Annotated in this window: 30 protein-coding genes and 2 tRNA genes (2 of these 32 cut by a window edge); 13 read left to right on the forward strand and 19 right to left on the reverse strand. The window is 59.9% G+C overall.

All coding sequences use genetic code 11. The annotated features are described in order from the left end of the window. Positions 1-252, reverse strand: the 5' portion of a protein-coding gene (hpaR, locus tag H663_RS21745; protein WP_053172719.1) for a homoprotocatechuate degradation operon regulator HpaR. It extends 234 nt beyond the left edge of the window; only the first 252 of its 486 coding nucleotides appear in the window; its start codon is at positions 250-252; its stop codon lies beyond the left edge, outside the window. A 359-nt stretch (positions 253-611) separates the two neighbouring features. On the opposite strand from hpaR, the gene H663_RS21750 reads away from it, so the two are divergent. Beyond that, the gene (locus H663_RS21750) at positions 612-3,290 is read left to right on the forward strand and encodes a HAMP domain-containing sensor histidine kinase (protein WP_053172721.1); all 2,679 of its coding nucleotides are present in this window, start codon (positions 612-614) and stop codon (positions 3,288-3,290) included. 131 nt (positions 3,291-3,421) lie between these two features. Here the strand turns inward: H663_RS21750 and H663_RS21755 are convergent, their stop codons facing one another. Beyond that, positions 3,422-3,829: a GlcG/HbpS family heme-binding protein gene (locus H663_RS21755; protein WP_053175289.1), complete on the reverse strand. Its 408-nt coding sequence runs from the start codon at positions 3,827-3,829 to the stop codon at positions 3,422-3,424. 183 nt (positions 3,830-4,012) lie between these two features. Between H663_RS21755 and H663_RS21760 the strand changes: the two genes are divergently transcribed. Further along, complete coding sequence (locus tag H663_RS21760; protein ID WP_053175287.1) at positions 4,013-4,708, forward strand: Bax inhibitor-1/YccA family protein; 696 nt, start codon at positions 4,013-4,015, stop codon at positions 4,706-4,708. Between the two features lie 73 nt (positions 4,709-4,781). Here H663_RS21760 and rlmD read toward each other — a convergent pair whose 3' ends face one another. From rlmD to surE, 5 genes are read right to left on the reverse strand one after another with little or no spacing between them, the layout of a single operon-like run. Continuing rightward, on the reverse strand, positions 4,782-6,209 hold the full coding sequence (gene rlmD / locus H663_RS21765) for a 23S rRNA (uracil(1939)-C(5))-methyltransferase RlmD (protein ID WP_053175284.1): 1,428 nt from the start codon (positions 6,207-6,209) through the stop codon (positions 4,782-4,784). A 41-nt stretch (positions 6,210-6,250) separates the two neighbouring features. After that, on the reverse strand, positions 6,251-7,039 hold the full coding sequence (locus H663_RS21770; RefSeq protein WP_053175281.1) for a 3'-5' exonuclease: 789 nt from the start codon (positions 7,037-7,039) through the stop codon (positions 6,251-6,253). Positions 7,040-7,053: 14 nt separating this feature from the next. Further along, positions 7,054-7,890, reverse strand: a complete 837-nt coding sequence (locus H663_RS21775; protein WP_053176870.1) for a peptidoglycan DD-metalloendopeptidase family protein — start codon at positions 7,888-7,890, stop codon at positions 7,054-7,056. A 17-nt stretch (positions 7,891-7,907) separates the two neighbouring features. Then, complete coding sequence (locus H663_RS21780; RefSeq protein ID WP_053175277.1) at positions 7,908-8,705, reverse strand: protein-L-isoaspartate(D-aspartate) O-methyltransferase; 798 nt, start codon at positions 8,703-8,705, stop codon at positions 7,908-7,910. Then, positions 8,702-9,472, reverse strand: coding sequence for a 5'/3'-nucleotidase SurE (gene surE / locus H663_RS21785; RefSeq protein WP_053175274.1), 771 nt, complete (start codon positions 9,470-9,472; stop codon positions 8,702-8,704). The genes H663_RS21780 and surE overlap by 4 nt, the downstream gene beginning before the upstream one ends. A 158-nt stretch (positions 9,473-9,630) precedes the next feature. On the opposite strand from surE, the gene H663_RS21790 reads away from it, so the two are divergent. Next, entirely contained in the window at positions 9,631-10,608 is a 978-nt protein-coding gene (locus H663_RS21790) for an NADPH:quinone oxidoreductase family protein (protein ID WP_053175271.1), read from the forward strand. Positions 10,609-10,705: 97 nt separating this feature from the next. On the opposite strand, the gene H663_RS21795 is transcribed toward H663_RS21790, so the two are convergent. The 8 genes from H663_RS21795 to uvrC all read right to left on the reverse strand — a co-directional run bounded on the left by H663_RS21795 (position 10,706) and on the right by uvrC (position 18,074). After that, positions 10,706-10,781: transfer RNA gene (locus H663_RS21795), tRNA-His, on the reverse strand. A gap of 27 nt (positions 10,782-10,808) precedes the next feature. Continuing rightward, positions 10,809-12,740 carry a SurA N-terminal domain-containing protein gene (locus tag H663_RS21800; RefSeq protein ID WP_053175268.1) on the reverse strand — a complete coding sequence of 644 codons (1,932 nt, stop codon included), beginning with the start codon at positions 12,738-12,740 and terminating at the stop codon, positions 10,809-10,811. A 61-nt stretch (positions 12,741-12,801) separates the two neighbouring features. Next, positions 12,802-12,877: transfer RNA gene (locus tag H663_RS21805), tRNA-Val, on the reverse strand. 17 nt (positions 12,878-12,894) lie between these two features. Further along, the gene (locus H663_RS21810; protein WP_053175264.1) at positions 12,895-13,167 is read right to left on the reverse strand and encodes an HU family DNA-binding protein; all 273 of its coding nucleotides are present in this window, start codon (positions 13,165-13,167) and stop codon (positions 12,895-12,897) included. 266 nt (positions 13,168-13,433) lie between these two features. Next, on the reverse strand, positions 13,434-14,522 hold the full coding sequence (locus H663_RS21815; RefSeq protein WP_053175262.1) for a tartrate dehydrogenase: 1,089 nt from the start codon (positions 14,520-14,522) through the stop codon (positions 13,434-13,436). A 91-nt stretch (positions 14,523-14,613) separates the two neighbouring features. After that, the gene (locus H663_RS21820) at positions 14,614-15,483 is read right to left on the reverse strand and encodes a DMT family transporter (RefSeq protein WP_420844027.1); all 870 of its coding nucleotides are present in this window, start codon (positions 15,481-15,483) and stop codon (positions 14,614-14,616) included. Between the two features lie 35 nt (positions 15,484-15,518). After that, positions 15,519-16,088, reverse strand: a complete 570-nt coding sequence (gene pgsA / locus H663_RS21825) for a CDP-diacylglycerol--glycerol-3-phosphate 3-phosphatidyltransferase (RefSeq protein ID WP_053176868.1) — start codon at positions 16,086-16,088, stop codon at positions 15,519-15,521. A gap of 54 nt (positions 16,089-16,142) precedes the next feature. Continuing rightward, on the reverse strand, positions 16,143-18,074 hold the full coding sequence (gene uvrC / locus H663_RS21830; protein WP_053175257.1) for an excinuclease ABC subunit UvrC: 1,932 nt from the start codon (positions 18,072-18,074) through the stop codon (positions 16,143-16,145). 161 nt (positions 18,075-18,235) lie between these two features. Between uvrC and earP the strand changes: the two genes are divergently transcribed. From earP to H663_RS21845, 3 genes are read left to right on the forward strand one after another with little or no spacing between them, the layout of a single operon-like run. Beyond that, the gene (gene earP / locus H663_RS21835; RefSeq protein ID WP_053175254.1) at positions 18,236-19,327 is read left to right on the forward strand and encodes an elongation factor P maturation arginine rhamnosyltransferase EarP; all 1,092 of its coding nucleotides are present in this window, start codon (positions 18,236-18,238) and stop codon (positions 19,325-19,327) included. 20 nt (positions 19,328-19,347) lie between these two features. Beyond that, a complete protein-coding gene (gene fic / locus H663_RS21840; RefSeq protein ID WP_053175249.1) occupies positions 19,348-19,953 on the forward strand; it encodes a protein adenylyltransferase Fic in 606 nt (201 codons plus the stop codon). Between the two features lie 28 nt (positions 19,954-19,981). Next, positions 19,982-20,359 (forward strand): hypothetical protein, encoded by a 378-nt coding sequence (locus H663_RS21845; RefSeq protein ID WP_133239942.1) that lies wholly within the window; start codon positions 19,982-19,984, stop codon positions 20,357-20,359. Between the two features lie 225 nt (positions 20,360-20,584). Here H663_RS21845 and H663_RS21850 read toward each other — a convergent pair whose 3' ends face one another. The 3 genes from H663_RS21850 to H663_RS21860 all read right to left on the reverse strand — a co-directional run bounded on the left by H663_RS21850 (position 20,585) and on the right by H663_RS21860 (position 23,007). Then, positions 20,585-21,616, reverse strand: coding sequence for a hypothetical protein (locus H663_RS21850; RefSeq protein WP_053175243.1), 1,032 nt, complete (start codon positions 21,614-21,616; stop codon positions 20,585-20,587). 60 nt (positions 21,617-21,676) lie between these two features. Next, positions 21,677-22,393, reverse strand: coding sequence for a DUF2971 domain-containing protein (locus H663_RS21855; protein WP_053175240.1), 717 nt, complete (start codon positions 22,391-22,393; stop codon positions 21,677-21,679). 71 nt (positions 22,394-22,464) lie between these two features. After that, entirely contained in the window at positions 22,465-23,007 is a 543-nt protein-coding gene (locus H663_RS21860; protein WP_053175237.1) for a hypothetical protein, read from the reverse strand. 299 nt (positions 23,008-23,306) lie between these two features. On the opposite strand from H663_RS21860, the gene H663_RS21865 reads away from it, so the two are divergent. From H663_RS21865 to H663_RS21885, 5 genes are all read left to right on the forward strand, one after another. Then, positions 23,307-23,780, forward strand: a complete 474-nt coding sequence (locus tag H663_RS21865; RefSeq protein WP_053175234.1) for a YeeE/YedE family protein — start codon at positions 23,307-23,309, stop codon at positions 23,778-23,780. Then, complete coding sequence (locus tag H663_RS21870) at positions 23,777-24,211, forward strand: DUF6691 family protein (RefSeq protein ID WP_053175231.1); 435 nt, start codon at positions 23,777-23,779, stop codon at positions 24,209-24,211. The genes H663_RS21865 and H663_RS21870 overlap by 4 nt, the downstream gene beginning before the upstream one ends. Before the next feature lie 96 nt (positions 24,212-24,307). Further along, the gene (gene efp, locus H663_RS21875) at positions 24,308-24,862 is read left to right on the forward strand and encodes an elongation factor P (RefSeq protein ID WP_019428318.1); all 555 of its coding nucleotides are present in this window, start codon (positions 24,308-24,310) and stop codon (positions 24,860-24,862) included. A gap of 138 nt (positions 24,863-25,000) precedes the next feature. Continuing rightward, positions 25,001-25,888 carry an LOG family protein gene (locus H663_RS21880; protein ID WP_053175228.1) on the forward strand — a complete coding sequence of 296 codons (888 nt, stop codon included), beginning with the start codon at positions 25,001-25,003 and terminating at the stop codon, positions 25,886-25,888. A 67-nt stretch (positions 25,889-25,955) separates the two neighbouring features. Further along, positions 25,956-26,891: an alpha/beta hydrolase gene (locus H663_RS21885; RefSeq protein ID WP_083451288.1), complete on the forward strand. Its 936-nt coding sequence runs from the start codon at positions 25,956-25,958 to the stop codon at positions 26,889-26,891. A gap of 862 nt (positions 26,892-27,753) precedes the next feature. Here H663_RS21885 and H663_RS21890 read toward each other — a convergent pair. Continuing rightward, complete coding sequence (locus H663_RS21890; RefSeq protein WP_053175223.1) at positions 27,754-28,863, reverse strand: J domain-containing protein; 1,110 nt, start codon at positions 28,861-28,863, stop codon at positions 27,754-27,756. Between the two features lie 478 nt (positions 28,864-29,341). On the opposite strand from H663_RS21890, the gene H663_RS21895 reads away from it, so the two are divergent. Together H663_RS21895 and H663_RS21900 are read left to right on the forward strand one after the other, a co-directional pair. Then, a complete protein-coding gene (locus tag H663_RS21895) occupies positions 29,342-43,525 on the forward strand; it encodes a YDG domain-containing protein (protein WP_116695778.1) in 14,184 nt (4,727 codons plus the stop codon). A 438-nt stretch (positions 43,526-43,963) separates the two neighbouring features. Continuing rightward, positions 43,964-57,671, forward strand: the 5' end (the start) of a protein-coding gene (locus tag H663_RS21900; protein WP_116695779.1) for a YDG domain-containing protein. 14,183 nt of this gene lie beyond the right edge of the window; only the first 13,708 of its 27,891 coding nucleotides appear in the window; the start codon lies at positions 43,964-43,966; its stop codon lies off the right edge, out of view.

The following is a 57,671-nucleotide window of genomic DNA, read 5'->3' on the forward strand; positions in this document are numbered from 1 at the left end:
GCCGTCACGCGCCATGCGGGTCAGCACACCCGTGAGGCTGGGACCCAGCAAATAAGCCTCACGGGCCACGCGCCCGGTTTCAATACCAGCAGGTTCATCGGCATGTTCGCCCAGCACACGCAAGACGCGCCACTGCTGGTCCGACAAACCGTGCTCACGCAGGCTGGGGCGGGTGTGTGCCATCACGGCCTCGCGCGCTTCCAGCAGCAGACGAGGCAAATTGCGGTGTACGAATGGGGCGGTAGAGTTCATTTACTTAATATATTAAATGAATACCAAACAAAAACCATACGGGTTTACCCTGCCGCTAGCGCTTAGCACTTACCTCGTGCCATTGATCTGGCCTCGTGAAGTATTCAACGCTCAAAGATGTTGCAGGACGGTGGCAACAGCGCCGTCATTGGGGGCTTCTGTGCAATCTGCATGTCGGCTCCATTGCCACCGACTTGGTGCGGGGTCTGGATCAAAACTGTGTCGAATTTGAACTTTCATTGTTCATATTGAATATTTAGGTACTATTTAAAGAATATTCCTGATTAAAATCAAAAAATCATCGCAGTCTGAAATCAGGCCCGCTACTGGCCACCCCAAAACAACTGGCTTGTGCACACATGAAAAATCTCAGCATCAAACTTCAACTCTCCTTGAGCGCCATCGCCATGGGCATTGTTTTGTTGCTGGCGCAATTGGGGCTGCAGTTTTACGTCCTGCGCGGCGACATCGTGCAGCGCATCGAAAAGCATGAATTCAGGCAATTGAGCGACTTCGCCAGGAATCTGGATGAAAAACTCCAAGACAGCCAAGACATGCTGGCCAGTGTGGGGCTCAATGTCCCTGCACAAGACATGCAGGACCTGAACAAACTGGAAAAACACCTCCAGCGCGAACACGCCTTGCTGAACGTCTATGACGACCTTTACATCTTCGATGCACAAGGCGTGTTGCTGGTGGATTGGCCCATCAAACCCGGCAGGCGCAAACTCGACATGGCGTCGCGTGACTACATCCAGGGCGTGATCAAAACCGGAAAGCCCGTGATCTCCAAACCCATACTGGGCAAGGCCACCCAACAACCCATTGTGGTGGTGGCTGTGCCCATCATGGATCAACACAATCGGCTTGTGGGCATCATGGGTGGGGTCTTGAATCTCTACAAACCCAATTTGCTGGGCAATATTGCGAACCGGAAAAATGGCGAAACCGGTTATTACTACCTGGTCACCAAAGACCGGGTGCGCATCGCCCATCCAGACACCCGCATGATCTTGACCACCGTCCCTGAAGGCAGTGGCAATCTCCCGTTCGAGGCGGCCATGAAAGGATTTGAAGGTACGCAAGAAGGCACGACCACACGGGGTTTGAAGGGCTTGTTCACCTTCAAACGTTTGCAGACCACGGGTTGGGTCGTGGCTTCGGTCATCCCATCTGCAGAAGCCTTTGCCCCGATCGGTGATCTTTACCAGAAGATGGTTCTGGTCACGCTGCTGCTGCTGCTGACCATCGTGCCTTTGATGTGGGGCTTCGTGTCAAAACTGATCAGCCCGCTGGGTGAGTTGGCTCAGGCCATGCATGACACGGCCGCTCGTATGCGAGATGGACAACCCACGGCTCAGATTGCGGCCATAGGCAGCCGGGAAATCACGACGGTGGTGCATGCCTTCAATGAGTTTGTGGAAGCTCGAATTCATGCTGAAACCGAGCTTTCTTTGGCACGCGATGATGCGCAAACAGCGAATGCCTCAAAAAGTAATTTCCTGGCCAATATGAGCCATGAAATTCGCACCCCCATGAATGGCATTCTGGGCATGACCGAGTTGTGCCTGCAAACGCGCATGACCAACGAACAACGCAGTTATCTGGAGATGGTCTCGACATCGGCACATTCCTTGGTCGCGGTGATCAACGACATCCTGGACTTTTCCAAAATCGAGGCCAAAAAACTCCATCTTGATCCTCATGAGTTTTCCTTGCACAGCTTGATTCGGCAATCCACCCGCACCTTGTCACTGAGAGCGACGGAAAAAGAGCTGGAATTGGTCTGCGACATGGCGCCCGATGTGCCCGATCTCGTCTTGGGTGACCCTTTGAGACTTCAGCAAGTGATCACGAATTTGCTGGGCAATGCGATCAAATTCACCGCCCGGGGGGAGGTCATCCTCACCGTCAACCGCATGTCTGTTGATGAAGTCGGTCCAGGCTTATGGCTCGTCTTCGAAGTCAAGGACACGGGCATTGGCATCTCATCTGACAAGCAGTCTCTGATATTTGATGTCTTCACCCAAGCCGACTCCAGCACGGCACGGCGCTTTGGCGGGTCAGGCCTGGGCCTTGCCATCAGCCGCAGCCTGATTCAGATGATGGGCGGCGACATTCGCGTGAGCAGTCAACTGGGCAAGGGCAGCACTTTCAGATTCACGATAGAGCTTCAAACCGCAAACACGTCACCGCTGTCCCTGCCTCCGCTCTTGCCTCAGCTCAAAGGACGCACTGCCATGGTGGTGGACGACAACGCCACCAGCCGCTCCATCTTGTGCCGCAGACTGACATGCGCGGGTTTGCATGCGGTGGCCAATGACAACGCAGCGCATGCATTGCACTCTCCTCAGCTGACCCAAGCCTGCTATGCGCTGATCGACGTCAACATGCCAGACATCGACGGTTACGCCCTGGCGGGACAACTGCGACAACAGCGATCTCCTGCACAACTGATGATCATCATGCTGGGTGCCTTGAGTGAACAAATCAGCCAAGAAGAACTCGATCGAATGGGCATTCAGAGTTTCTTGGTCAAGCCTGTCGACCCCCATGAATTGATGGCGGTGCTCAATGGCTCTGCCACTTTGAACAGCCCTTCTTTACTGACAGAAAATGAGACGCCTCAAGCGCCTGCGCAGTCACAGGCCCCGAAGGTCTTGCTCGTTGAAGACACGCCCATCAATCAGACGCTGGAAACCATCTTGCTCAACCGCATGGGCTTTGAAGTGACCATCGCCAACAACGGCGTCGAAGCTGTCGAAGCTTTTTCACGCGGTCGATTTGACCTCATCCTCATGGACATTCAGATGCCGGAAATGGGCGGCGTCGAAGCCACTCAGATCATTCGTGGACTTGAACAGTCAAACCAACTGATCCATACCCCCATCGTGGCTGTGACCGCCAACGCGCTGAAAGGGGACCGCGAAAAGTACATCGAATCCGGCATGGATGCCTACGTCTCCAAACCAATTTCCACAGAAGCACTCAAAACAGAAATCCAAAAGCTGCTGCCCACTTTTGGCAAAACTTCATAACGCCTCTCACGCTCATCGGCATACGTTTATGGGTCATCCACATGAAAAAAGCCGCTTTTCAGCGGCTTTTTTGTGGGTCAATGGCGCAGGTAAAACCGTCAGGACAGCACAATGCTACCCCCAACAGACCCTCACAGACCGATGGCTGCGATACCGGCTTTGGCGATCTGCGCGTCTTCGTTGGACTTGACACCACTCACGCCAACGGCCCCCAAGCAGGCACCGTCCTTCATGATCGGCACGCCACCTTCGAGCATGCCTTCAATGGCAGGCGCAGACAAGAAGGAATAGCGGCCACCGTTGATGACGTCTTCATACACCTTGCTCTCGCGCTGACCCAAAGCTGCCGTGTGGGCCTTGGCCGGGGCAATGTGCGAGGAAATGGGAGGCGCACCATTGAGGCGCTGGAAATGCAGCAGATGGCCACCAGCGTCGACAATGGCGATGCTCACGTTCCAATTATTTTTCTGGGCTTCAGCTTGGGCAGCGGCGGCAATGGCTTGGACGTCAGAGAGTTCGAGGACGGATTGTGTTTTCATGGTGTCAAACGGACGAAAAAATAAAACCGCAAGCATACACGCGCAGATGAGCACGGATTTCACACTTCAACGCAAAACTGATTCACCCGGATAACCCCATGCCTGTGCGGTCATTGTCCAACTGGATCTGGTCGCCCCTACAATTCACCAGCCCTGAACACAGGGTATGAACAGGAGAAACACATGAGCGACCTTCGCACTCTTAATTCCACGGACTGGGGCCACGGCACCGATCTGGCGACACGCAACCGCGTGCTGCGCAATACCTATTGGCTGCTGGCCCTGAGCCTGCTGCCTACCGTTTTGGGTGCCTGGCTGGGCGTGGCCACCGGCATCACCCAATCCTTGAGTGGTGGCGTTGGCTTGATCGTCTTTCTGGCGGGAGCTTTTGGCTTCATGTTTGCCATCGAGAAAACCAAAAACTCGGCAGCGGGCGTGCCCGTGCTGCTGGCCTTCACCTTCTTCATGGGCTTGATGCTCTCGCGCATGATCGCCATGGTGTTGGGCTTCAAGAACGGTTCAGACCTGATCATGACCGCCTTTGCAGGCACGGCCGGCGTGTTCTTCGTCATGGCCAGCCTGGCCAGCACCATCAAGCGTGACATTTCAGGCATGGGCAAATGGCTGTTTGTGGGGGCCTTGGCCATCATGATCGGCGGCATCATCAACGTGTTCATCGGCTCTACCGTGGGCATGATGGTGATCTCGGTCATGGCCATCGGAATTTTCAGCGCCTACATGCTGTATGACCTGAAACAGATCATCGACGGCGGCGAAACCAACTACATCAGCGCCACCCTGGCCCTGTATCTGGACATCTTCAACGTGTTCCAGAGCCTGCTGGCCTTGCTGGGCATCATGGGCGGCGAACGCGACTGACCTGTGCCAAGTGGCTCACGCCACCCACAAAAAAGGCTCCTGAGGGAGCCTTTTTTCATGGTGCAGGTCACACTCAGGCCAGCTCAAACACCGCCATGCTCTCCACATGCGCCGTGTGAGCGAACATGTTGATCACGCCAGCGGCCACGCATCGGTAACCAGCGCGGTGCACCAGCAAGCCTGCATCTCGGGCCAGGGTGGCGGGGTTGCAGCTCACGTAGACGATGCGCTGGGGCGGCGTCCAACCCTCGCGCAGTTCGTGGTTTTCGTGCAGCTCGGCCAGGGCTTTGGCCAGGGCAAAAGCCCCTTCACGCGGTGGATCGACCAGCCATTTGTCGGACACGCCATCGGCCACCAGCATGGCCGGGGTCATCTCGAACAGGTTGCGGGCCACAAAGGTGGTGGGGGCCAGCGGGCCTTGCCCTGCGCGCAGGGCCTGGTTATGCACCAGGTTCTGGCGCGAGCGGGCCACCAAGGCTTCTGCGCCTTCGATGCCCAGCACCTCGCCCGCCTGGGTGGCAATGGGCAGCGTGAAGTTGCCGAGGCCACAGAACCAATCGATCACGCGGTCGGTCTTTTGTGCGCCCAACAGGCGCAGGGCACGCGAGACCAGCACGCGGTTGATGTAAGGATTGACCTGCGTGAAGTCGGTCGGCTTGAACGGCATGTGCACGCCAAAGTCGGGCAGGCTGTAGGCCAGCTGCGCACCGCCCTCGTCGAGCAGATGCACCGTGTCCGGCCCTTTGGGCTGCAGCCACCACTGCACGGCATGCTCGGCGGCAAAGTCGCGCAACAGCTGTTTGTCGCCGTTTGACAGCGGCTCCAAGTGACGCAGCACCAGGGCAGTGACAGAGTCGCCGCAGGCCAGCTCGATCTGGGGCAAGGTTTCGCGGGCGTCCATCTGGGCAATCAAGGCGCGCAAAGGCATGAGCATGGCGCTGACATGCGGCGGCAGGATCGGGCAGACTTTCATGTCCGCGATGTAGCGGCTCTTGCGTTCGTGAAAGCCAATGAGCACTTCGCCTTTTTTAAGCACATAGCGCACCGACATGCGGGCACGGTAACGGTAACCCCAAGTCGGTCCTTCGATGGGCCGGAGCATGGTTTCGGGTTTGACCTTGCCCAAGTGCCAGAGGTTGTCTTCCAGCACGCGCTGTTTGACGGCTACCTGGGCTGACGCTTCCAGGTGCTGCATCTTGCAGCCGCCGCAGGCGCCTTTGTGCAAGCCAAAGTTGGGGCAGCCGGGGCGCACGCGCTGGGACGATTCTTGGTGGATGTCGGTGACGACGCCCTGCTCCCAGTTGTTTTTCTTGCGGTGCACATTGACCGAGACGGTCTCAAAGGGCAAGGCACCTTCGATGAACACCACTTTGCCGTCAGGGCGGCGGGCGATGCCTTGGGCATCCATGTCCAGGGCGCCCACGCGCAGCCAACCTTCGGGCAAATCGTCGCTGCTGGGGCTTTCGCCGGGGGGAATAGAAAGATCTTGTTGTTCGCTCATGCCCCGATTGTCTCAGGACACAAGGCCGATCTTTCGGGGCTTCAGACCCAGGCTTGCAGATATTCCTGCCAATGGGGCTCTTGCGCACTGGCCAAAGCGGCCACATTGTTTTTGACGAAATCGATTTCCTGCTCGTATTCGCCCTCGGTCAGGCCGCCGCGCATTTTCTGAAAACGGCAATACAACAGGTAGGTGTTCATGACATCGGTTTCGCAATAGCGGCGAATGTCTTCGGTCTGCCCGGCCAGGTACTGCGCATACACCTGCGAGCCGTCCATGCCCAGCTTACCCGGAAAGCCGCACAGCTTGGCCAAGGCATCCATGGGTGCATTGTTTTTAGGGGTGTATTTGGCCAGCAAGTCCATCAGGTCCAGGTGGCGCATGTGGTAGCGCGAGATGTAGTTGTTCCACTTGTACTCGCGGTCATCGTCGCCCATGTCCCAGTATTTGTCGGCCACCACGCCATGCTGCAAGCCCCGGTAGTGCAGCACGGGCAGGTCAAAACCGCTGCCATTCCAGCTCACCAGCTGGGGTGAATGCTTGTCAATGGCATTGAAAAACGTTTGGATGATGCGGCCTTCGCTGTGGCCGTCGCGGTCCACAAAGGAGTGCACACGCAAGCCGTCGGCATTGCGAAACACACAGCTGATCACGAGGGTGCGTTGCAGATAAAGCGGCATGAAGTCGCTTTGCCCCTTGGCGGCACGTTCCGCCTGCCATTGGGCATGAAGCTGGGCGTCGGTCAAGTCGGGCGAAACCTGATTCAAGCGCCGCCAACCGGCCATGTCGGGCACGGTCTCGATGTCAAAAACCAGGACTGGCCAGGGCATGCGCGCCTTGCGCCTCAGCGGGCGGGCAAGAGTTTGGCGGGATCGACCGGTTTGCCTTGACGGCGCACCTCAAAGTGCAGTTTCACGCGGTCGGCGTCGGACTTGCCCATTTCGGCAATTTTCTGGCCTTTGCGTACCTTCTGGTCTTCTTTGACCAGCAGTTCCTGGTTGTGGGCGTAGGCCGTCAAAAAGGTGTTGTTGTGTTTGAGGATGATGAGGTTGCCATAACCGCGCAAACCCGCCCCGGCATAAACCACCTGCCCATCGGCTGAGGCCAGCACCGGATCGCCTGCCTTGCCGGCAATGTCCAGACCTTTGTTTTTGGACTCATCAAAGCCCGCAAGCAGCGTGCCGTTGGCTGGCCAAATGAAGCCCAAGCCTTCGTCGTTGATGGCGCTGGTTGAGTTAGCGGGCGACGGGGCCACAGCGGCAGGCTTGGCGGCAGCTGTGGTTGCAGTGGGTTCTCCCGACGGCGCAACGGGTCGCACCACCACGCCGGGGGCTTCAACGGCTGCCCCAGGTGGCACCACACGCAGCACCTGGCCGACTTCGATCACATCGGGATTGCTCAGACTGTTCCATCGCGCCAGATCACGCCAGGATTGACCGCTGTCCAGGCCAATGCGCATCAGGGTGTCGCCGCGCTGCACTGTGTAATAACCGGGCTTGCCTGCATTCTCAGCCCCCGGCATCGGCTTGACCGCATTGGGTGCCACAGGGACTGTTGCCGTCCGGCCCGTGCCCAGGCGGTCTTCTACAGGCGCTGGCACCCTTGATGAAGACGAGCAAGCAGCGAGCACAGCGACAGCGCAAGCTGTTAAAACCACGGATCGGGCGGTATTCAAAGTCATCATGGGGAATCAATCGTTCAGGCAACGCCTGATTTTAGAGGTACAAAATTCACAGCTTCAAGCACTTGCCGCTCGAAACCTCGGGGGGTTTTATGGATCACCACCAGCGCCTGCTGGCCCGCGGATGTGACGGTGGGGGCCACCAGCCGCCCCCCCATGGCCAGTTGGTCCAGCCAGGCCTGGGGAATGTCATCACCTCCTGCTGCGGAAATGATGCCAGCATAAGGCGCGCCTTGGGGATAAGCCAACATGCCATCGCCAAAAATCAGATGCACATTGTGCACACGCAATGGGCGCAGGTTGTCACGGGCTTTTTCATGCAATCCGCGCAAGCGCTCAATGCTGTAAACCTCGGTCGCCACATGGCTGAGCACGGCCGCCTGGTAGCCGCAGCCGGTGCCAATCTCCAGCACCCGGCCCAATTTTCCGCTTGCTCCCTGGCACAGCAGCTCAATCATCCGGGCCACCACATTGGGTTTGGAGATGGTCTGACCCAAGCCTATGGGCAAGCTGGTGTCTTCATAGGCTTGACCCACCAGCGCACTTTCCACAAATCGGTGGCGCTCCACCAGGCCCATGGCCTCCAGCACACGCGCATCGCGCACGCCCTGCTGGGCCAGCAGTCGCACCATGCGTGCACGCACCGCTCCGGAATCTAGCCCCAAACCGGTCGGTGCCAGTGGCATGCGCGGCACCGCCACAGCCCCCGACAGACCAAGTGCTGCTGGAGCCACGGCAGACTTCCCCGGACTGCTTCGCGTTGGCGCGGTGCCAGGGGGCGAGAGTTTGACAGGAAAGCCGGGGCGCTGACTCATGCCAAAACCCTGGCGCTCAACCGCCCGAAAGCGTCAGACCACTGAACCAACTGTTCATGATGCGTCAAATCCACCTTGAGCGGCGTGACCACCACATGACCGTGGCTGGCCGCATGAAAATCCGTGCCCACGCTGTCATCCATGGCAGCACCGGCGTTGCCAATCCAGTACATGGTCTGCCCACGCGGATCGACTTGCGTGATGACAGGTTCAGCCGAATGGCGTCGCCCCAGGCGGCACAACTTGGCCGGTTGAATGTCCGCCAAGGGCAAGTTGGGAATGTTCACATTCAACAACCAAGGCTTAGGCTCCAGCATCGCGGCTGCCTGCATCTGCTGAACCATGGTTTTGACTGTTTCTGCGGCGGCATCCACATGCGCCCAACCCTTTTCAATCTGGGACACGGCCATGGAGGGGATGCCAAACAAATAGCCTTCCATGGCCGCGCCCACCGTGCCGGAATACACGGTGTCATCGCCCATGTTGGCACCGTTGTTGATGCCCGAGACCACCAGATCAGGGCGATAACCCAACAAGCCTGTCAGTGCGATGTGGACACAATCAGCTGGCGTGCCGTTCACATAACGAAAGCCATTGTCCGCACGGTGCACATACAAAGGGGTGTGCAAGGTCAGCGCATTGGACTTGGCGCTGTTGTTGTGCTCAGGGGCCACGACCTCCACGTCTGCGATGGTTTTGAGCGCGTTATACAGCGCCACAATGCCCTCGGCGCGGAATCCATCGTCGTTGGAGATGAGAATTTTCATGCGGTGTCCCTGTGAGAGTGCCCATTGTAGAGGGCTACTTGCACCTCACAAAAACCCTGGATGGGCAGTCACAGGACAGGTCGCTCGGGGGACATGAGCCGGGCCTTGGCATTGCCTAAGATGCCCACCACTCAACACATTCATCAAGGAGTATCTGCATGCACGCTTGGCTTTGCGAAAACCCTGTCGGGGTCGACGCGCTCACCTGGAAAGAACTGCCTACCCCCACCCCGGGCCCCGGTCAAGTTCTGCTCGAAATTCAGGCGGCCAGCCTGAACTTTCCGGACTTACTGATCGTTCAAAACAAATACCAGATGAAGCCCGAACTGCCCTTTGTGCCCGGCTCGGAATACGCAGGTGTGATCAAAGCCGTGGGCGAAGGCGTCACCCACCTGCAAGTAGGCCAAAGCGTGGCCTGCTTGTCAGGCACCGGTGGCTTTGGCACCCACACCCTGGCCCCGGCCAAATTGTGCATGCCACTGCCAGAAGGCTTTCCCGCGGTGGATGCAGCCGCGTTCATCATGACCTACGCCACATCGCACCACGCGCTCGTAGACCGCGCCGCATTAAAGGCAGGCGAAACGGTTCTGGTTCTGGGCGCAGCAGGTGGTGTGGGCACCGCCGCCATCCAGATCGCCAAAGCCATGGGCGCCAAAGTGATTGCAGCGGCCTCCACCGATGAAAAATGTGCGCTGTGCAAGTCACTCGGTGCCGATGCCACCATCAACTACAGCACCGAAAACCTGCGCGAAGCACTGAAAACCCTGACCGAAGGCAAAGGCCCTGATGTGATTTATGACCCGGTGGGCGGCGAATTTGCCGAACCGGCCTTCCGCTCCATCGCCTGGCGGGGCCGCTACCTGGTCGTGGGTTTTGCGGGTGGCCCCATCCCGTCCCTGCCCTTGAACCTGCCTTTGCTCAAAGGTGCCAGTCTGGTGGGCGTGTTCTGGGGCGAGTTTGCCAAACGCGAACCCCAGGCCAACGCCGCCATGATGGGCGAATTGGCCCAGTGGTACGGCCAAGGCAAAATCAAACCCGTGATCGATCGCACCATGCCCATGAGCGAGCTCAAAGCCGCCTACGCCCACATGGGCTCACGGAGCGTCAAAGGCAAGCTGGTGATGGTGAACCCTTGAGGCCAAACGCCCCGCTGATTGCGGGGCATCTTGGATGATTTCAATTTGAAATCAAAAGAAAAAAGCCCTTGCAACATTTGCAAGGGCTTTTTTTATTTGGGGTGGCTGATGGGGCTCGAACCCACGACAACAGGAATCACAATCCTGGACTCTACCAACTGAGCTACAGCCACCGTAGAGATGAAATTATAGCCTGATCTTCATGGCTTTTTGGCGCTCGTTTCGATTTTTGCCGAAGGTTTTTCAATCAGCATTTCTGCCTTGAACTGCGACTTCAGGTGGGTCAGATAAGCCTGTGCTTCGGCTTGCGCCCACAACTGCGTGAATTGCTGGCGGCTTTGCGCTTGTTGCTGGGCTGTAGGGGTATCGCGGGGCACGATTTTGTTGACGCGAACCAGGGCATAGCCTTGCTGGCCCAGATCAACGCCCACCAAGGTTGGCAGGCGCGCAGGGTCAGTACGCAACACAGCGTCCATCAAAGCCTGGGGTAGGCCTGCACTTTGCTCACGCGAAACAACCAAGGCAGCACCCACTTGAGCTTGGGCTGCTTGATCTTTCCACTCTGCCAAGCGAGCCATGCCTTCGGCTTTGGCCAATTGGGCCGACTTGTCCTGCACAAACTGGCTGCGCGCATCGTCTTTGACTTCTGCATAAGGCCGCAGTGCTGCAGGTCGATAGTTGACGATGCGTGCCGACACCAAGGTATTGGGTGCCACTTCCACGGCCGCTGTGTTGCGACGCTTGGTCACGGAGTCTTCTGCGAACAATGCTTGCAGCAGTTTGGTGTTCGTCAAGATGCCCTGCGCACCAGCAGCGGGGGTTCGGCTCAAGCCCTGAGCTTGCTGCACGGTCAATTTCAGGCGGTCTGCAATGGGTTTGAGGCTTTCAGCTTGCTCATAGACGCTGTTGCTGAAAGTTTCTGCCAGTTCAGCGAATTGGCGCTGGGCCTGCTGTTTGCGCAGATCCGCTTCGAGCTGAGGGCGCATTGCCTCAAAGCTTGGGGCCTTGGCGGCTTTGATGTCTGTCAATTGAATGATGTGGAAACCAAATTCGGACTCCACCACATCGCTGATGGCACCTTTTTCGAGTGCAAACACGGCATCTTCAAAAGACTTGACCATGGCACCTCGGGCAAAGAAATCCAGATCGCCGCCTTTGGTGGAAGAGCCTGGATCTTGAGAGTTTTTACGGGCCAGATCAGCAAAGCTTTTGGGGTTTTTGCGCACCTCTGCCAACAATTCATCGGCCTTGGCGCGTGCTTTTTGACGCTCAGCGGCAGGCGCATCTTTGGCTGCGTTGATCAAGATGTGGCTGGCTCGGCGCTGCTCTTGGCCTGCCAGACGCTGCAGGTTTTGTTCGTAATAGGTTTTCAGGTCCTGCTCAGCCAAGGTGATGCTTTTTTGCAAAGAAGCTGCATCGAGCACCAGGTATTCCACATCGGCCGTTTCAGTCGAACGAAAGCGCTCTGATTGGGCTTGGTAGAACTTTTCCAACTCCGCATCGGTCACTTGCACTTTGGAAGCGAAATCCGCAGGCATCCAACGCTGAATCTGCACTTCGCGACGTTGCAAATACGCCTGTAAAGCCGCATCGGTTTGGGTTTGCGAGGCAAGCACGGAACCCTGCAAAGCCCCGATCACTTGTTGATTGGACAGATCGCGGCGAACCTGAGATTCCAGCATTTCCGGCGTCATGCCCTGGCTGGCCGCCAGTTGGCGATAGCGCTCCATGTCCAGCTTGCCATCAGGGCCGCGCAAACCAGCAATGGAAGGGTCTTGCTGCAGATAACGCGCCAGACGCTGGTCGCTGGTGACCAGCAATTGTTTTTCCGCAGCGACAGAAATCAAGCGATCGTTGACCAATCGCTCCAATGTGGCGTAGCGGGCTTCGGCAGAGTCGAGCAGTTTGGCGTCCAGATTTGGCATCGATGCGCGAATGCGCTCTACCTCGCGCTGGTGGGCGGCATCCCAGTCGGCCTGGGAGATTTTTTGACCATCCACGCGGGCCACCACCGCGCCCTTATCCTCAAACCGGCTGTAGCTGTCGACGCCAAACAGCACGAAGGAGGGAATCACCAGCAAGAACAACAACCCCATCAGGATTTTGGAGTGGTTGCGGATGGAATCAAACATGATCGAAGTCTCGGGTTAACAAGAAAAAAGGCGAACAATTTGTTCGCCTTTACTTTTGTGGTGGTGGGCGCTGACGGTCTCGAACCGCCGACCTACTCCGTGTAAAGGAGCCGCTCTACCAACTGAGCTAAGCGCCCCACCTGAAAAAGTTTAATCAGTTCAAAGCATCCTTGAGGCCTTTGCCTGGACGGAACTTTGGAACCTTAGCTGACTTGATTTTAATCGCTGCGCCAGTGCGTGGATTGCGGCCTGTGCGAGCAGCACGCTTGCCAACCGCAAAAGTACCAAAACCCACCAAAGAAACGGTACCGCCTTTTTTCAGCGTGGTACGCACAGCGCCTATGGTGGCTTCCAAAGCGCGACCAGCGGCAGCTTTGGACAGGTCAGCGTGTTTCGCGATGTGTTCGATGAGTTCAGTTTTGTTCACAAGAAACCTTTGATTAAGTGAAACGCCGGTTTAACCGGCGTTGATTCTGGAATTTGATTCAGCAGCACAGGCTCTGAAATCGCTTGTCTCCGGCGGTGAGGCCTGATTGCATTAAAGCCAGCACAAGCGGGTCTGTCAATCAGGAATCACACGCAATTGTCGCGACGCGGAGACGGATTCTAGCCGCGAAAAAGCATGCTTCTGAGGCAGCGATCAGTTTTTTTCTGCCCTATTAACATGACGCGTGAGCGCACTGATTCAGTGCATCAACCCAGCGCTTGCTCAATGGCCCGACCCACGTCCGATGTTTGGGCATTTCCGCCCAAATCAGGTGTGCGAGGCGCACCACTGCCGGGTGCCAGCACCTTTTCGATCGCGGCCAGAACGGCATCGTGGGCGGCTTTGTAACCTAAAAACTCCAGCATCATGGCGCCGCACCAAATCTGGCCAATCGGGTTGGCTATTGCCTTGCCTGCGATGTCTGGGGCCGAGCCATGCACAGGCTCAAACAAGGAAGGAAACAGGCGATCCGGGTTCAGGTTGGCGCTGGGCGCAATGCCAATGGTGCCGGTGCAGGCTGGGCCCAGATCGCTCAGGATGTCGCCAAACAAATTGCTGGCCACCACCACATCAAAAAAGTCGGGGCGCTGCACAAAATGCGCGGTGAGGATGTCAATGTGGAACTTGTCCACGTTGATGCCCGGATACGCCTTGGCCATTTCAGCCACACGCTCGTCCCAGTAGGGCATGGTGATGGCGATGCCGTTGGATTTGGTGGCGCTGGTCAGGTGCTTCTTGGGACGGGTTTGTGCCAACTCAAAGGCAAATTTGAGGACCCGGTCCACCCCGATGCGGGTCATGATGGACTCCTGCATCACGATTTCACGCTCGGTGCCCGGGAACATGCGCCCGCCCACGCTGGAATATTCCCCCTCGGTGTTTTCGCGCACGATGTACATGTCGATCTCGCCAGGCTCGCGGCGGCTGCCGTCCTTGCGCACCACAGGCGCAATGATGCCGGGCATCAAACGTGCGGGACGCAGGTTGATGTACTGGTCAAACTCGCGGCGAAAAAGCAGCAAAGAACCCCACAGTGAGACATGGTCGGCGATCTTCTCGGGCCAGCCCACCGCACCAAAGTAAATCGCATCGTGCCCGCCAATCTGGTCTTTCCAGTCATCGGGCAGCATCTTGCCGTGCTTTTCACAATAGTCCCAGCTCGAAAAATCGAAATGGTCAAAGTGCAGGTCGATGCCGAACTTGCGGGCGGCAGCGTCCATCACGCGCAGGCCCTCGGGCATGACTTCTTTGCCAATGCCATCTCCTGGAATCACGGCAATGCGGTGTCGGGTCATGGGGTGTCCTTTGTCAAATCAATCCAATGGCGCCAGCGCGTTGGGGCTGCGACGAGAGCGCGAGCATACAAGCTCAGTCACCAAGCCATGTTCACCGAGGTGACGCACGCACCACCAGGCTCACGCCCAATGCGGTGAGGGCCGTACCCGCCAGCGTGGCCGCCGTGATGGTTTCACCAAACAACAACCAGGCAATGATGGCCGTGGTGGGCGGCACCATGTACATCAGGCTGGTCACCGAGGCCGCTGCACCGCGCTGGATCAGGATGTACAGCAAAGAACTGCCGCCCAGTGTCAAACCCAGCACCGACCAAGCCATGGCCCCGGCCAACTCGGCGTTCCAGTGCATGGCTTCGGGTTCTGCAAGTGCCAAAGGCAAGGTGACCACAAAAGCGGCCAGCAACTGAACCGTATTGGCCGATCGCACATCGCAAGGCTGAACAAAGCGTTTTTGATACAGCGTGCCGATGGTGATGCTCAGCAGCGCCCCAACGGCAAAAGCCATGTTCACAGGCGTGACGTGGTCCATGGGCGAGCCCAAAGTGAGCTTGCGCCAGACCACCATGAGCAAACCCGCAAAGCCCAGCAGCAAACCCAGCCACTGTCGACGCGACACCCCCGGCTGGTCTGAGCCGCGCAGGCTGTAGGACAACCAAATGGCGGTCAGCACAGGCTGAAAGCCGACGATGAGAGACGATAAGCCCGAGCCCATGCCCGCTTTGACCGCAGCCCAAACGCCGCCCAGATAGCCCGCATGCATCAGGATGCCAGTGACCGACAAGTGCAGCCACTGCGAACGGCTTTGCGGCCACTGGACGCGAGCCAGCTGAATCCAGAGCATGAAACACAGAATCGAGAGGAAGTAGCGCACCACCAAAAAACTGAACGGTGGTGCATGCGGCATGCCATAGCGAGCGACGATGAACCCGGTACTCCAGATCAGCACAAACACAACGGGCATGGCCTTTATCCAGGCCGTGTTCCCTTGAGGGCTGTTCATTTCACCCGCGCCCGGATTTCAGGCAGGGCCTTTTGCATGTAATAAACCATGGACCAGATGGTCAGCACAGCGGCAATCAAAATCAGCACGGCACCCCAGGTGCGGGTGTCGATCACGCCAAACAGCATGCCGTCATAAAGCAAAAAAGGAATCGCCACCATCTGCACCGTGGTCTTGAGCTTGCCCACCATGTGCACCGCCACGCTCTTGCCCGCGCCAATCTGGGCCATCCACTCACGCAGCGAAGAAATGGCGATCTCGCGGCCAATGATGACCAGCGCAATCAGCACATGCACCCGATTCATGTGCACCAGGATCAGCAGCGCCGCACACACCAAAAACTTGTCGGCCACCGGGTCAAGGAAGGCACCAAAAGCAGAGGTCTGGTTGAGCTTGCGGGCCAGAAAACCATCGAGCCAGTCGGTGATGGCAAACAGCACAAACATGACCGTGGCGATCAGGTTTTGCATCTCCACCGTCAGGCTCTGCAGGTAATACACGCCAACGATCAAAGGGATCGCGACAATGCGCGTCCAGGTCATGAGGGTGGGGATTGTGAAAAACATGGTCTTCATTGTGGCACGCCAAACGGGGGTTTCATGGGCAACGGGGCCAGAAGCTCAATGCAATGCGTTGTAAATGGTCTCGGCCAACTCGTGAGAAATACCGTCCACCCCGGCCAAATCTTCCACGCTGGCCGCCTCGACCCCACGCACCCCACCAAAGCGCTGCAACAGGCGGGCCCGTTTGCGCGGCCCGATGCCCGGAATTTCCTCAATCTTGCTGCCGCCCACCCGGACCTTGGCCCGCTGCGCCCGCATGCCGGTGATGGCAAAGCGGTGTGCCTCGTCACGAATTTGCGCCACCAGCATCAGCGCCGCCGAATCCTTGCCCAGATAGACCTTGTCGCGGCCATCGGCAAACACCAACTCTTCCAAGCCCACCTTGCGGCCCTCGCCTTTTTCCACGCCCACGATGTGCGACAAGTCCAGGCCCAGCAGGGTGAACACCTCACGGGCCATGGACACTTGGCCCTTGCCGCCGTCGATCAGCACCAGATCGGGCAAGCGGGCCGTCCCCTCAGCTGAACGCATGGCCTCAGCCAGCTTGCCATAGCGGCGCATCAGCACCTGACGCATGGCCGCGTAATCGTCACCGGGCGTGATGCCCTCGATGTTGTAACGGCGGTATTCGCTGCTTTGCATCTTGTGCTGGCGAAACACCACGCAAGACGCTTGCGTGTTCTCGCCCGCTGTGTGCGAGATGTCAAAACACTCAATGTGCAGCGCATCCAAATCATCCGGAGCCAAGTCCAGCGCATCGGCCAGCGCTCGGGTGCGGGCCTGCTGCGAGCCCTCTTCGGCCAGCAATCGGGCCAGCTGGATGTCGGCATTTTTTTCGCTCATTTCCAGCCACACCCGGCGCTGCTCGCGCGGGTTGTGCACCGCCGACACCTTGTAACCCGCCTGCTGCGACAAGGCATTGACCAAGGCCTTGTCCACCCCCACGCTGGTGATCAAGGCCGCAGGCACCGGAATGCCGATGTAATGCTGGGCCAAAAAAGCTTCCAGCACCTGCACCTCGACCGGACGGGCGACTTGATCCTCCTCTTCCACCAACTGCAAAGCGTGGGCATCTTCCACATGCGCCGGAAAATAGGCCCGGTCACCCAGATGCCGCCCCCCACGCACCATGGCCAGGTTCACGCAGGCACGACCGCCTTGCACGCGCACCGCCAGAATGTCCACATCGGTGTCAGTGCCCGTGTCCACCGACTGCTGGTGCAAGACCTTGGACAGCGCAGACATCTGGTTGCGCACCTCGGCGGCCAGCTCAAACTCCAGCCGCTCGGCGTGCGCCATCATGCGCGACTCCATCTCTTGCAGCAGCGCCTGCGTCTCACCCTTTAAAAACCGCTCGGCGTGCTTCACATCATCGGCATAAGCCTCGGGGCTGATCAGGTTCACACAAGGCCCCGAGCAACGCTTGATCTGATACAACAGGCACGGTCGGGTCCGGTTGGCAAACACCGTCTCTTCACAGGTGCGCAGGCGAAACACCTTTTGCAAAAGCTGAATCGACTCCTTGACCGCCCAGGCACTGGGAAACGGACCAAAGTAGCGGTGTTTTTTCTCGACCGAGCCCCTGTAATAGGCCACTCGGGGGAAGGTTTGAGCCTCGGGTGCACCATCCAGCGCCTTCAGGTACAGCGTGCCGTTACCCGTCAACTTCAAATACGGATAAGTCTTGTCGTCCCGAAACAGGATGTTGAACCGTGGGTTCAGCGTCTTGATCAGGTTGTTTTCCAGCAGCAGCGCCTCTGCCTCCGAGCGCACCACTGTGGTCTCCATGCGGGCGATCTTGCTGACCATGTGGCCAATGCGCGTGCCGCCATGGTCCTTCTGAAAATAGCTGGACACCCGCTTCTTGAGCTGCTTGGCCTTGCCCACATACAGCACATGGCCCTGCGCATCAAAGTAGCGGTAAACCCCCGGCAAAGCCGGGAGCGCGGCCACCTGGGCCAGCAAGGATTCGTCGTGTGCCGCTGTCATGGCGCGTATTGTCGCGGCAAAACAAAGCCCCTGAAGTGCAGCAATGCGCCACACACATTCGGCTGCAAAGGCGACAACCCACAAGAAACCACGCCGTGCCCGTTGTAGGAGCGCACCCCTGCGCGCGAAAACCTACACCCGGGCAGCGACAATCCCCCACCATGAACACGCGCCGACCCCAGAACCTTTGGGACATTTTTTGCACCGTCATCGACAACCACGGCGATCTGGGCGTGTGCTGGCGCCTGACGCGTCAGCTGCTGGCCCAAGGCCAATCGGTGCGCCTTTGGGTGGACGACGCCTCGGCCCTCGCCTGGATGGCCCCTGACGCCCACGCCCTGCCCCACTTGCAAGTACTGCCCTGGGCAGCAGCCAGCCAAAGCGATGTGTTGACAAACTTGGCTCCGGCCGATGTCTGGATAGAAGCCTTTGGCTGCACCCTACCCGAAGCCTTTGTGGCCCATTTTGTAGCGCATGCCTTGGCCACAAGCACGCAGCAACCCGTCTGGATCAACCTCGAATACCTGAGCGCCGAAGACTGGGTGCCCCGCATGCACCAGCTGCCTTCGCCCGTGATGAGCGGCCCTGCCAAGGGCTGGACCAAGACCTTCTTTTACCCCGGCTTCACGCCGGACACCGGCGGCCTGCTGCGCGAAACCGACTTGCTGGCTCGGCAAGATCACTTTGACCGGGCTGCCTGGCGCAAACAACACTGCCCCAACCTGGCCCCGGACGGCCTGCTGATCAGCCTGTTTTGCTACGAGCCCGCCGCCCTGCCCCAACTGCTGGCCCAAGGGGTGGGCACACCCCACCACCTGCTCGTCACCCCGGGCCGCCCACTGGCTGCGGTGCAGCAAGCAGTGGCCGGAATTGCCGTGCAACCCAACTGGAGCGCCCTGCCCTACACCGACCAAAACGGCTTTGACGAAATGCTCTGGGCCTGCGACTTGAATTTTGTGCGCGGCGAAGACTCGCTGGTGCGGGCGCTATGGGCAGGCCTGCCCTTCATCTGGCACATCTACCCACAAGACGACAACGCGCACCACGACAAGCTGGAGGCGTTTTTGGATTGGATGCAAGCGCCGCAGAGCCTGCGGCAGGCGCATCGGGTTTGGAATGGGATAGAAGCGGGTGAATGGCCTGCGCTTGATGCCGAAACACTGCAGATTTGGAGCCAGAACACCAAAACCAAGCGTCATCAACTTTTAGGGCAAACTGATTTGGTCACGCAACTGATCCATTTCGTGGGTTGAAAAATAACAAGGGACGCACCATGGTCTTTGGCAACAAACTGGATATCAGCAGCCAGGTAGAACTCCACCGGGTGGAAGAAAAGCTCAGTAAACAAAAAGCCAAACAGCTGTTTGAAAGCGGCGACATCGACAAAGTGGAAATGGGCACCTTTGCGGGCCTTGCCAACATCCATGCTTATTTGTTTGACGAGGTGTATCCCTCTGCCGGCCAAGTGCGCGACGTGAACTTGGCCAAGGGCAACTTCAGGTTTGCACCCGTCATGTATTTGCAACCATCGCTGGCACACATCAGCGCCATGCCTCAGCAAAGCTTCGAACAAATCGTCGAGAAGTACGTCGAAATGAACGTGGCCCACCCGTTTCGGGAAGGCAACGGGCGTGCCACCCGCATTTGGCTCGACCTGATGCTGAAAAAAGAAATCCGACAAGTCATTGACTGGAACTTGGTGGACAAAGCCGAGTATTTGTCGGCCATGGAGCGCAGCGTGGTCAAAGACCTGGAAATCAAACACCTGCTCAAGGGTGCATTGACCGACCAAATCCACGACCGCGCGCTGTACATGAAAGGCATCGATGTGAGCTATTACTACGAAGGCTACAGCGAGTACAAGGTTGAGGACTTGTGAGCCAAGTCAATGGCAAGGAAATGGCTCAATGAACCCTCAAGACCCACCCCATGCGTCTCCTCTGGACCCCGGCACGTATGTTGACTTGCTGAATGCGCTATCGACGGCCATATCCCCTTTGCAGATGCTGCACCAAAAGGCCATTGAAGCACTGAAGCCCTCCGTGCAAGACATGGTGCGCAGTGGCAGCAGGGATGTGCAACGAATCGAACACACGCTCGATCAACTGCTGAACCATGCGTGCACACCCGAGGGCCTGACCCTCTTCAAAACCCTCTGCCGCCACTACTGGGCAATCGACCAGGAGGCGACTGCAAGCTATGTTCAAGCCTACCGCGAGATGTGGGCGGTCGATGAACAGAACGAAAGCGAAGCGGTGCACATTCCACACCCTCCCGCCACTTGAAGACATGGCGTGCAAAGGTTTGGACCAGCGCCGGGGAATGACCGCTTGCAGTACCGCTGTGCGCACCGTTGGCATCAAGATATCAACATCGATAGTCCGCGTGAATGCTCAACCGCGCAGGCAAGACAAAAAAGATTTTTTCTGTAGGGCTTGAACCACCACCCAAAACCGGGCTCCTACAACAAAAGGATCAGGTCACGGCTTCGCGCGACCTATCCTCACTCGTTAGGCGGCGTTCTTCGGCGCGGCAGCATCTTTTTGATTGAGCTGTTTCAAAGCGAAATTGCCACGCTCTGCAACGGATGGGTTCGGATCTGAAGCCGTTCGATGCGCGAGCACAAACGCGTTGTCGCCAATAGAAGCGAGCTCGCGGATAAGAAATTCAGCCGCGACCCTACGAACCATGGGAGACCTATCTTCCATGGCAGCGCAAAGCGTCGCCATGAACGGCTGATTCGCAGGAAGGTCCCGGGACTCTAGGATGGGTTCGAGTTTCCCTTTGCAATACGCCACATCTGTCCATTTCCACTTGCGACCGACGACCCAAGAGCTCCGCCCAACGAACATCCATCGGAAGGCTCGTGCGCGAACAGTTGGCTGGACTGCGCCTTGGGCGAACTCCCCGATCCAAGAGTCGAAGGAGGTCAAACGAGCGCATTGAGATAGAACGAGTGCTGCTGGGCCCGCTGTCGTGCTCATGATCTTCGACTTAAGTGCGAGGGAAACAGGCTCCCTTGAGGCTATCGCAACTACAGCCTCTCTATCAGCAGGCTCCATGCGCCCCCAAGTACTCCAGTGTTCAAGAAGGCTCCAAAGCACATCGGCGACGTCCTGTGGCTCGGAGTTTGAAGCCAGCTCAGGAAGCGTCTCGCGCGCGGCACTCCTTACTTGAGGCACCCAGTCGTTCAAGCGTCTGAGTCCTAATGCGAGCAGGAACGCGCTGGGCGCGTCGGCAGAATTGACTCGCAGTGCCGCCTCTCTCTTGCGCCCATCGTGGCTGCAGAGGTCGAGCCATGAGGTGAACCGGCGCGGGCGCATCCAAAACTTCCACGAGGTTTCGGTGGCACCGCGTTCAGAAGCCCACAACTCGTCTCGTATCGAGCGCTCCCAGGCGTCCATCTTCTTCAATGGCACCAACTTGGTCTCGGAGTTGACGTGCGCCATCAACCCCGCAACTTCGCTAGCGGTCACACCAGCCGACAGAAGATTTCGGATTGCTGCAGCGAGAGCTGGATAATCGTCGAGGACTTTTTGCATCGGTATTGCGCCACCTAACGGGAAGCCCTTGTAGTTTGAGGTAACCGGCGCTGCGCGGCTTTATGGCGCAGCGTCCGGTTGACCGCAGGCTTCCATTCTGGAACTCAGGCTGTCAGGGACTGCGTAGAGTCGTGACTTCTCGACAGTACCTGGAAAGCCTAGCTTCTCCTTCAGATAAAACTTGTAAGCCTTCACAGTCTCTTCTGGCGCACGTGGGTCGATCCATATGCTTGTAAGCAACTTGAACGGGTCAATATCAATCGATATTCCATTTTTAGGGTCACCTTTCAGCGAATGCTCATCAAAGATTACCACTCTTGCTTCACGCTCATGGTCAAATGCTCTGCGCTTGAGGAACAACGGCTCGATGGCGGCTTCTACGGAGAACTCTGCGCGAAGTTGACTTCTTGCCTCTTCAAGGCGACTCTCGATCTCCTCTTGGTTCAGATACTCAACATTGAGCGTCGCGTAGCTGAAAGGACGAGTCCTTCGGGCGGCGGCGAGGCACTGCTGAAGACGTTGTCGCGTAGTTGCAATCCGTACTCCAAGACCGTGTGGCGAGTAAATGCGCCACATTGCGTCTGAAACCGCCTTTCGACACCAGCACTGCGCAAAAATTGCCTTAGCTGCGTCATGTTTCAGTACGCGTTCGTATGGATCATCCCAGGTTGACGGGTGTGCGAAGTAGAGCTGGCGGCTAGTGATGATTTCAGCGGCTCTGTCAAAGCTGAGTATCCGATAGAGGTTCGCCGGAGCGGTAAGTTGCGACAAGTTCATGTTGTTTGGGAAGCCTAACGTTTGAGGTCAGCGGGAGCCGTAGGCGAACCGCTGGAACGAGGGGTTGAGCATCATGGGGTGAGCTTCTCTGACAATTTTGTGAGCACCGCATAAGGATGCTCGCTAAGACCTGTCACTTGTGACCAGTTAGCCATAAACGCCAAGTACTTCTTGATCTCTGGGTCTCGCATCACCCTAAGCACGTAGTACTGAACTGGCTGAATGTCGGCTGTGGAGAGGAGGCCAGCCTGCCAGGTAAGGGCTAAGTTTGCGAAGTGTCTCAGTAGTTTGTCGATTTCCCGTTCCTGGGGTGACTTGTGGAAGCCTTCGTCGTACTGGAACTCGGAGTATTCGATTGCGTAGAAAGCCTTTTGAATTTCTTCGTCTTCGGCGAACCCTTTCAGGCAGCCAGCTACGAGGGCTGCCCGGGCCTGCGCGTTTGTTTTGCGTGACTGCTGCACGTTGAGCAACAACCCGAACGCTGCGAATAGAGCCCCAAGGGCGGGAACGATCGCAAGCGCGACCTGCGCCCAGAGAGGAAGAACTTGAAGTACTGGTTGCATAGTGTTTATGACGCCCAAAGTGATGTAGAGGGCAAAACCCGGTTGATACATCCGTGCCGAGCCGATACATCTTTTTTATAAATAAGCTGAAAATCGCGTTGAAAAAGGCCTTCGGCCCCAATGCCAGAATTTTTGTATTGATACAAATTCACCATGAAACCCGGCACTCCTTGTTGGTCATCCGCTGAGCTTCGTCAGTCGGCGCGAAGCCAAACTATAACCTTAATGTTTACATTTTTAGATGTCGCGCTTAGCCAATACAAAACAATTGAGGGCTCACTGAACCCCAGAGCCTTCAAGTTGGATGTCCGCAAAATTGACCCGATCCGCGTGCCCGATAATCCCTCCCCATGACCCTCATTAACACCCTCTTCCCCCTGGGCTGGCAGCACTACCTGCTGGGCGGCCTGACCATTGGCGCTGGCGTGGCGCTGCTGTATTTGTTCAACGGCTGGGTCGGCGGCATGAGTTCCGTCTTTTCCAGCAGTTGGTCGTTCGTGTCCAAGCGGGCGTTTTTCCAGCAAGCCCGTTTCGTCAATACCCGCAACTGGCGGCTGGTTTACGCCCTAGGCGTGGTGTTGGGGGCGCTGGTTTGGCGATTCACGCTGGCGGGCGGTGAGGCACAGCACACCAGCGTGCCCGCCTGGCAGCTGCTGGTGGGCGGCTTTTTAGTGGGCTACGGTGCCCGCCTGGGCAATGGCTGCACATCGGGCCACGGCATTTGCGGGCTGGGCTCGTTGCAGCTGCCCTCTCTTTTCGCGGTGCTCACCTTCATGGCCACCGCCTTCATGACCGCCAACCTGATGGCCTGGAGCCTCGCATGAACAATCTGAATCCTCACACACTGTCCCTGCCCAAAGCGTTGTTCACCCTGGCTGCCGGGGCTCTGTTTGGCTTTGGCCTGTCGCTGGCCACCATGGTGCAGCCCGATGTGGTTTTGAGCTTTTTGCGCTTTCAGGACTGGGGCCTGATGCTGGTCATGGGCGGCGCGACGGGCCTGGCCATGGTCGCGTACAAAGGATTTCCGCGTTGGCTGCGCCGCCCCTTGCTGGGCGGTCAGTTCCTGACACAACCGGCCAACTGGAACCGCCAAACCGTGATCGGTTCGGCCATTTTTGGTGTGGGTTGGGGGCTTTCGGGTGTTTGCCCCGGCCCGGCTATTGCAGCTTTGGGCACGGGCAACACCGACATCCTTTGGGCTTTGGGCGGCATTGTGCTGGGCGCATTGGCGCATGGCCTGACGGCGCGTGATTGATCGCCTGGGCCTCATTTCGCCATCCATCCAAGCCCCACAGGTTAGAATAATGGGCTTGGCTTCAAGCCACCCCCTTTCATTTCAGACTCAATTCCTATGAAAACCGCTCAAGAAATCCGCGTCGGCAACGTCATCATGCACGGCAAAGACCCCATGGTCGTCCTGCGCACCGAATACCAACGCGGTGGCCGCGGTTCTTCCACTGTGCGCATGAAGCTCAAGAGCTTGATCGCCAACTTCGGCACCGAAGTCGTGTTCCGCGCCGACGACAAGATGGACCAGGTCATTCTGGACAAGAAAGACTGCACCTACTCTTACTTCGCTGACCCCATGTACGTTTGCATGGACACCGATTTCAACCAATACGAAGTCGAAGCCACCAACATGGGTGACGCCCTGAACTACCTCGAAGACGGCATGGAACTCGAAGTGGTGTTCTACAACGAGAAAGCCATCTCGGTCGAATTGCCCACCAGCGTGGTGCGCGAAATCACATGGACAGAGCCCGCCGTCAAAGGCGACACCTCCGGCAAAGTGCTCAAGCCAGCCAAGATCGCCACCGGCATGGAAGTGCCCGTGCCTTTGTTCGTGAGCCAAGGCGACAAGATCGAAATCGACACCCGCACCGGCGAATACCGCAAGCGCGTCTGATCTTTGGATCACCCCCTGATGAAAGCCCCGCAAGGGGCTTTTTTCATGGCCCCATCAATACGCAGGTGCTGGTTTCAAGGCGTGTGCACGGGCCATCGAACAAGGGCCATCGCGCCAAGGCCATGCACAATCAAGCCCATGACAAGCACCCCAGACCTCCAAACCCCTTCCCTGCCCCACGCATGGGCAGAAACCCCCACCAACTTCCAGGACGCCGCCTGGCTGGAGCCACAGGCCGAGCGGCTGGCTTTTGCCGACCCTGAGTTCCTGCTGCGCCGCGAAACACGGGGCATCCGCTTTCAGCTGGAAATGCTCAAGCCCGATCTGGCGCAAACCGAGGCCCACATCGACCAAACCGTGGTGGTGTTTGGCAGCGCACGGTTTCTGGACATGGCCAGCGCCCAGGCCCAATTGCTGTCGGCAGAACTCAGTGGTCACGCAAGCGCCATCGTCAAAGCCCAAACCCTCGTGCGCAACGCGCAGCATTACGAAAACGCACGCCGCTTTGCATCCTTGGTCGCGCGCTCGAGCGCAAGCCTTCCTGACGATGAAAAACTCTACATTTGCACCGGCGGTGGCCCCGGCATCATGGAAGCCGCCAATCGCGGTGCCCAAGAGGCGGGCGCACCCTCTGTGGCCTTGAACATCGCCCTGCCGCACGAACAACACCCCAATCCCTACGTCACCCCGCATCTGAGTTTCAAATTTCACTACTTTGCGCTGCGCAAAATGCATTTCATGATGCGCGCCAAAGCCCTGGTGGCCTTTCCGGGCGGCTTTGGCACGCTGGACGAACTCTTTGAAGTGATGACCCTGGTTCAGACCCGCAAAGCGCGGCCAGTGCCCATCTTGCTGTTCGGCACCGATTACTGGAAACGCCTGATCAACATGGATGTGCTGGTGGAAGAAGGCACCGTGACCCCGCAAGACCTGCAACTGTTTCGCTACGTGGACACCCCGGAAGACGCATGGCAGGCGATTGGCGACTTCTATCAGTTAAGCCCCAACACCTCTGAGACACTGTAAGCCGCTGCTCATTCGCCATCTGATTGCACACATGCCGCACACGCATGACCGCCCCTAGGAGCTTCACATGACCGAACCCCAAACATTCACGCCCCAAGGCTGGCGTGAGGCTCTGGTGGCCCGTGTGCTGTGCACTGCGCTGCGCTGCTTGCTCAAACCCGTTTTTTCGCCGCGCTGTCCCATCCGGTTTCAAAGGTTATGGCTGCGGCTGATGGCGCAAGCCACGCGCATGCCTGCTGGGGTGCGCACCGAATCGGCGCACATCGGGGGCTGCACGGGCGAATGGTTTTTTCCGCTCACAAGCGACTCCACACCCCAGGCCACGCTCTTGTACTTGCACGGTGGCGCCTATTGCCTGGGCAGCCCCGCCACCCACCGCGCTTTGACCGCACGCCTGGCCCAAGCCAGCGGGCTGCGCGTGCTGTCGCTGGATTACCGACTCGCACCAGAACACCCGTTTCCTGCCGCCTTGGAAGATGCCACGGCCGCCTGCCTGGCGCTGCAAGCCCAAGGCCCGGTGCTGCTGGCGGGCGATTCGGCGGGGGGCGGACTGGCCCTGAGCACCGCCTTGACCTTGCGTGACCAAGGCCTGCCCCTTCCGGTCGCCCTCTTGCTGCTGGCACCCTGGGCCGATTTATCGCCAAGCACCCCGGTCAGCGTGCCCTCAGGCGAAGTCATGCTGAGCCTGCCCTGGGCACAGGCCTGTGCAGCCCATTACCTGAGCGGTGATGGCGCTGACCAGGGGCTGGCTTCACCCTTGCACCAACCCCTGCATGGCCTGCCGCCCACGCTGATTCAGGTGGGCACCGATGACATGCTGTGCACTCAGGCCATGGCGCTGCACCACGCGCTGGAACAAGCCGGTGTCACCAGCCGCTGCGAGGTCACCGCGCATCGCTGGCATGTTTTTCAAATGCACGCCGACGTCTTGCCATCGGCCCAAGAAGCCATCGCGCGACTGGCCACATTTGCAAAAACGCAGGCGGCAAGCGCGCAAGCCTGAGCCTTTATTTATTGATCCAGCCCTTTGTCTTCCCGTAGGTCGGCACTCGCAGAGTCCGACGTTTGTGGGCTCAACAACATCCCTCGTTCCGCTTCGGCACAGGCCCCATGTCGGGGTCTTCGACCGCCGACCTACGCATACATGGCTCCCGTAGGTCGGCACTCGCAGAGTCCGACGTTTGTGGGCTCAAGCACATCCCTCGTTCAGCTTCGGCACATGCCCCACGTCGGGGTCTTCGACCGCCGACCTACGAAAACCCTCAGCCCCATGGCGGCTCTGTTGCCACCGACCTGCGCATACATGTCCCCTGTAGGTCGGCACTCGCAGAGTCCGACGTTTGCCCGCTTCGGCACAGGCCCACGTCGGGGTCTTCGACCGCCGACCTGCGCATACATGGCTCCCGTAGGTCGGCACTCGCAGAGTCCGACGTTTGCCCGCTTCGGCACAGGCCCCACGTCGGGGTCTTCGACCGCCGACCTACGCATACATGGCTCCTGTAGGTCGGCACTCGCAGAGTCCGACGTTTGCCCGCTTCGGCGCAGCCCCACGTCGGGGTCTTCGACCGCCGACCTACGCATACATGTCCCTTGTAGGTCGGCACTCGCAGAGTCCGACGTTTGCATGCTTCGGCACAGCCCCACGTCGGGGTCTTCGACCGCCGACCTGCGCATACATGGCTCCTGTAGGTCGGCACTCGCAGAGTCCGACGTTTGCATGCTTCGGCACAGGCCCACGTCGGGGTCTTCGACCGCCGACCTACGAAAACCCTCAGCCTCATGTCGGCTCTGTTACCACCGACCTGCGAATACAAGGCATGCGCATCGTTTGCCCGGCGCGACCGCCCATGCTTGCCCTGCGCATTTCACAAAGATGAATCCGCGCCTTCAATCCGCGCGGCCTGTTTGGCTTGCTGGGCTTGTTCTTTGAGCCAACGCTTGAGTTCAGGCCCTTGCTGGATGCGGCGCAAATCTGCACTCAGGCTGTCCACCGCATGCCTTTGGTCGGCTTGCAAGCGTTGCAGGGCTTGCGTAAGTGCGGCCTCTGGCATCTCTGCACGGACATGAATACACAGCTCACGCGTCAACCGCGCTTGCAATTGCGCCAAATCGTCCTCCAGCGCAGCCACCTGCTCTTTGAGCAGCAAGGACATGGCGACCAGCTTCGAATCGGCCACCGCATGACCGGCTGCCACCTGCACCTGCGAGAGCTGCATTTGCAGGCGCAGCAAAGAACTCAGGTCTTGCCGCTCATACGCCGCATTCACCTCGCTCATCAAAGCGGTCTTGCGCTGACGCTCGGCCTCATTCGGTTCACGGTCAGGGTGCAAAGCGCTGGCCAGCTGCCGGAAGATCGTGCGCAAGGCGATTCGGGCATCGGTCTGCTGCATTTCGGCCTGTTGCTGCCCTGCCGTTTTTTTTTGCGCCTTGCGGGCGGCCCGTTTGGCGGCTTTGCGCGCCTCGTCGGCCTCTTGCTGACGCTGCCACTGGCGCATGGCCGCTTGCATGACCGCTTCGGGGGTGTCATAGAGGCTGGGGTTGTGAATGGGCTGCCCCCAGGCCGCCTCGATCTTTTCGCGCAACTGCTGCGCGGCTTCGGCTTGCGCCTGTGTGGCCTCCTGCTCATCTTCGTCCTGCGCATACAGATCAGCCACCGCTTGCACCTGCGGGTCCACCTGGCTTGGCAAGGATGCGATCAAACTGCGCACTTTGCTGCGCGCCATGCGTTGCTGCTGCGCCGTTAATTCATCGGATTGCAAACGCTCGTGCACAAACAACAACAGGCTTTTGTTCAGCCCCAGCGTCTGCTCGGCCGCATCGCGCAAGACCTGCAAATGGGCATAGCGGTGCTGATCCGACCAGGCCTGCAGCCGCGCCATGTGCCCCGACAACAGCGACACCCTTGCCAGCAGGCGATCAAAGGCCTGTTGGGCCTCAGAAGCCGGTGCGGATTTTTCAACAAGAACGATGGACATGCGACTCCTTCAATGGGCCGCAAGCCTACTACGCTTTGGCGCCCGATCCGCACAGTGATCGACAAACCTTGCTGCTCTCGTAGGTCGGTGGTCGGAGACCCCAACGGATGTGTGTACACCGGCAAGGCTTGAACGAGGCATAGGGTGAGCATGCAAACGTCGGACTCTTCGAGTACCGACCTACCAGGCAAGGCCTGTTGTGGGTCGGTGGTCGGAGACCCCGACATGGGGCTTGGGACCAAGGCTTACGTCGGGATACGCGATCGCAGACCTCAATACTGACCCACGGCATCTGCGAATTTAACCAACCTTTCACATTTGATGAATTTTCAATAATTTCATCAAAAAAACAGCAGGAGTACCCCAATTGGGCGATTACTTTTGCTGTTGTTTTCACCAAAATCAACAATAGTGACATTTGTTAATTAATTAAATAATTTTCACAAGTCGCCATCAAGTCCACTTTTGGTGTTCAAAAATGAATTCGAATTTATTCAAGACCGTTTTCTCTCAACGCTTGGGCGCATTGATCGCTGTCGGTGAACACACCAGCGGCCAGGGCAAGGCGACCGGTGGCCGGGTTGCTGGTCAGGTGCCACTGTGGCGCGGTGCCGTGGGCGGCGCTCGTTACCTGGGCTTGGTGAATTTAGGATTTGCATTCGTATCTTTGGCCTGGGCGGCCCCGGCCAACAACGCCCTGCCCACGGGGGGCCAAGTGGCCCAGGGTGCAGCGGCCATCAGCCAAAGCGGCACCAACATGGCCATTGCGCAAAGCACGGCTCGCGCCATCGTCAACTGGCAAAGTTTTGATATTGGCAAAGATGCCAAAGTCAACATCATTCAGCCCAACGCACAGGCCGTGCTGCTCAACCGCGTCACCGGTGTGGCCCCCAGCCAGATCTTTGGCCAGATGTCGGCCAATGGTCAGGTCGTTTTGGTCAACCCCAACGGTGTCACTTTTGGCAAAGACGGCTCGGTCAGCGCCGCAGGCCTGACGGCCAGCACGCTCAACATTTCAGACGCCGACTTCATGGCCGGGCGCAAGCGCTTCACCCGCGACGGGGCCACCGGCGAAGTCGTCAACCAAGGCACACTGACAGCAGCCCCCGGTGGCTATGTGGCCCTGCTGGGTGCCAGTGTGAGCAACGAAGGCCAGATCTACGCCCCCCAGGGCAACGTGGCTCTGGGCGCAGCCGATGCCATCACCTTGCCCATGACAGGCACGGGCCGCATCAAGATGGAACTGAGCCCTGCGGCCATCAACGCCTCGGTGGCCAACCAGAAAGGCGGCACCATCGTCACCGAAGGCGGTCAGGTCTATATGCAAGCTGCCGCAGTAGGTGGCGTCCTAGGCCATGCCATGGCCAGCGTGCTGCAGTCCGGCAGCATTGACACCTCGGGCGAGCAAGGCGGCGCAGTGCACCTGCTGGCAGACGGCGGCACCATCAAGGTGGACGGCTCCATCACCGCCAACAGCACCGGCAAAGACGACAAAGGCCAAGCGCGCAAAGGCGGCGACATCATCATCGGGCGTGACGAAGAAACCGGAGTGCTGGCCCAGCGCACCGATGTGAGCGGCGCGCTGCTGGAGAGCAAGAGCGGATTTGTGGAGACTTCGGGCGCTGATTTGAAAGTGGACGGCATCTCCGTCAAAGCCAAAGACTGGTTGCTGGACCCGGACAATATCGACATCACGGGTGATGCAGTTGAAGCCACCACCGGCTACTCCAAGATCAAAGCCTCCGACATTGCGACAGCTTTGAATGCTGGCACCAGCGTGACCGTGGCCACCACTGCAGCCAATCAAGTCAATCAACCGGACTACAAAGACACGGCGGGTACAGGTGCTGGCTCAGCAGTCACTGGCGACGGCAATATTCTTGTCAACGCCGCCATCGTCAAATCGGGCGCTAACGACGCCAGCCTGACCCTCAATGCCGACAACGGCATCACTGTGAATCAACGTATTGGCAAAGCCAGTGGCGATACAAGCTCCACGGGCAAGCTCGACGTCACCATGACCGCATCTGGCAATGCCGCTACGGTCACCGACCGCAGCGGCCTGACTCTCAATAACGTGATTGATGCGGGCGATGGCCATGTGATCCTCACAGGCACTAACAGCAACACCAACACCGGCAGCCGTGGTGTGAACTTCAACAATGGATCGGGCATCACCGCCAACACCATCACGGTGACAGGCACTGCTACCGGCTCTGCCCAATGGAACCAAGGCATGCTTTTTTCTGGCACCAGCAGCTTCAAGGCGACCGGTACAGGCAGCAGCGTGATCAGCGGCATCAGCAGCAGCGCAACAGATGCCTTCACTGCAGCGGTTATTTTCAACGACGGCTCTAACGTCACATTGGACGGCGGCACTGGCAGCTTGACCCTGCAAGGCACACACACCGTGACAGGCTATAGCGGTATCCGCTTTGGTGCCACTAGCGGCAGCAGCACCAACCCCAGCTTGACGACCCGGGGCAACGTCACTTTAGGCACGCAAGACGCGAGCAATGCCAGTTTGAACGCGGGCTTCTTCATGCGAGGCGGTTTGATCACTGCCGATACAGGCACCTTGGCCATCAAAGGCCAGGGGACAGGTAACGGCGTTACCTTATTTGACGGTTTTAGCACCATCAAATCCAACGGCGGATCCATCGCGCTCAACGGCGTGGCCACCACGAACGGAAGTGGTGTTTACTTAGTTAGTAATTCGGTGGGTACATTGAACAGCGGTGCTGATGTTTCAATCACCGGCACAAGTGCGGGTGCCAACGCTGGCGTTCAGTTCAACAGCGGCAATGTGCGCGTTTACGGCAACAACGTCACCATCAATGGCACAGCCAACACCGCCAGTGGCCAAACGGGCTACGGCTTTTACAGCGTCCTCGGCCCGTTCATTGGCAACACCATCACAGCAGCTGGCAATTTGTCGATCACCGGCACCGTGAACGGCGCAGGCTCCGGCACAGCCATTGCTCACGTCGCCACCAGCTGGCAAAACCGAGTCAACGCTTACACAGCAGGTGGCACCCTCAGCATCACCGGCACCAACAACGCCTCTGCTGCCAACACCAGTACCACCATCACCATGGCTGGTGTCCAAGCTAAGGCAGGTGGGGACCTTACCGTCAGTGCCACCACCAACAACGCCGCCACAGACGCGATTTCGATTTATTCGTCCGCTTACTTGTCAGGTGCCGCCGCTCCAGGCTATATCGGCGGCGCATCTTCATTTGAATCTACAGGCGGTAACACCACCCTCAAGAGCAATCAGGGTTCGATCCTCATTCAAGACGGTGTCCCCAACACGGTGACCTCTACGGCCATCAGCGGCAAGAACGTGATCATCGACAACACGGGCGGCACGTTCGCAGGGGGCGTTTTCACGGCAGGCACGGGTGTGTCCACATCCACTGTCCGCTCAGGCGTTCAAATCTCCGATGGCTTGGCAGTCAGCGACCCGAATCTGGCCAGCAACCCAACGCTGCGCACCATCACCGCGACTGACGGTGGCCAGATCGTTTTGAGCGGCAAGAAGGCAAGCACTTCGGGCAGCGGTGTTGTAATCAGCAGTGCCGCAGCTTTGTCAGCAGCCAACATCACCATCAACGGCGAAAACACCGGCACATCCGACGCTGCCATCAACATCAGCAGCTCTGCGGCCAAACTCACTGCCACAGCAGCCGTCACACTGACCGCTGGCGGCACCGGCTCCGGCACCTCTTTGGTCGCCGCAGGCAACATCGCTGTGGGCACACAGCTCCATGTCACCACACCCGCTGCGGGCAGCATTTCAGGCGTCATCAGCGGCGCGGGTTCCTTGCTCAAATCAGGCGCTGGTCAGCTCTCCCTCACTGCGGTGAATGGCACCACCTACGGCACCAACACTTTTTCAGGCGGCAGCACGGTCAGCCAGGGCACGCTGTTGCTGGGCCACGGCGGGGGCAATTACAACAGGACGGCCGGTGCTGGCGCCATTGTGGTGGGCGATACCAACACCGGCAGCAACAATGTAGCCTTGTTGCTGGAAAAGGGCGTGCCGGACAACACCTCTGGCCCCTTGACCCGAGACATCACCTTCACCAACAACGGCACAGGCACGGCCACTTTGGGCACCACGGTGGGCATTGCCGGTGATGCCAATCGCGGCTGGACAAGCGCCAACAGCAAAGTCACCTTCTACCGCGACATCCTGATCAACGACGCCACGGCAGACCGGTTCACGCTCGATGGCCAGTTCACGGGCACGGGCAACATCACCTTTTCGGGCACGCGCATCACCATGAGCACGCTCACAGGCAACGGCATCTCGGCCAACGACTTTGTGGGCGATGTGACCATCAGCTCTGGCACCATGCTGCAAGCCAGCGCCAAATACATCCTGCCCAGCACCACCAATCTGACCAACAACGGCAACTTCAGACTTCTCAATGGCAGCGACCAAACCATTGATGCATTGAACGGGTCGGGCACCATCACCACAACGGGCAGTTTGCCCACCACCGTGAGCGTCGGCAACCACAACGGCAGCGGCAATTTCTCGGGCACCATTGTGGGCGTCACACCGCTTGTGAACCTGGTCAAAAACGGCACCGGCACCCAAATCCTGAGCGGTGCCAACAACTACGCGGGCACCACGGTCATCAACGCTGGCACACTGCAAATTGGCAACGGCGGCACCTCGGGCAGCATCGGCACCGGGGCCATCACCGACAACGCGGCCCTGGTCTTCAACCGCAGCGACGCGGGCCTGGTGGTCAGCGCCAAAATCTCGGGCACCGGCACCGTCACCCAAGCAGGCACGGGCACCACCATCCTGTCGGCGGACAACGACTGGAGCGGTGCCACCACCATCAGCGCGGGCACCTTGCAAGTGGGCAACGGCGGCACCACCGGCACGCTGGGCACCTCGACCACCGTCACCGACAACGGCACGCTGGCCTTCAAGCGCAGCGACAACATCTCTGCGGACCTCAAAATCACCGGCACCGGAGGCCTCACGCAAGCGGGCACCGGCACCTTGACCCTGCTGGACTCGGCAGCGCTTTACGGCGTCAACGATTACAGCGGCGCCACCACCATCAGCGCGGGCACCTTGCAAGTGGGCAATGGCGGCACAGCAGGCAACCTGGGCACCGGTGCCATCGTGAACAGCGGCACCTTGGCCATCAACCATTCAGACGGCGTCACCCTCAGCCAAGCCATCAGCGGCGGGGGTGCCTTGACCCAATCAGGCACGGGCACCACCACGCTCACGGGTGCCAACACCTACAGCGGCACCACCACCATCAGCAGCGGTATCTTGCAAGTGGGTGACGGCGGCACCACGGGCACATTGGGCACGGGCGCAGTCATTGACAACGCCTCTTTGTTCTTCAGGCGCAGCGACACCCTCTGGGTCGGCGGCGTCATCAGCGGCACCGGTGCCATCACCCAAGCAGGCACCGGCACCACCATCCTGGCCAACAACAACACCTATGCGGGCACCACCACCATCAGCAGCGGCACGCTGCAAGTGGGCAGCGGCTTCAGCACCGGATCTTTGGGCACGGGCGACATCCTTAACACCGGGGCCCTGGTCTTCAACCGGGGCGATACGGGGCTGGTGGTCAGCGCCAAAATCTCGGGCACGGGCAGCGTCACCCAAGCGGGCTCAGGCGGAACCACCACACTGACGGCAGACAACGACTGGAGCGGCACCACCACCATCAGCGCGGGCACCTTGCAAATTGGCAATGGCGGCACCACCGGCACCTTGGGCACCGCCACCACCGTCACCACCAACGGCACCTTGAGCTTCAGACGCAGCGACAACCTCTCGGTCGGACTGAAAATCACGGGCAACGGCGGCCTGACACAAGCAGGAAGCGGCACACTGACCCTGATCGATTCGGCCGCGCTCAACGGCGTCAATGACTACAAAGGCACCACCACCATCAGTGCGGGCACGCTGCAAGTGGGCAACGGTGGAACCTCGGGCAACCTGGGCACCGGCAACATTCAGAACAACAGCAGCTTGGTCCTCAACCGCTCGGACACCTTGACGATCAACAGCGGCATTGGCGGCTCGGGCACCCTGGCGCAATCGGGCACAGGCACCACCATCCTGGCGGGCAACAACAGCTACGCGGGCACCACCACCGTCAACACCGGCAGCTTGCAAATCGGCAACGGCGGCGCCATTGGCTCCTTGGGTGTGGGTGCCGCATCGGTGGCCGCCAACGCCAACCTGAGCTTTAGACGGTCTGACAACTCCGTGTCGATCAGCAACGCCATCACCGGCGCAGGCAACCTCAACTTTGTGGGCACCGGGGTACAAGACCAAAGCTCCTATAGCCTGTCTGCCAACAACAGCGCTTTCACCGGCAACATCTCCATCACTTCGGCGCGCCTGAACGTCAGCGCCGCGACCCAGGTCGGTGCCACATCCCCCATCACCGTGAACAGCGGTGGTCAATTGCTGGCGAACGGCAGTATCACACTCAACAACCCGCTCTCGCTGGCGGGCACAGGCTGGAACGAAGGCTCAGGCCTGATTGGCGCCTTGCGCATGGTCGGCGGCGTCAATTACGCAGGCAACATCACCCCTGCCGCAAACACACGCATTGCCACCTATGGCAACGGAATAACGGGCACCATCTCGGGGGTGATCAGCGGCGACAAAAACATCGAGTTTTCCTCTCAGGCTGGCGTCGGCACCATCACGCTGACGGGCAACAACACCTACACAGGCACCACCACCATCAGCTCGGGCATCTTGCGCATTGGCAATGGCGGCACCACAGGCACGCTGGGCACCGGGGCCGTGGTGGACAACGGCACCTTGACATTCAACCGCAGCGATGCCATCACGGTGGCCAACGCCATCAGCGGCACTGGCGCCCTGACCCAGGCGGGCACAGGCACCACCACGCTGACGGCCAACAACACCTACAGCGGCACCACCACCATCAGCACCGGCACGCTGCAAGTGGGCAACGGCGGCACCACCGGCACCCTGGGCACGGGTGCCATCACCGACAACGCCGCCTTGGTGTTCAACCGCAGCGATGCGGTGTCCGTGGCCAGCGTCATCAGTGGCTCGGGTTCCCTGACCCAATCGGGCACAGGCACCACCACGCTCACGGGCAACAACACCTACACCGGCGGCACCACCGTGGCCACAGGCATGCTGCAAATTGGCGACGGCACCAACAACGGCCAGATCGGCTCAGGCACCGCCAACATCGCTTCAGGCGCCACCTTGAATTTCAACGTCAGGCCCTCCAGCTCCGCCAACTACAGCACCACCAACACCTTCACCGGAACCGGCACGCTTCAAAAAACAGGCGCAGGATCGCTGACCTGGAGCTCGGCTTCTGCGACGTTTGCCATGACCGGCGGCTTGATCGACGTGCAAGCCGGCACCTTGATCGGCTCCAACTTTGGCAATGAAGTCTGGACCAACAACAAAGCGTCGCTGAATGTCGCCACCGGTGCAACCTTCCAGGGTGTTGAAGGCAACATCTTTGTGGATGCGCTGACAGGGGGCGGCACGGTCAGTTCAGGCTTTCCGGGTTACGCCTATAACTTGACCGTGGGGGTCAACAATGGCTCGGGCACTTTCAGCGGCGTCATTCAAGATGCCAACGGCGCCCCCGCCAGACTGAGCAAAACAGGCACGGGCACACAAACATTGACCGGCACCAACACCTACACCGGCGTCACGACCATCAGCGGCGGCGTGCTGCAAGTGGGTGACGGCGGCACCACAGGCACCCTGGGCACAGGCGCGGTCACCGACAACGCCGCCTTGGTGTTCAACCGCAGCAACGCACTCACCGTGGCCAATGTCATCAGCGGCACAGGCACCCTGACCCAGTCGGGCACTGGCACGACCATCCTGACCGGCAACAACAGCTACGCGGGCACCACCACCATCAACACGGGCACCTTGCAAGTGGGCAGCGGCAGCACCACCGGCACCCTGGGCACCGGTGCCGTTGTTGACAACGCCAGCCTGGTCTTCAACCGCTCCAACACCCTGCTGGTGACCAATGCCATCAGCGGCACCGGTACCCTGAGCCAGACCGGCACAGGGACCACCCAACTGAGCGCCGACAACAGCTATGCAGGCACCACCACTGTCAGCGGCGGCACCTTGCAAGTGGGTAACGCAGGCAGCACCGGCACGCTGGGCGCAGGGGCTGTGACGCTCAGCAACAACGCCAACCTGAGCTACGTGCGCTCGGCGGCCACCACCGTGGCCAACAACATCTCGGGCACAGGCAATGTGTCAGCCACCCTCACCGGCGCGGCCAGCGACCTGACGGTAGGCAACACCATCAGCCTGACCGGCGGCACCGTCAACCTGGTCACCGACGGCAACTTGGCCGTCACCCAAGCCATCAGCACCACCAACGCCACCAGCGCCGCCGTGTTTTTGGTGGCAGGCAAATCGACCGCCGCAGGCACCGCCACCGGTGGCGACGTGAGCCTATCGGGCAGTGGCGCCGTGAACGTGGGCACCGGCGGCCGCATCACCTATGCAACAGGCTCACTGACAGGCAGCACAGGCCTGGGCGTGGTCGCGGGCAACAACCGCTACAACAGCGACGAAACCACCACCAACTACGCCACAGCACTCGGCGCGGGTGCCCATGCCATCTACCGCGAACAACCTCTGGTCACCGTGCAGGTCAACAGCGCCAGCAAAACCTATGACGGCAACACCTTCAGCGGCGGCACATTGAACAACAGCCTGGCCGCAGGCAGCCTGGTCAACGGGGACACCTTGGCGGCCGTGACGGCCAACACCACCTATGGCGGCTCCTCCCAAACTGCCAAAAACGCCTCGGCCACGCCTTACGTCATCAGTGCCAGCGACACCGGCGGCACCGGCAGCAATCTCAATGCCCTGGGCTATAGCGTGTCCTACACCAGCGGCGACCTGACCATCAGCCCAAAAGAAGTCAGCCTGGCCGCTGCCAAAACCTATGACGGCTTGACAACAGTCAATGGCACGCAACTGAGCATCACCACCGGCGTGGGCAGCGAAACCCTGAACTACACCGGTGCCACCATCGCCAGCAAAAACGTGGCCGACAACAGCAGCAACTATGTCAATGCCCTCACCCTGACCGACGGCACCGGCCTGGCCAGCAACTACAAAGCGCCGGATTTGACAATCGCGGCAGCAGGCAAAAACACAGCCACCCTCACGGCCAAGTCGGTGACTTTGGACAGCATCAGCGCCGCCAGCAAGACCTATGACGGCACCACCACCGCCGCCATCACGGCAGGTGTCATCAGCGGCACCGCTGCGGGCGAAACCTTGAGCGTCACGGGCACAGGCGTGTTCGCTGACAAAAATGTCGCCACCGGCATCACCGTCAACGTCACTGATGTCACGGTCCTGATCAAGGCCAATGGCACCGGCGACTGGTCCAACTACACACTGAGCACCACGGGTGCCGCCACCACCACCGCCAACATCACCCAAGCCACCTTGCAAGCAGCCCTGACCGGCACGGTCGAAAAAACCTATGACGGCACCACAGCGGCCACCAACCTGAGCAACAGCCACTTTGCTCTGACCGGCTTTGCAAGCAGCGAAGGCGCCAGCGTCTCGCAGGTCAATGGCAGCTATGCCAGCAAGAACGCGTCGGACAACAGTGGCACCGGTTCGGTTTCGGCCACGCTGGCTGCTGGCGACTTTGCGGCCGCTTCGGGCACTTTACTGAGCAACTACCAGTTGCCCACTTCGGCCACCGGTCTGGTGGGCAAGATCACGCCTGCGCCTTTGACCGTCAAGGTCAATGACACCATGGCCTTTGTGACGCAAGACGCCAGCCTGGCCACCGACAACGGTTTGAGCTACACCGGCTTTGTCAACGGCGAAACGGCCGCGACCGCCTTGACGGGTTCGCCCACTCGCACTTACACAGGCGCCACCTACCCCGTGGCGGGCACCTACACCGACGTGTATGGCTTGAGCGCAGCACCCACGGCCAACAACGGCAACTACACCGTCACCGTCGCCAAAGGCAAGCTGACCGTGGCCCCTGCTGACAAGTTGCTGATTGGCATTGGCGGCAAGACCTATACCTATGGCAGCTTGACCGGCACCACCGCCGGGGCCAGCGCCGACGCGGTCACGGCCCAGTATTGCCTGAGCGGCGACTGCAACGTCGGCAGCCTGGTCAATCTGAGCATGACCGCTTTGGGCAATGGCAATTGGCAGGCCACCGACAGCACGGGCACCTCGGTCGCGTTCTCCACCCTGATCGACAGCACCGGCAAGCTGTCCACCGGTGGCTTTGTGAACGTGGGCAACTACACCTACGATGCCTCATCCGTGATCATCACGCCGCCCAGCAATGTGAACTTCAATGACCGTGTGGTCAACGCAGGTGTGCTGACGATAGCGCCCAAGGTGTTGACACTCAGCGCGGCTGACGTGAGCCGTGTGTATGACGGCAGCACGGCCTTGACGGGCCGCGCCCTGAACACCACCGGTGTCATGACCGCTGACGTGGTGAACGCCAGCAGCACAGGCGGCAGCTTTGACAGCAAAAACGCAGGCAGCCGCAACTACACCTTCACCGGCCTGAGCCTGGGCGGCGCTGACGCAGGCAATTATGCCTTCACCGTGAGCACCGTCACCGGCACGGGCAGCATCACACCCAAGGCCGTCACGCTGGTCGCAGGCCCGGTGAGCAAGACTTACAACGGCAATACCGACTTCACCGTCACGCAGGCCGACCTGGACACACTCAGCGGCCAGTTGATCACGGGCGACACCGTCAGCAGCGCGAGCATCAGCTACACCGACAAAAATGTTGCACGCGATGCCAGCGGCGCTGTGTTGAGCAACAAGACCATCACGCTGGACAGCGTGACGCTGAGCGACGGCAACAGCGGCGGTAACTACACCGTGACGCGCCAGGGCAACAGCGCGAGCAGCATCACACCCAAAGCGGTCACATTGACCAGCATCACCGCGGCCAGCAAGACTTATGACGGCAACGACACCGCCAGCATCACCGCAGGTGCCATCAGCACCGGCGTCGGCTCTGAAACGCTGGCCATCGCTGGCACAGGCAGCTTCAGCGACAAGAACGCGGGCAACAACAAAACGGTCACCGTGGCCGATGTCAGCACCTTGACCAAGTCAAATGACTTGGCCACCGGTGGCGACTGGGCCAACTACAACTTGACCACCGTCGCGATGACCACCCAGGCAGACATCGCCAAGAAAGATGTCACCCTGAGCAGCATCACCGCGGCCAGCAAAACTTATGACGGCAACGACACCGCCAGCATCACTGCGGGTGCCGTCACCACCGGCGTCGGCTTTGAAACGCTGGTCATCAGTGGCTCGGGCAGCTTCAGCGACAAGAACGCGGGCAACAACAAAACGGTCACGGTGACCGATGTCAACACATTGACCAAGTCGAATGACTTGGCCACCGGTGGCGACTGGGCCAACTACAACTTGACCACCACCGGCGCCATGACCACCCAGGCAGACATCGCCAAGAAAGATGTCACCCTGAGCAGCATCACCGCGGCCAGCAAGACTTATGACGGCAACGACACCGCCAGCATCACCGCAGGTGCCATCAGCACCGGCGTCGGCGCTGAAACGCTGGCCATCGCTGGCACAGGCAGCTTCAGCGACAAGAACGCGGGCAACAACAAAACCGTCACCGTGACCGACGTCACCTCTTTGACCAAGTCAAATGTCACGGGCACCGGCGGCGACTGGGCCAACTACAACTTGACCACCACCGGCGCGATGACCACCCAGGCTGACATCAGCAAGAAAAATTTAACGATTAGCGCCACGGCTTCAGACAAAACCTATGACGCCAACACCACGTCCACAGCTTCGCTCTCCAGCGACAAGCTTTCGGGCGACAGCCTCACGCTGGCACAAACCAGCGCTTCGTTTGACACCAAGAACGTTGGCAACGGCAAAACGGTCACGGTGTCAGGCCTGTCCATCAGCGGCACCGATGCGGGCAACTACAACCTGACGAGCACCAGCACGAGCACCACCGCCAACATCACCAAGAAGTCCATCAGCCTGAGCGGCATCACCGCGGCCAACAAGACTTATGACGGCAGCACGACTGCCACAGTCTCTGGCACGAGCGCTGTCTTCAATGGTCTGATCGCCAGCGATGACCTCACGGTCACCAGCACCGGCACTTTCAGCGACAAGACAGCCGCCACCGGCAAAACCGTCACTTTGACCAACACCTTGGGCGGCGCGGATCTGGGCAACTACACCGTCACCGATCAGGCCAGCACCACGGCCGACATCGACAAAAAGGCCATCAGCCTGAGCGGCATCACGGCGGCCAACAAGACTTATGACGGCACCAACGCGGCGACCGTCTCTGTGGGCACGGCTGTTTTCAATCACCAGATCAATGGCGATGACCTCACGGTCAGCAGCTCCGGCACCTTCAGCGACAAGGCAGCGGCCACAGGCAAGACCGTCACCCTGAGCAACACCTTGGGCGGCGGTGATCTGGGCAACTACACCATCACCGACCAGACCAGCACCACAGCCAACATTGACAAAAAGGCCATCAGCCTGAGCGGCATCACGGCGGCCAACAAGACTTATGACGGCACGAACGCTGCGACAGTCTCGGTGGTCACGGCTGTTTTCAACAACCAAATTGCAGGCGATGACCTCACGGTCACCAGCTCCGGCACTTTCAGCGACAAGGCAGCGGCCACAGGCAAAACCGTCACTTTGACCAACACCTTGGGCGGCGCGGATCTTGGCAACTACACCGTCACCGATCAGGCCAGCACCACCGCCGACATCGACAAGAAGTTCATCAGCCTTTCTGGCATCACTGCGGCCAACAAGACTTATGACGGCACGAACGCGGCGACGGTTGCCTTCGGCTCAGCGGTTTTCAACAATCAGGTTGCGGGCGATGACCTCACGGTCACCAGCACCGGCACTTTCAGCGACAAGGCAGCTGCTACCGGCAAAACCGTCACTTTGACCAACACCTTGGGCGGTGCGGATCTTGGCAACTACACCGTCACCGATCAGGCCAGCACCACCGCCGACATCGACAAAAAGGCCATCAGCCTGAGCGGCATCACGGCGGCCAACAAGACTTATGACGGCACCAACGCGGCGACCGTCTCTGTGGGCACGGCTGTGTTCAACAACCAGATCTATGGCGATGACCTCACGGTCAGCAGCTCCGGCACCTTCAGCGACAAGGCAGCGGCCACAGGCAAGACCGTCACCCTGAGCAACACCTTGGGCGGCGGTGATCTGGGCAACTACACCATCACCGACCAGACCAGCACCACCGCCAACATTGACAAAAAGGCCATCAGCCTGAGCGGCATCACGGCGGCCAACAAGACTTATGACGGCACGAACGCCGCGACAGTCTCGGTGGCCACGGCTGTTTTCAACAACCAAATTGCAGGCGATGCGATCACGGTGAGCAGCTCCGGCACTTTCAGCGACAAGAACGCCGCCACCGGCAAAACCGTCGCATTGACCAACACCTTGGGCGGCGCGGATCTTGGCAACTACACCGTCACCGATCAGGCCAGCACCACCGCCGACATCGACAAGAAGGCCATCAGCTTGAGCAGCATCACCGCAGCCAGCAAAACCTATGACGGCAACACCTCGGCGGTCATCACGCAGGTTGGCTTGACTGGTTTTGTGGGCGCTGAAACTCTGGGCGTCACAGCCACGGGCTCGTTTGACGACAAAAATGCCGGGTTGCGCACGGTCAACGTCAGCACGACCAACACCACACTGAGCGACGACCCTGCCTCGGGCGGCCTGACCGGCAACTACCAGCTGGTGGCAGGCAGCGTGGGCAGCGCGACCACCATTGCGCAAAAAGATGCCGTGGTGACCGCCAACAGCGACTTGAGCAAGGTCTACAACGGCACCGTTCAAACGGTTTCGGGCTTCAGCGCGACCGGCCTGGTCAATGGCGAAACCGCTGCTGTGCTGACTGGCGTGAGCGCAGGAGCCACGGGCAAACATGCAGGCACGTACAGCGCCACAGCCTCGGGCACTGACAACAACTACGCGCTGAGCTTCGTCGCGGGCCGTCTGGTGATTGCCCCCAAAGCAGCCACCGTTGCAGTCGCCCCACTCACCGCTGTGTCCAACGGCACCGTGTTCACACAAGCGCCTGCCACCCAGTCTGGCTTTGTGCCCGGCGAAGATGTGAAGGTCACGGGCCTGGCTTCGGGCATTGCCGCTGGCACCTACAACTCACAGCTCAACGTAGCACCTGCCAACAGCGCCACGGTGCTGGACAACTACCTCATCCAGATCGTCAACGCCGCCTTGCTCATCACACCCAGCACTGTCGCCACGCCAGCGGTTCGGCCTGTCTTTCTCAGCGGTCCCCCAAAGATGGCATCCCGCCTGAGTTGGGTCGGGTTTTCGGGTACGGGCACCAATGCATCGTCCACGCAAAGGCTCACTGCTGCCACAACCGCCTCTAGCGGCTCAGCGGCATCGGCCGCGGCAGTGGCAGTGGCGGTAGACAAAACCGCCTCCCCGCAAGCCTGTACCCCCGAGGGGCTGCAGGAATGCGAATGCGAAAACACATCCACCGAAAGTGTCGAAATTTGCCTGCTCCCGTTCTCCACGCGTTGACACCGCCGGATGGGACGCGAAGCCCGCAGGTCGTTACTCGCAGAGTCCGACGTTGCAACATCACCGCGATTGCGTGAAAGAGGTTGTAGGCATGACAAGCAAATGTCGGGGTCTTCGACCGCCGACCTACATGGGGAACGACCAAATGTCGGGGTTTTCGACCGCCGCCCTACATCGGAAAACGGTCCGCTTGTAGGTCGGTACTCGCAGAGTCCGACGTTGCCCGATCACCGACACGCGCAGATGAGGGCTCAACGGACTGGATAAACATTTTCAATTTTGATAAATTTCAGTTACTTTCATCAAAATAATGATAGGAGTACCCCAATTGGCTGATTACTTTTCGCATTCATTTCACCAAAATCACCAATAGTGATTGATCAACATAAATAAATACTTTCCACAAAGCGTTTGTTTTTGTTCTTTTGGTGTTCAACAATGAATTCGAAGTTATTCAAGACGGTATTTTCCAAGCGCTTAGGTGCGCTGGTTGCCGTGGGCGAGCACGCCACCAGCCAGGGCAAAGCCACTGGCGGTCATGGTGCGGGCCGCTTCAGCCTCTTGGGGGTCTTGAGTGCGGGGGGGGCGTATTTCGTCGGCCCTCTGGTCTTCAGCTTCGCCTTGATCACCCTGGCCTGGGCAGCCCCAGCCAACAACGCCCTGCCCACGGGGGGCCATGTGGCCCAAGGCGCTGCGGCCATCAGCCAAAGCGGTGCCAATATGGCCATTGCGCAAAGCTCGGCACGCGCCATCGTCAACTGGCAAAGCTTTGATATTGGCAAAGATGCCAAAGTCAACATCGTTCAGCCCAATGCACAGGCCGTGCTGCTCAACCGCGTCACTGGTGTGGCCCCCAGCCAGATCTTTGGCCAGATGTCGGCCAATGGTCAGGTCGTTTTGGTCAACCCCAACGGTGTCACTTTTGGCAAAGACGGCTCGGTCAGCGCCGCAGGCCTGACGGCCAGCACGCTCAACATTTCAGACGCCGACTTCATGGCCGGGCGCAACCGTTACACCCGCGACGGCGCCACAGGCGAGGTGATCAATCAGGGCCTGCTGAGCGCCACCCCCGGCGGCTATGTGGCCCTGCTGGGTGCCAGCGTGAGCAACGAGGGAAAAATTTACGCCCCCAATGGCAATGTGGCGCTGGGTGCAGCCGACGTCATCACCCTGCCCATGACGGGCACGGGCCGCATCAAGATGGAACTGAGCCCGGCCGTCATTAACGCGGCCGTGGCCAACCAAAAAGGCGGCACCATCGTCACCGAAGGTGGTCAGGTCTATATGCAGGCTGCAGCCATGGGCAATGCCATGGCCAGCGTGCTGCAATCCGGCAGCATTGACACCTCGGGCGAACAAGGCGGCGCGGTGCACCTGCTGGCAGACGGCGGCACCATCAGGGTGGATGGCAGCATCAACGCCAACAGCACTGGCAAGGACGACAAAGGCCAGTTGCGCAAAGGTGGCGACATCCTGATTGGGCGTGACGAAGAGACCGGTGTGCTGGCCCGCTACACAGACGCCAGTGACGCCCAGCTGCAAAGCCATCAGGCGCTGGTCGAAACTTCTGGCGATGTCCTGAAAGTTGACAACATCAGTGTCAAAGCAGGCGAATGGCTGCTCGACCCTTACAACATCACGATTGCCAGCGCCACTGCGTCGGGCACGGCCTATGCCACCAACTACACCAGCGCGGCAGATTCGGTGATCACGTCCACGTCCATCATCAACAGCCTGAACGCAGGCACCAGCGTGACGATTGCCACCGGCGCAGGCGGCACCAGCGCGGGCAACATTGCCATCAATGCCAGCATCAGCAAAACAGGCGGCACCGATGCCACGCTGACGTTCAGGGCCCACAACGACATCTCACTGGCGGCCAACACCACGATCACCTCGATCTCGGGCAGTTTGAATGTGATCATGAACAGCGACTTTGATGCCAATGGGCAGGGCGCGATTGTGCTGAACAGTGGCTCCTCAATCACCAGCAGGGGCGGCAACATCACCCTGGGTGGTGGCACGGCAGGCACAGGGGTGGGCAGTGCTTTTGGGAGCAGCACCGCAGCAGCACCCACAAGTACAGCCGCAGTGACCACCACTTCAGATGGCATTACCTTGAATGGCACAGCCATTTCGGCGGGTGGTGGCAATATCACCATGACGGGTACGAGCAATGCCAGCAATGGTTCTGGCATCAACGCCATCAACAATTCGAGCATCGTCACATCGGGTGCTGGCTCGATTTCCTTAACCGGCACCAGCAAAGCCGGCGGTGGCACGGCTTCCTTAAACGGCGTAGGTCTGCTTTCGACCCCGGTGACGGGGGGCAGTGGCGGCGTGACGATTGTGGGCAATGCCAGTGCGGCCACAACCTCGGGCGCTTATACCTATGGTGTGATGGTCAAAAACAGTACCGTTTCCACCGTCAATGGCGGCAATATTTCCTTTACGGGTACGGGTGGCGGGGGTACGGCAAATACCAATTATGGTTTTTCCATTGATGGCTCTGGAAAAGTTGCGGCCAGTGGCGCAGGCAATGTATCGATTACAGGGGCAGCGGCCAACACGAGCTCATCGGCCATCAACATCAATGCTGGCTCTGGAGGCATTGAATCCATCACAGGCAACATCACACTCATTGCAGACAGTGTTGCTCTGAATGGGACTATCAACGGTGGCACAGGCACCGTCACCATACAACAACGCACGGGCCCCACCACACTCAACGTGGGCGGCACCGGCACCGACACCTTAAGCGGCACGCTTAAACTGGATGTGTCGGCTGCAGAACTGGGCAGGATCACCGCCAAAAAGACCGTGGTGGGCCTGCTTGCTGGCTCGGGCACGGCCACTGTGAGCGCGCTGAACATGGGCACCCTGGGCAACACCGGGGGTGATCTGTCGGTGCTCAGCGGCACCAGCATTGCCGTCAACGGCGCTGTCACCAAGACGGCGGGCACCGATGCCACCTTCAGCCTGCTGGCCAGGAACGACATCACCGTAGCGGCCAACACCACCATCACTGGCAGTTCGGGCAAGCTCAATGTGCTGTTCAACAGCGACAGCTATGGCAGCAACGCGGGCTCCATCCTGATGAACAGCGGCTCGGGTGTCACCAGCAATGGCGGCAACATCACCCTGGGCGGCGGCTCGGCATACAACGGCTCGGGTTATGCCGTAGGCAGCAGCACCACGCGCAATGACGGTGTGTCGCTGACCACGGCCAGCCTGAACGCGGGTGGCGGCAACATCGACATCCGCGGCAAGGGCTTCACAACGAGTTCCGCCACCGCCGACATGAAGGGTGTGGACTTGGTGGGTGCTACGGTCTCCACCAGCGGTACAGGCAACATCAACATCAACGGGGTGGGGGGTGCTGGTGCTTCTACCGTTGCCAACGCCATGGGCGTGTCCATCACAGGTGGCACGGTCATCACCGGTGCAGCGGGCGGCAGCCTGAACCTGACGGGTGCTGGTGGCACAGGCAGCGACTACAACTCCGGGGTCTGGGTAGACGGCACGGCCAGCAAAGTGACCAGCCCTGGCCCCATCAACTTCAATGGCACGGGCGGTGGCACTGTGGGCGGCACAGGCATCGCCAATTTGGGCGTCGTTGTGAAAGGCGGTGGCGCAGTGGCAGCCACCGGCACCGGCACCGTGACCATGACCGGTGTGGGTGGCAACACCACAGGCGCAGGCAATACGGGCATCGAAATTTCCGGCACCAACACATCGGTCACCTCGGTGTCGGGTGCCATGAACTTCACCGGCTCCAGCCTGTCCTCAAGCGGTGCGGGGTTTTCGCTGTCGGGAACAGGTGCCAACATCACCAGCACTGCCAACGCCAACATCACCGTCACTTCTGACTCTTTTTCCCTGTCAAGCCCCGCCACCATGGGCACAGGCACGGGCACCGTCACCCTGCAAAACCGCACAGCAGGCCTCTTGATCAATGTGGGCGGGGCTGATGTCGTCGGCGCTACCTCGCCCACTCTGGGCGTCACCAACGCCGAGATGAATCAGATCACTGCAGGCACCCTCAAGATTGGCAGCACCACATCGGGGGCATTAACGACCAGCACAGCCATCACCACGGCAGCGACCACGGGCAATTTGTACCTGCAGTCGGGCAACACCTTGACCGCATCCACCGCGATCAACAGTGGTGCGGGTCTTCTCTTGCAAAGCACTGGCGGGCTCATCTCGACAACTGCGGCGCTGTCGGGCAGCAACGTGTCTGTGGACAACACGACCGGCACCATCAACTGGACCACCGGTGCCCTCACGGCGGGTACCAGCTCGGGCAGCGCCACCAATGCCGTCAACATTGCCAGCAGCATCACCGCAACAGGCAATGTCAACCTTCTGGGCAATGTGGGCACCACCACAAACACCGGCGTCAATGTGACCAGCGCGGGCTCGATCACCAGCTCGGGCACGGCTGCCACGGTCAACATCACCTCCAATGGCAATGTGGTCAATGCGGCCGCGATCAAAGTGACCGGCGCGACGGGCACGGGCGCCAACATCAACCTGACATCGACCAGCGGCACGATCACGGGTGCAGGTGCGATTGGCGACACCACCAACAAAAATGCCAATGTGACCTACACGCTCAGTGGCACCAGCACTTATAGCGGTGCCATCAACGCTGCCAACTTCACCAAATCGGGCTCAGGCTCTCTCACGCTGGGTTCGTGGATTGCCACCCCTGCGGTGGCCAGCAACGTGTCCAACGCCTACACGGTGAATGGGGGCGGCTTGACGCTTGAACCGGGCGCCACCTATGCCCAGCTCAATCCAGCCGGCGTGAACGTCATCAATGCTTCGACATTTACCCTCAGCAACGCTGGCAATGGCTGGTGGAAAAATACGGCCTTCAATTTCACAGGTGGCTTGGGTGGGGGCACCATGAATTTGGGGGGCAACCCCATTGGCTCAACGGGTACCACGAACACGTTCAGCACCAGCGGTGGCGCCACCAACACCATCTCAGGGGTGTACAACGCCAACTCCGCCAACGTCAACTTCAACCTGGCAAGTGCCACCAGTGGAACCGCGCTTTTGGATGGCAGTTTTGCTGCACTGACCTTTAGCCAAAATACTCAGGGCGGTTATGGCTTGCAAAACGGTGGCACAGTCAACGTGTCCGGGGGCGGCAATCTGCTGATCAAGGACAGGGTGGGTGCAACGTCCTTCAACATCAATGCTGGCAATGTGCAAGTGGGTGACGGCAGCGCAGCCACCGCGGCTGCAACGGCCACCCTGGAAGCCACGAACGTGAGCATTGCGGCGGGCTCTAAGCTGACCTTCAACCGTGCAGAGGCCTCTTCAAACGCATCCATCATCACGGGTGCAGGCAGCTTGGTTCAGGGTGGCGCTGGCGTGGTCACCCTGACGGGCAACAGCAGTGCCTTTGCCGGGGCGACCACTGTGAATGCGGGCAGGACATTGGCCATCGGTACAGGCGGCTCTTTGGGCGCTGCGGGCAGCACGGTCACGCTGACTGACGCCACCTCTAATTTATCCTTCACCAACACATCGGGCACGTCCACGGTGGCCAGCACCATCAGCGGCCTGGGCACGGTGACAGAAAACGGCACAGGCGGCACTGGCTTGTTGTTGGGCAATAACACTTACACCGGCACCACCACCATCACGGCGGGCACCTTGCAAGTGGGCAATGGCGGCACCACAGGCACCCTGGGCACGGGGTCGGTGACAGACAACAGCGCCTTGGTCTTCAACCGCTCGGACAACATCACCGTGCCCAATACCATCAGTGGCACAGGCACCGTCACCCAGGCAGGCACCGGCACGCTTCTTTTCCCCAGCAGCAATGCCGGTTACACGGGGCAAACCTTTGTCAATTCCGGAAAACTGTCATTTGGCACTTTGCTCACCAGCGGCACAGCGGCGTCACAGCACTGGTCCAGCCAATTCAACATCGCGGCTGGTGCCGTTTTGGACTTCAATGCGCCAACAGGCGTCACGCTCAACAACAGAGGAACCATCTACACAGGCGCAGGAACCATCACAAAAACAGGCGCTGGTAAGTTGCAATGGGACAGCACCGATGTCAATTTCAACATGCTGGCTGGCTCTTTGATTGATGTCCAGCAAGGCACTTTGACGGCAAGCTCAACCTACCATGGAAAATGGAGCAACAACCTGTCCAGCCTGAACATCGCATCAGGTGCTTTTTTCGGTACATCAGAGGGTGATGTTCGCGTGGATGCTTTGACGGGCGCAGGCTCCCTTTCAATGGGGTGGTCTACATTGGGCAGCATCACGGTGGGCGTCAATGGCACAGCAGCAGGCACCTATAACCCCACAGCAGGAACTGCAACTTTTAGCGGAGCCATCACGCCCACTGGGGGCACCGCAGGCCTGACCAAAATCGGTTCAGGCACGCAAATCCTGACGGGCACCAACACTTATTCAGGCACCACCACCATCAGCGCAGGCACCTTGCAAATTGGGGATGGGGGAACCACAGGCACCTTGGGCACGGGTGCCGTCACCGACAACGCCTCACTGGTCTTCAACCGCAGCAACGCGATGACTGTGGCCAATGCCATCAGTGGCACAGGCACCTTGACGCAGGTGGGCACGGGCACATCCATCTTGACGGGTGCCAACAGCTACTCGGGCACCACCACCATCAGCGCAGGCACCCTGCAAGTGGGCAACGGCGGCACCACAGGCACCCTGGGCACGGGGGCGGTCATTGACAACAGCAGTTTGACCTTCAACCGCTCTAACGCTTTGCTGGTGAGCAACGCCATCAGCGGCACGGGCACCTTGTCTCAAATCGGTGCAGGCACCACGACGCTGACGGCCGACAACACGTATGCAGGCACGACCAGCATCAGTGGCGGCACCCTGCAAGTGGGCAATGCAGGCACCACGGGCACCTTGGGTGCTGGCCATGTCACGCTGAGCAACAACGCCAACTTGAGCTATGTGCGCGCGGCCAGCACCACCGTGGCCAACACCATTTCAGGGGCAGGCAATGTGTCTGCCAGCATCACCGGTTCGGCCAACAACCTGACCGTTGCCAATGCGATCAACCTGACGGGCGGCACGGTCAATTTGGTCACCGATGCCAATCTGTCGGTCACGCAGGCCATCAGCACCACGAACACCAGCAGTTCAGCGATCTTGCTGGGAGCCGGAAAATCCACCGCCGCCGGCACCGCCTCAGGCGGCGATGTTTCGTTGTCGGGCAGTGGCGCTTTGACGGCAGGCTCGGGTGCGCGCATCACCATCCAAACCGGATCGGTGGCGGGCAGCACAGGCCTGGGTGTTCTGGCAGGCAACAGCCGCTACAACAGCGATGAGGTCACCACCAACTACAACACCACAACAGCGCCCTTGGGCTCGGGCATTTTTGCGATCTACCGCGAATCGCCCATCTTGACTGCGGCCTTCATCAACGCCAGCAAGTCTTATGACGGCCAAGCCTATAGCGGCAACAATGGCCTGACGTATACAGGCTATGTGAACGGTGACACCAACGCCAAGGTGAACACGACCACCACGGGCACATCGCAAGGCGCCAAAAATGCGGGCACCTACACCCTGACGGGCACCGGCACCAGCGATCTGGGCTATACCTTGGCCTACACGAGTGGCACCTTGACGGTCAACAAGGCCAATCTGAGCCTGGCAGGCACGCGTGTCTATGACGCAGGCACCACTTTTGCCGGGCAATATCTGACCGCCACCGGCGTGGCGGGCGAGACGTTCACAGTCACAGGAAGCGGCGATGCCAGCAACCTGACCAGCAAAAATGTGCAAGCCGCACAGACCTTGAGGACACTGGCGGGCCTGACACTGGGCAGCAGCAGCAATGGCGGCTTGAGTGACAACTACAACCCCTTGAGCACCACGGCATCGAGCGTGAGCGTGACGCCCAAGACCGCCACAGTCAGCGCCACAGCCACCAACCTGACCTACAACGCCAACACACAAAACCAGCTGGCCGAAACCCGAAGCGGCTTCATTGACGGGGACGCGATCACCGTCACCGGTCTGGCCAGCGGCAAGAATGCGGGCACCTATGCATCCAATCTGGTTTTGAGCGGCGCAGACCTGAGCAACTACAGCCTCACCGTCAGTAACGCCAATCTGGTGATTGACAAGGCCAACCTGAGCCTGTCCGGCACCCGCGTGTATGACGCAGGTACCAGCTTTGCCGGACAGTACCTGACCGCCACGGGCGTGGCGGGCGAAACCTTTGCCGTGAACGGCTCGGGCGATGCCAGCAACCTGGCCAGCAAGAATGTGCAAACCGGCCAGTCCTTGAGCAGCTTGGCAGGCTTGACGCTGGGCAGCAGCGCCAATGGCGGCTTGAGCGCCAACTACAACGCCTTGAGCACCACCGCATCGAGCGTGAGCGTGACGCCCAAGGCCGCCACCGTGAGCGCCACAGCCACCAACCTGACCTACAACGCCAGCACACAAAACCAGCTGGGCGAAACCAGCAGTGGCTTCATCGCAGGCGACACGGTCAGCTTTACCGGCCAGGCCAGCGGCAAAAATGCGGGCACCTATGCCTCCAGTCTGGTGGCCGGGGGTGCCGATGCGGGCAACTACACCATCACCGTGAGCAACGCAGACCTGGTGATTGACAAGGCCAACCTGGTGTTGTCGGGCACCCGCGTGTACGACGCCAGCAAGACTTTTGCCGGGCAGTACCTGACGGCCACCGGCGTGGCAGGCGAAACCTTTGCCCTGACCGGCACAGGCGACGCCAGCAACCTGGCCAGCAAGAATGTGCAAACCACGCAGTCCTTGAGCAGCTTGGCAGGCTTGACGCTGGGCAGCAGCAGCAATGGCGGCTTGAGCGCCAACTACAATGCCTTGAGCACCACCGCATCTAGCGTGAGCGTGACGCCCAAGGCCGCCAGCGTGAGCGCCACGGCGACCAACCTGACCTACAACGCCAGCACGCAAAACCAGCTGGCCGAAACCACCAGCGGCTTCATCGCCGGAGACACGGTCACCGTCACCGGCCAGGCCAGCGGCAAGAATGCGGGCACCTATGCCTCCAGTCTGGTGGCCGGGGGTGCCGATGCAGGCAACTACACCATCACCGTGAGCAACGCCGACCTGGTGATTGACAAAGCCAACCTGGTGTTGTCGGGCACCCGCGTGTACGACGCCAGCAAGACCTTTGCCGGGCAGTACCTGACGGCCACCGGCGTGGCAGGCGAAACCTTTGCCGTAAACGGATCGGGCGATGCCAGCAACCTGGCCAGCAAGAATGTGCAGACCGGCCAGGTCTTGAGCAGCATCACAGGCCTGAGCCTGGGCAGCAGCAGCAATGGCGGCCTGGGCAGCAACTACAACGCCCTGAGCACGGTCGCATCCAGCGTGAGCGTGACGCCCAAGGCCGCCAGCGTGAGCGCCACGGCGACCAACCTGACCTACAACGGCAACACACAAACCCAGCTGGCCGAAACCAGCAGCGGCTTCATCGCCGGAGACACGGTCACCGTCACCGGCCAGGCCAGCGGCAAGAATGCGGGCACTTATGCATCCAATCTGGTGCTGAGCGGCGCCGATCTGGGCAACTACAGCGTGACGGTGAACAACGCCAATTTGGTGATTGACAAGGCCAATCTGAGCCTGTCGGGCACCCGCGTGTATGACGCAGGCACCAGCTTTGCTGGCCAGTACCTGACCGCCACCGGCGTGGCGGGCGAAACCTTTGCCGTGAACGGCTCGGGCGATGCCAGCAACCTGGCCAGCAAAAACGTGCAAAGCGGCCAGACCTTGAGCAGCCTGACCGGCCTGGCATTGGGCAGCAGTGCGAACGGGGGCTTGAGCGCCAACTACAACGCCTTGAGCACCACAGCATCGAGCGTGAGCGTGACACCCAAGGCCGCCACAGTCAGCGCCACAGCCACGAGCCTGACCTACAACGGCAACACGCAAACCCAGCTGGCCGAAACCAGCAGCGGCTTCATCGCCGGAGACACGGTCAGCTTCACCGGCCAGGCCAGCGGCAAGAATGCGGGCACCTATGCCTCCAGTCTGTTAGCCGGGGGGGCCGATGCGGGCAACTACACCATCACCGTGAGCAACGCCAACCTGGTGATTGACAAGGCCAATCTGAGCCTGTCGGGCACCCGCGTGTACGACGCAGGCACCAGCTTTGCCGGGCAGTACCTGAGCGCCACCGGCGTGGCAGGCGAAACCTTTGCCGTGACCGGCACAGGCGACGCCAGCAACCTGGCCAGCAAGAACGTGCAAACCGCGCAGTCCTTGAGCAGCTTGGCAGGCTTGACGCTGGGCAGCAGTGCCAATGGCGGCTTGAGCGCCAACTACAACGCCTTGAGCACAGCAGCATCGAGCGTGAGCGTGACGCCCAAGGCCGCCACCGTCAGCGCCACCGCCACCCAACTGACTTACAACGCCAGCACGCAAAACCAGCTGGCCGAAACCAGCAGCGGCTTCATCGCCGGAGACACGGTCACCGTCACCGGCCTGGCCAGCGGCAAGAATGCAGGCAGCTACGCCTCCAGCCTCGCTGTCAGCGGTGCAGACGCGAGCAATTACAGCGTCACGCTGAACAACGCCAATCTGGTGATTGACAAGGCGGTGCTGACAGCCACCGGCAACAGCGGCGCAGTCACTTACAACGGCAACACCCAAAGCGTCAACGGCTTCACCGTGACCGGCTTGCAAGGCAGCGACAGCGCTGCCAGCCTGACCAGCATCAACGCCACAGGCGCATCTGGCAAAAACGCAGGCAGCTATGCCAACACCGTCACGGCGGGCACAGAAACCAACTACACCATCACCACGGTCAACGGCACTTTGCAGATTGGCCGCGCCGATCTGGTGTTGTCGGGCTCGCGTGTCTATGACGGCAGCCAGACCTTTGCCGGGCAGTACCTGACGGCCACCGGCGTGGCGGGCGAAACCTTTGCCCTGACCGGCGCGGGCGACGCCAGCAACCTGGCCAGCAAGAATGTGCAGACCGGTCAGGTCTTGAGCAGCATCACCGGCCTGAGCCTGGGCAGCAGCAGCAATGGCGGCCTGAGCAGCAACTACAACGCCCTGAGCACAGCAGCCTCCAGCGTGAGCGTGACGCCCAAGGTGGCCACTGTCAGCGCCACGGCCACGAACGTGACTTACAACGCCAGCACGCAAAACCAGCTGGTCGAAACCAGCAGCGGCTTCATCGCAGGAGACGCCATCACCGTCACCGGCCAGGCCAGCGGCAAGAATGCGGGCAGCTATGCGTCCAATCTGGCGCTGAGTGGCGCGGACCTGGGCAACTACAGCGTGACGGTGAACAACGCCAATCTGGTGATTGGCAAAGCCACCCTCACGGCCACCGGCAACAGCGGCTCGGTGACCTACAACGGTGCCGACCAGAGCGTGAGCGGCCTGACCGTGTCGGGCCTGCTGGGCAGCGACACCTTGGCCAGCTTGAGCACCGTGTCGGCTGCGGGTGCCACCGGCAAAAATGCGGGCACTTACAGCAACGTGGTGAGCGCGGGCACCGAAACCAACTACACCGTGAGCACGGTCAACGGCACGCTGCAAATTGACAAAGCCGCCCTGACCGCCACCGGCAACAGCGGCTCGGTCACTTACAACGGCGGCACGCAAAGCGTGACGGGCTTCACCCTGTCTGGCTTGCAAGGCAGCGACACCGCAGCCAGCCTGTCGAGCGTGTCGGCCACCGGCGCTTCGGGCAAGAACGCGGGCAGCTACACCAACACCGTGACGGCAGGCACCGAAGCCAACTACACCGTGACCACGGCCAACGGCACTTTGCAAATTGGCAAGGCCAGCTTGACGGCCACCGGCAACAGCGCCGCCCTCACCTACAACGGCGCCGACCAAACCGTGTCGGGCTTCAGCGTCTCAGGCCTGCTGGGCTCGGACACCGTGACCAATCTGTCGAGCATCACGGCCAGTGGTGCCACCGGCAAAAACGCAGGCAGCTACACCAACACCGTGACATCGGGCACCGAAGCCAACTACACCGTGACCACGGCCAACGGCGCTTTGCAAATTGGCAAGGCCGCTTTGACCGCCACCGGCAACAGCGGCTCGTTCACTTACAACGGTGCCGACCAAAGCGTGTCGGGTTTCACCGTCTCGGGCCTGCTGGGCTCGGACACGGTGGCCAGCCTGAGCAGCGTCATGGCCCTTGGTGCCACCGGCAAGAACGCAGGCAGTTACACCAACACCGTGACAGCAGGCACCGAAGCCAACTACACCGTGAGCACGGCCAACGGCACTTTGCAAATTGGCCGCGCCGATCTGGTGCTGTCGGGTGCGCGGGTGTATGACGCGGGCACCAGCTTTGCCGGTCAGTACCTGACGGCCACGGGCGTGGGCGGCGAAACCTTTGCCGTCTCGGGCAGCGGCAGCGCTGGCAATCTGGCCAGCAAAAACGTGCAGGTGCAGCAGGCCCTGACGAGTCTGGCGGGCCTGGCCCTGGGCAGCAGCGCCAATGGAGGCCTCAGCAGCAACTACAACGATTTGACGACAGCAGGCTCCAAGGTCAGCGTGACGGCCAAGGCGGCCACGGTCAACGCCACAGCCAGCAGCGCCACCTACAACGGCACACAGCAAAACCAGGCGGCCGAAACCAGCAGCGGCTTCATCGCCGGGGACACCATCACCGTCTCGGGCCAGGCCAGCGGCAAATATGCGGGCACTTATGCCTCAAACCTGGCGGTGGGCGGCGCAGACGCGGGCAACTACAGCGTGAGCCTGAACAATGCCAATCTGGTGATTGACAAAGCCGCCCTGACGGTGACGGCCACGGCAGTCAGCAAGACCTATGACGGCACCACGCTGGCCACAGGCACGGGCACCGTGGGCACTTTGGCCGGTGCGGGCGACAGCGTGAGCAGCGCGGGCAGCCAGGCCTTCCTGGACAAGAACGCAGGCACAGGCAAAACCGTGCGGGCTTCGGGCGTGACGATCAAGGACGCGGCCAACGCGGACATGAGCGCCAACTACACCATCAACTATGTGGACGATGTCAGCAGCGTCATCCACAAGGCCAGCCTGACCGTGACGGCCAATGCCGATGCGCGTTTTGTGGGCCGCAGCGATGTGGCGGGCTACACCGGCGTGAGCTACACAGGCTTGGTGGCGGGCGAAACGTCCAGCGTGCTCGGCGGCAGCCTGAACATCACCCGCACCAACGCGGGCGTGGGCACGGCAGGCAACTACAGCGGCGTGCTGGCTGCCAGCGGCCTGACATCGGGCAACTACGACATCAGCTACGTCAATGGTGACTACACCATCGTGCCCGCAGACCGCTTGCTGGTGCGCACCAGCAATGTGACCACCACTTACGGCAGCGCCGTCACTTATGACACCACTGCGCAGTATCTGGACTCAAACAGCGACGCCATCGTGACCCTGACCCGCTCGGGCACGGGCAACAACTACACCTTCAACGACGGTTTGGGCACCACGGTCAACACCGTGCTCAAGGCCTACAGTGGTGCCAGCCTGGCGTCGGTGAGCACTTCGGGCAACACGGTGGTGGGCACCTACGACATCAAGGACGCCGCGCCAGCGGTGACGGGCACCAACTTCAGCGGCGCGCCCATTTATGTGGGCACCCTGACGGTCAACACCCAAGAAATCACGCCCAATGCCACGAATGTGAGCAAGGTGTATGACGGCACCACCGCCATCAGCAATGTGCTGGGCATGGGCGGCAAAGTGACGGGTGATGTCTTGACGATTGGCGGCACAACAGCTTTTGCCAGCAAGAACGCAGGCACGGGGCTGGCCTATTCCGTCTCGGGCATTGCCCTGGGCGGGGCCGACGCCGCCAACTACCACATCGCGGGCGGCGCCACCACCTTGGCAGGCAACGACGGCGTGATCACGCCTGCAGCCTTGAAGCTGACCAGCAGCGATGTGACCAAGGTCTATGACCGCACCACTGCCGCCAGCGGCACGGCCCTGGTCACGCAAGCCACGCAGTTGTATGCCAGCGACTCGATCACGGGTGGCACTTTCAGCTTCAACGACAAAAATGTCGGCGCGGGCAACAAGGTGGTCAGCGTGTCGGCAGTCACCATCAACGATGGCAACAACGGCGGCAACTACAGCGTCACCTATGTTGACAACACCACCAGCACCA

The organism is Limnohabitans planktonicus II-D5 (assembly GCF_001270065.2).
GTDB lineage: Bacteria > Pseudomonadota > Gammaproteobacteria > Burkholderiales > Burkholderiaceae_C > Limnohabitans_A > Limnohabitans_A planktonicus.

Excerpts from the sequence above, each read along its gene's own strand:
- H663_RS21885 (WP_083451288.1), top strand. The coding sequence starts at position 25,956 with ATGACCGAACCCCAAACATTCACGCCCCAAGGCTGGCGTGAGGCTCTG.
- fic (WP_053175249.1), top strand. The coding sequence starts at position 19,348 with ATGGTCTTTGGCAACAAACTGGATATCAGCAGCCAGGTAGAACTCCAC.
- H663_RS21880 (WP_053175228.1), top strand. The coding sequence starts at position 25,001 with ATGACAAGCACCCCAGACCTCCAAACCCCTTCCCTGCCCCACGCATGG.
- H663_RS21820 (WP_420844027.1), bottom strand. The coding sequence starts at position 15,483 with ATGCCCGTTGTGTTTGTGCTGATCTGGAGTACCGGGTTCATCGTCGCT.
- H663_RS21895 (WP_116695778.1), top strand. The coding sequence starts at position 29,342 with ATGAATTCGAATTTATTCAAGACCGTTTTCTCTCAACGCTTGGGCGCA.
- efp (WP_019428318.1), top strand. The coding sequence starts at position 24,308 with ATGAAAACCGCTCAAGAAATCCGCGTCGGCAACGTCATCATGCACGGC.
- pgsA (WP_053176868.1), bottom strand. The coding sequence starts at position 16,088 with ATGTTTTTCACAATCCCCACCCTCATGACCTGGACGCGCATTGTCGCG.
- H663_RS21750 (WP_053172721.1), top strand. The coding sequence starts at position 612 with ATGAAAAATCTCAGCATCAAACTTCAACTCTCCTTGAGCGCCATCGCC.
- H663_RS21800 (WP_053175268.1), bottom strand. The coding sequence starts at position 12,740 with ATGTTTGATTCCATCCGCAACCACTCCAAAATCCTGATGGGGTTGTTG.
- H663_RS21855 (WP_053175240.1), bottom strand. The coding sequence starts at position 22,393 with ATGAACTTGTCGCAACTTACCGCTCCGGCGAACCTCTATCGGATACTC.
- H663_RS21865 (WP_053175234.1), top strand. The coding sequence starts at position 23,307 with ATGACCCTCATTAACACCCTCTTCCCCCTGGGCTGGCAGCACTACCTG.
- H663_RS21860 (WP_053175237.1), bottom strand. The coding sequence starts at position 23,007 with ATGTATCAACCGGGTTTTGCCCTCTACATCACTTTGGGCGTCATAAAC.
- H663_RS21775 (WP_053176870.1), bottom strand. The coding sequence starts at position 7,890 with ATGACTTTGAATACCGCCCGATCCGTGGTTTTAACAGCTTGCGCTGTC.
- H663_RS21780 (WP_053175277.1), bottom strand. The coding sequence starts at position 8,705 with ATGAGTCAGCGCCCCGGCTTTCCTGTCAAACTCTCGCCCCCTGGCACC.
- H663_RS21760 (WP_053175287.1), top strand. The coding sequence starts at position 4,013 with ATGAGCGACCTTCGCACTCTTAATTCCACGGACTGGGGCCACGGCACC.
- H663_RS21850 (WP_053175243.1), bottom strand. The coding sequence starts at position 21,616 with ATGCAAAAAGTCCTCGACGATTATCCAGCTCTCGCTGCAGCAATCCGA.
- earP (WP_053175254.1), top strand. The coding sequence starts at position 18,236 with ATGAACACGCGCCGACCCCAGAACCTTTGGGACATTTTTTGCACCGTC.
- H663_RS21890 (WP_053175223.1), bottom strand. The coding sequence starts at position 28,863 with ATGTCCATCGTTCTTGTTGAAAAATCCGCACCGGCTTCTGAGGCCCAA.
- uvrC (WP_053175257.1), bottom strand. The coding sequence starts at position 18,074 with ATGACAGCGGCACACGACGAATCCTTGCTGGCCCAGGTGGCCGCGCTC.
- H663_RS21770 (WP_053175281.1), bottom strand. The coding sequence starts at position 7,039 with ATGCCCTGGCCAGTCCTGGTTTTTGACATCGAGACCGTGCCCGACATG.
- H663_RS21815 (WP_053175262.1), bottom strand. The coding sequence starts at position 14,522 with ATGACCCGACACCGCATTGCCGTGATTCCAGGAGATGGCATTGGCAAA.
- surE (WP_053175274.1), bottom strand. The coding sequence starts at position 9,472 with ATGAAAATTCTCATCTCCAACGACGATGGATTCCGCGCCGAGGGCATT.
- H663_RS21755 (WP_053175289.1), bottom strand. The coding sequence starts at position 3,829 with ATGAAAACACAATCCGTCCTCGAACTCTCTGACGTCCAAGCCATTGCC.
- H663_RS21870 (WP_053175231.1), top strand. The coding sequence starts at position 23,777 with ATGAACAATCTGAATCCTCACACACTGTCCCTGCCCAAAGCGTTGTTC.
- H663_RS21845 (WP_133239942.1), top strand. The coding sequence starts at position 19,982 with ATGAACCCTCAAGACCCACCCCATGCGTCTCCTCTGGACCCCGGCACG.
- H663_RS21790 (WP_053175271.1), top strand. The coding sequence starts at position 9,631 with ATGCACGCTTGGCTTTGCGAAAACCCTGTCGGGGTCGACGCGCTCACC.
- rlmD (WP_053175284.1), bottom strand. The coding sequence starts at position 6,209 with ATGAGCGAACAACAAGATCTTTCTATTCCCCCCGGCGAAAGCCCCAGC.